Raw genomic sequence first — 57,671 nt, 5'->3', positions numbered from 1 at the left:
CCGCTCGGCGGCGGCCTGGGCCTCCGCGCGGACCCGGTCGGCGGTGTCCTGCGCCTCGGTCTTGAGCCGCTCCGCTTCCGCGGACGCCTCCGACCGCAGGCGTACGGCGATGGCCTCGCCCTCGGCACGGGAGGCGGACGCGTCGGCGGCGGCCTCGTTGCGCAGCCGGTCGGCCTCCGCCTCGGCCTGTGCCTGGAGGGAACGGATGCGGTCGGCGGCCTCGCCGCGCAGGCGCTCGGTCTCCTCGGCGGCCTCGCGGCGGATCCGCTCGGCCTCCTCACGGGCGTCGGTGAGCGCCTGCTCGGCAGCGGCGAGCCGCTCCTCGGTCTCCGTGTGCAGCCGCGTCAGGCCCTCGGCGGCCTCCTCGCGGCGCGCCTCTATGGCCCGCTCGGTCTCGTCGCGCAGGTCGCGCGCGGCCTGTTCGGCATCCGCCTTGATGCCCTCGGACTGCTCGACGACCTCCGCGCGGTGCCGCTCGGCCTCCTTGCGGGTGCGGTCGAGGGTCTCCTCGGCCTGCCGGCGCAGGGTGGTGGCGCGCTCGATGGCCTCGGTGCGGACCTTCTCGCTGTCCGTGGTGGCGGTCTGGCGCAGCTCGTCGGCGTCCGCGCGGGCCTTCGACAGCAGTTCCTCGGCGGTCTTGGCCGCCTCCTCGATCTGCTGGACGGCCTCACGGCGGGCCTCGGCGCGGATGCGCTCGCCCTCGCCGACCGCGTCGGCCCGCAGCTGCTCGGCCTCGCCGCGCAGCCGGCGCGCCTCCTCCTGCAGCTCGACCGTCTTGGCCCGGTACTCCTTGGTGTCGTCCTTCGCCGCGCCCTTGAGGCCCTCGGCGATGTCGTGCGCCTGGGCGCGCAGCCGGTCGGCCTCGGCCTCCGCCTCGGAGCGGATCCGCTCGGCCTCCTCGGTGGCGGCCTTCGTGGTGTTCTTGGCCTCCTCGGCCGCCTTGTCGAGCACGTCCTCGGCGGTACGGGCGGCCTTCGCGAGCTGGGAGGCGGTCTCCTCGGCGGTGAGGCTCCGCGCGTTCTCCTCGGCCTCCGCGACGATCTTGTCGGCCTTGGCCTGGGCCTCGGCGACGACCTGCTCGGCGTCGGACTTGGTGGCCTCGGCCTCCTTGGTGGCCTCCGTGACCAGCCGGGCGACCTGCTCCTTCGCCGTACGCGTGCGCTGCTCGTTGGCCGACTCGGCGCTGGAGAGGGCCTTGGCGGCGGCCTCCTTGGCCTCGGCGAGGACCTTCTCCGCCTCAAGACGCGCCTCGCGCAGTGAGGTTTCGGCCTCGGCCATGCGGGTCTCGGCGGCCCGGCTCAGCTCGGTGGCCTGCCGGCGGGCGCTGTCCGACTCGTTGACCGTGGAGCTGCGCAGCTGCTCGGCGTGGTCGGTGGCCTCCTGGGCCTGCGACGACGCCGCGTTCAGCAGCCGCTCGGCGTCCGTGCGGGCACGGCGCAGGAGTTGCTCGGCCTCCGCGCGGGCCGCCTCGGCGTCCATCTCCAGGCGCTGACGGGCCTCGGTGGCGACACGCTCGGCCTCGGCGCGGGCGGCGGCCAGCGCCTGCTCGGCCTCGGCGCGCGACTCGTCCACGAGCCGGCGGGCCTGCGACTCGGAGCGGGCGCGGAGCTGCTCGGCCCACGCCACGTTCTCGTTGACGTGCGACTCGACGGTCTGCCGGCGCTCGGCGAGCTCCTGGTCGAGCTGCTGGCGCCGGGTCACGGCCTCCGTGTGCAGCTCCGCCTGGAGGCGCGCGGCCTGCTCGGCGTGCTCCTGGAGGATGCGCTGGGTCTGCGCGCGGGCCTGGCTCAGCTCCCGCTCGGCGTCCTGCCGCAACTGGTCGGCCTGGACCTGGGCATTACGAAGCATCTGCTCGGCCTGATAGCCGATGTCACCGCCGTCGTAAGCCGGTCGGGACATGAGGGTGCGGCGCGCCTCGTGCAGCTTGGCGCGCAGCACCTCGACCTGGTAGCCGAGGTCCTCGGCATGCTGGATCGCCTTTTCCCGCTCGGTCTTCAGCCGCTCCATCTCGGCCTCGAACCGAGAGAGGTGGTCGACGTCAGCCGCCGGCTCTCGCTCCTGGCGTTCGTAGCCCCGCACTGCGCGGTCCCATCCGTCCCCTGGTCGCGGTTTACTCCAACGAGCCCCGTTCATCCACCGAACGGTGCTCCCGGGGAATGGTGTCAGATCAACGACGGAGCATGGGCTGCTGCCCGACGCTCGCCCCCCGAAACCCGGACCCCGGCATGCCGTTGCCCTGGTTGCGAGCGACGACCGACCCCAACCCTACCGGCCCATATGTACGAGGGTCAGTGCTCAGGTGACTCAACAGGCGCCGAAGTGACCAGTTCTGTCAGTACGCCATGGCAATCCTTTGGGTGCAGGAACGTGATCCGTGACCCCATGGAACCGCGCCGGGGCTCCTCGTACAGAACGCGTACGCCCTTCCCGCGGATGTCCTCGGAGTCCGTGTCCACATCCGCCGTACCGAAGGCGATGTGGTGGACCCCCTCCCCGTTCTTCGCCAGCCACTTGCCCACGGCGGAGTCCTCGCGGGTCGGCTCCAGGAGCTGGAGGTAGGAGGCGCCGCCGTCGTCCGTGTTGTTGATCTTCAACATGGCCTCGCGCACGCCCTGCTCCTCGTTGACCTCGGAGTGGAACACCTCGAAGCCGTACGTGGCCCGGTAGAACTCGACGGTCTTGTCGAGGTCGAAGCAGGCGATCCCGATGTGGTCGATTCGCGTCAGCATGTATGTAGTGCAGCGCTCGCGCGATGGTTACGCAACGTGCGCGCGATCACACCGACGGCCCGATGACGGGGTGGACTACCGCTCAGTACATTTCAAGTAAACCCTCGTTCACTCCTCAGCTGAAACACGCTGGAAGGGGATCGCACCTCATGTCTGGAACGAACAGCACGACCTCGGTGATCGTCTCGGGCGCCCGGACGCCCATGGGACGCCTGCTGGGCTCCCTGAAGTCCTTCTCCGGAGCCGATCTCGGCGGCTTCGCGATCAAGGCCGCCCTCGACCGTGCGGGTATCGGTGGCGACCAGGTGCAGTACGTGATCATGGGCCAGGTGCTCCAGGCCGGGGCAGGGCAGATCCCGGCACGCCAGGCCGCCGTCAAGGCGGGCATCCCCATGAGCGTCCCCGCGCTCACCATCAACAAGGTGTGCCTCTCGGGCCTCGACGCCATCGCGCTCGCCGACCAGCTCATCCGTGCAGGTGAGTTCGACGTGATCGTCGCGGGCGGCCAGGAGTCCATGACCAACGCCCCCCACCTGCTCCCCAAGTCCCGCGAGGGCTACAAGTACGGCGCGATCGAGATGCTCGACGCGATGGCCTACGACGGCCTGACCGACGCCTTCGAGAACATCGCGATGGGCGAGTCCACGGAGAAGCACAACACGCGGCTCGGCATCAAGCGCCCCGAGCAGGACGAGATCGCCGCCCTGTCCCACCAGCGGGCGGCGGCCGCGCAGCAGAACGGGATCTTCGAGGCCGAGATCACCCCGGTCGAGATCCCGCAGCGCAAGGGCGAGCCGGTCGTCTTCAGCAAGGACGAGGGCATCCGCGCGGAGACCACGGTCGAGTCGCTGGGCAAGCTGCGTCCGGCGTTCACGAAGGACGGCACGATCACCGCCGGTTCCGCCTCGCAGATCTCGGACGGTGCGGCGGCCGTGGTCGTGATGAGCAAGACCAAGGCGCAGGAACTGGGCCTGGAGTGGATCGCCGAGATCGGCGCCCACGGAAATGTGGCGGGACCCGACAACTCCCTCCAGTCGCAGCCGTCCAACGCGATCCTGCACGCCCTGAAGAAGGAGGGCCTGGAGGTCGAGAGCCTCGACCTGATCGAGATCAACGAGGCCTTCGCCGCCGTGGCGGTGCAGTCAATGAAGGACCTCGGGGTGTCCACGGAAAAGGTGAATGTCAACGGCGGCGCGATCGCCCTGGGCCACCCCATCGGCATGTCCGGCGCCCGCCTGGTCCTGCACCTGGCCCTGGAGCTCAAGCGGCGCGGCGGCGGGGTCGGCGCGGCGGCGCTGTGCGGCGGCGGCGGTCAGGGTGACGCGCTGATCGTGCGGGTACCCAAGGCCTGAGCAGCAGTACCTTCTCGCACATCCGCAAGGGATCGGAGCCGTGATGCAGGACGTCGCCTCGCTGGTGGCCCAGGCCAGGGAAGGCCGGCCGCGTGCCGTGGCCCGGCTGATCTCCCTGGTGGAGGGGGCGTCCCCCCAACTCCGGGAGGTCATGGCGACCCTCGCACCGCTGACCGGCGGGGCGTACGTCGTGGGTCTCACGGGATCGCCGGGCGTGGGCAAGTCCACGTCCACGTCCGCGCTGGTCACGGCGTACCGCAAGCAGGGCAGGCGGGTCGGCGTCCTGGCCGTCGACCCGTCCTCGCCGTTCTCGGGCGGCGCCCTGCTCGGCGACCGCGTCCGTATGTCGGACCACTCCTCCGACCCCGGCGTCTACATCCGCTCGATGGCCACCCGGGGCCACCTCGGCGGCCTCGCCTGGTCGGCACCGCAGGCGATCCGCGTCCTGGACGCGGCGGGCTGCGACGTGATCCTGGTCGAGACGGTGGGCGTCGGCCAGTCGGAGGTCGAGATCGCGTCCCAGGCGGACACGAGCGTGGTGTTGCTGGCCCCCGGGATGGGCGACGGCATCCAGGCGGCGAAGGCCGGAATCCTGGAGATCGGCGACATCTACGTCGTCAACAAGGCCGACCGCGACGGCGCCGACGCGACGGCTCGCGAGCTGAACCACATGCTCGGCCTCGGCGAATCCCGCGGCCCCGGCGACTGGCGCCCCCCGATCGTCAAGACGGTCGCCTCCCGCGCGGAGGGCATCGACGAGGTCGTGGAGGCCCTGGAGAAGCACCGGGCGTGGATGGAGGAGCACGGCGTCCTGGCGGAGCGCCGCGCGGCCCGGGCGGCTCGTGAGGTGGAGACGATCGCGGTCACGGCCCTGCGGGCCCGCATCGGCGACCTGCATGGGGACCGCCGGTTGAGTGCGCTCGCGGAGCGGATCGTGGCGGGGGAGTTGGACCCGTACCGAGCGGCGGACGAACTGATCGCGGGCATCACGGAGGGGTGATCGCGGGGATCACCGGGAGCTAACTCGATGGTCAACAGCCCTGCCCCATTGGTACGTTGACCGCATGTTCCTCCTCATGGCATAGGGCGCGCCGAACACACCGGCGTCCCTTTCCCATGCCTCCAGTTGAGGAACATCTCGCATGTCCGCGTCTTCTTCCACGCCGGCTTCGGCGTGCCCTTCGTATGCCGCCGTGCTCCAAGTCCCGTACGCCCGCCGCACGTTCGCCGCGGCGCTCGTGGGCCGCCTCTCGTACGGCACGGTCTCCCCGGCAGTCCTGCTCGCGGTGGTCCGCGCCACCGGCTCCTACGCCGCCGCCGGCACGATCATGGCCGTCTTCGGAGCCACGGCCGTCCTCCTGATGCCCCTGCGCGCGGCCCTGGTCGACCGCCACGGCCCCCGCCGGGCCCTCCTCCCCATGGCGATGCTCTACGGCGGTCTCCTGTGCGTCCTCGCGGCGGTGACCTGGAGCCCCGGGACGCCGGAGGTGGTGCTGGGTGTGGTGGCCGCGCTGACGGGTGTGTGCGCGCCCCCACTTGGACCCACGATGCGCTCCGTGTGGGCCGAACTCGTGGGTGACCGTGGGTTGTTGCAGCGCGCGTACAGCCTCGACGGTGTTGCGGAGGAACTCCTGTACGTCGTTGGCCCGTTGGCGGTCGGCGGGGTGCTCGGCTTCGCTCCGCCGGCTGCGGGGGTGCTGCTCAGCGCGGCCCTCATCGTGACCGGGACGTTCGCGTTCGTCATGTCACCGGTGATGTCGGGTGTCCGTGTATCGGCAGGCGCGAGGCGGGGGTTGAGGCCGGCGCGGGTTCGTGGGCTGCTCGGTCCGGTGGTCGTGGCCGGGGGGATGGGGCTCGCGTTGAGTGCGGTCTATCTGTTGGTGATGGCGTTCGTGGAGCAGTGGGGGTACGGCGACGACGTGGTGCCCTGGGTGCTGGCGGCGTTGTCGGCGGGCAGTGCGGTGGGTGGGCTGGTGAACGGGGCGGTGAACTGGCGTGTCGCTGCGCGGGTTCGGTTGTCCGGGGCGGCGTTGGGGCTTGGGCTGGCGTTGGCTGCGGCCGGGTTTGCCTCGGGGGTGTGGTCACTCACCGTGGCTGTGGGGTGTGCGGGGTTCTTTGTGGCGCCGGCGTTGACTACCGCGTATCTGTTGGCCGACGAGGTGGCTTCGCCGGGGGCTCGGACGCAGGCGGGGGCGTGGGTCAACACGGCGGTGAATGCGGGGAGTTCGGGTGGGTCGGTGGTGACGGGGCTGCTTGTGGGGCGGGTGCCGTTGGGGGTTTGTTTTGTGGTTGCCGGGGTGGTGGCCGGGGGCGCGGGGATTGTGTCTTGGCTGCCGGCTCGTCGTGGCTGGTCGCGCCCACGCGGCGGAGCCGCAAATTGATACAGCCCCGCGCCCCTAAAGACAAGGGGCGTTGTCGTACCCCGACTTTGCAGGTCCCGGGCGGTGTCACTCAGCCCGTCCGGGACCTCTCCAAAGTGGGTGGCCAACATTCAGCTCGCCCGGGACCTCTCCAACGCAGGTGGCAGATACTCAGCTCGCCCGGTGCCTGTCCAACACAGGTTGGCGCAACCCGATCCGTCCGGTACTTCTCCAGCGCGGGTCGGCAATGCTCAGTCCGGCCGGTACTTCTGAAGCGCAGGGCGACAACACTCAGCCCGTCCGGCGCCTCCCCAACGCAGGCCGACACCACCCAGCCTGCCCGGTGCCTCCCCAGCGCAGGCCGCCAACACTCGGTCTGTCCGGTGCCTCTCCACGCGGGTCGGCACTACTCAGCCCGCCCGGTGCCTCCCCAGCGCAGGCCGCCAATACTCAGCCCGTGCGGTGCCTCTCCAGCGCAGGCCGGTGCAATCCGGTCCGTCCGGAGCCTGTCCAACACAGGCCGCCAATATTCAGCCCGTCCGGCGTTTGAGGACGAGGCCCCTTCAGGGCCGATGGGGGTCTGGGGGCGGAGCCCCCAGAACAGCCCCGCCGCGACGGACGGTAGGGGGGTCAGGGGCGTCCCCGTTGGCCCCTCAGGTGTTCCGCGATCGGCTTCAACGTGCTGCTGAGGTCCGACAGGCCCTCGGGCGTCACGAGGTCGATGAAGTGGCGCCGTACGGACGCGACATGGTGGGGCGCGACCTTCTTCATCGTCTCCAGGCCGTGATCCGTGAGCACGGCGTACAGACCCCGGCGGTCCGACTCGCAGTTCTCCCGGCGGACCAGGTCCGCGTTCTCCATCCGGGTGATCTGATGCGAGAGGCGGCTCTTGGACTGCATGGTCGCGGCCGCGAGGTCGCTCATCCGCAGTCGTACGCCCTCCGCCTCGGAGAGATTCACCAGGATCTCGTAGTCGTTCATCGTCAGGCCGAACGGCTGCAGGTCCTTTTCGAGTTGGTACGTCAGCAGCCTGTTGACCTCCAGATGGGTGCGCCAGGCGCACTGCTCCTCATCGGTCAGCCAGCGCGTGGCCGTCTCGGTCTCCATGAATGAAGTCTACCTAAAATGTTGAAAGGCGAACTAGTGAGGGTGGCGTGACGGCGCGCACACGTTCGACGTCACACTCCGCAGACTACCGCTCACAGCCCGAAGCGACGCTGGAGGTCCCCCAGCTGTCCGGGAAGGCGCGGTGCCCCCGCTTGCTGTGAAGGGCCTGTGGGAACCCCGCCCCCACCCGGTACCCCCGGCTCGTGCGGCACAACCCCTGTGGCCTGCTCGGGCATCAGATTCTCCGAGGACTGGAGCAGCACCGTGCCCGCCCCGACGAACTCGAACTGGTGCTCCTCCCCAGAGGCCCCGCCGATGCCCGTCATCGCACGTAGACCGCCCATCAGGCCGGTCATGTACGCGTGGTCGTAGTGATGGCACGGTGAGGGGCAGTCGGCCCAGCCGACGAGGGCCTGCGGATCCACCCGGATCGGGGGTTCCATGAACACCACCGGACCGCTCGACGCGGCCACGATCTTGCCCGTTCCGATGAGTGTCAGAAACCCGGGAACAATCGACTGCTTGAGAGCGAGACTTGGCTGAAAAGCGAGCAGGTTGCCCGAGCGAATGGTCATGTTGGCGTCTTCGAGGTCGTACGCGTTGACGTCGAAGGCCCGGTCGGCGAGCAGCATCTTGCCCGAGCCGTCCGCCACGACCCAGTCGCTCGCGTGCAGAGGCGAATGGAAGGACGTACGGACAAGTCGGTCGAGTCGCCCGTGCCCGATGCCGTTGAACTCCATCGAGCCGTAGTAGGCGATCATCTTCCCCTTCTGCAGGAACCACTGGCTCCCCTTGAGCTCCACGCAGAAGGTGTACTTGTTGACGTTGTCGTCGACCGGGAGGGTCATCGGGTCGAAGATCGTGGGGCCGCCGGCACCCGGATAGGTGGTCACAGCTTCTCCTCCGAGGCCTGGACGTACACCGCGCCGTTGCCGCTCAGCTCCAGCTGGAACGCCTCGCCGGAACCCCGGCCCACCATGTCGCGCCAACCGAGCGCCGTGGACAGCTTGTTGCGTACGTCGCCGTGGTGGGCGACGTAGGCCTGCGGGTCGACGTGGACCGGACGCCCCGGGGTGATCGGGACCTCGAAGACGCCGCCGTGGGCCATCACGGCGACCGAGCCCCGCCCCTGGAGGGTGGTCGTGAACAGGCCCTGGCCGGTGACCTGGCCGCGGACCATGCCCATCACCCCGCCCTGCGAGCCCATGAACATCGTGCCCTGCTGGAGGGTGCCCTCGAAGGCGAGGAGGCGGTCGGCCTCCACGTAGAGGGTGTCGCCGCTGAGGTTGATGATCTGGATGTGGTGGCCGCCGTGACCGAACATCACGGTGCCGCTGCCCTCGACGGTCATCAGGGGAGTCGCCTCGTTCGCCACCCGGCGTCCGAGCATCGACATGACGCCGCCCTGGCCGCCCTGGATGTTCGGGGTGAAGGAGACGTCGCCCTTGTAGGCGAGCATCGCGCCGCGCTGGCTGTACAGCCGCTGGCCCGGCACGACCGTGGCCTGGATCATCTTCGAGTTGATCTCGGTGAACGGCATGTCACACGTCCCCCGCGATCGTGTTCCGCTCGCTGGGCTGGACGTAGACGAGTCCGTCGCCCTCGAAGCGGATCTGGAAGGCCTCGCCGCCGCCCTCCCCGAAGAGCGTGCGGAAGGTCACACCGGACTGGAAGGACTGCTGCAGATTTCCCTGGTGCGCGATGTACGCGCCGGGATCGACGGTCAGCGGGTACTGCCGGCTGACCCGCAGCACCACGGCCGGGCCGTCCGACATGATCGCCGCCTGGCCGTGCCCCTCGACGGTCGTCGTGAACAGTCCGTTGCCCTGCGAGGCGCCGCGCAGCCCGGTGAACGTGGTCCCCGTCCGCAGCCCCGCGTCGGTCGCGAGCAGGTTGCTCGACTCGACGTACAGCTTGTCCCCCTGGAGATTCACGAGGTTGATCTCGGAGGCCCGGTCCGCGAACCAGCAGGTCCCCTGCCCCCTCACCTCCATCACCGTCATCTGCTCACCGGTGAGCCGCCGGGTCACCATCCCCCGGATGCCCTCACCGCCGCCGCTCATCTTCTTGAAGGCCATCTGCCCGTCGTACGCGACCATCGAGCCGTTCTTCGCTTTCACGGCGTCCCCGGTCATGTCGACGGCGAGCACCTTGCTGCCCTGGAGTCGAAACATCGCCACGCAGCGAAGGTAGCCGGACGGATGCGGTTGAGGACAGGGCCCGTGGGTGGAGAACGACCCTGACCTGCCCCCTAAGGGCGGGCCTACGGCGTCCTGCGGGGCGGTGCGCTCGCGTTCAGCCGGATGACGGCGGTCCCCGCGCGCAGGTCGACGGTCGACCAGGGCGGGTCCCCGTCCTCCTCGTCGTCCCGCATCACCAGCGCGCTCTGCCGTTCCTTCAGCTCGGTCTGCTTGCCCGGCGAGAGGCTCGCATGGAGCTGCTCGAAGCCGGTCGCGGATATCTGGCCCTGCCGGCCGGAGTTCCGCCAGGGAAGCATTCCGGCACGACCGGCCTTCAGGAGCAGCTGGTCGAGGAAGGCGAGCGCGGTCAGCAGGACGACCAACCCGGGCAGGGTCATGAAGAAGACGAACTGCACGAGCACTCCCGAGACGGCGGCTGCGGACCCCCAGTCTCGGCTCGCTCAGCCGTTTGCCACAATGGGTGAACGTTTGTGCTCGCGTTCACAAACTGTGGACGTCTCCCTCACCGAAGGTGACCCGTGGACATCAAGACCGCCACCGCCCTCCGCCGCCTCCGCCTGGTGTCGGCCCCCGAGGCCGTGTCCTTCCTCCTGCTGCTCGTCTGCTCGGTGCTGAAGCGGACCACGGACTTCAACGCGGTGCCCGTCATGGGCATGGTCCACGGCGTCCTCTTCATCCTCTACGTCCTCTTCTGGGCCGACGCCTGGAACCGCACGAAGTGGGGCGCCAAGACCGCCGCCTTCTACTTCGTCCTCTCCGTCCTCCCCACCGGCGGCTTCTTCGCCGAGCGCAAGCTCAAGCGCGAGGCCGAGAACGCGGTCATCGCCTCCCGCGCCCGCCAGGAAGGGGTCGTGAACGCATGATCGTCGCCTTCTCCGTGACGCCCCTCGGCGTCGGCGAGGACGTGGGGGAGTACGTCGCCGACGCCGTCCGCGTGGTCCGCGAATCCGGCCTGCCCAACCGCACCGACGCGATGTTCACGTCCATCGAGGGGGAGTGGGACGAGGTGATGGACGTGGTCAAGCGCGCGGTAGCCGCCGTCGAGGCCCGCGCCCCACGCGTCTCCGTCGTCCTCAAGGCGGACATCCGCCCCGGCGTGACGGACGGCCTCACGTCCAAGGTGGAGACGGTCGAGAGGCATCTGGCGGAGTAGCGGGGGCCTTGTCCCGGGCGGGGAAGCCGGAGGAGTCAGGGAAGCCAGGGTTTGAGGCCCCGCCCCACCGCCCCCACCACCTCACCCGGCGTCAGCTCATCGGCTCCTTCCACCACGACGAGCCCCCACCCGTGCCGCCGCACCGCGCCAAGCGTCACCGCGCGCTCCCGCCCCAGGTAGGCCACGGCCGACGCGAGGTCCGACACCGGCGGGCTCACCTCGTACGCGGCGAGTTTGCCGATGTACCGGTCGAGCCACCGCGCCCCCTCCCGTTCCCCGGCGCGGGACAGCGCGGTCCCGGCATCCCCGTCGAGGAAGACCACGACCGGGCGGACCGGCGCCAGCACGCGCGTGAGGTCGGCCATGAACGCGTCGATCGCCTCGTCGTCGTGGCCCATCGCCAGCAGCGTCGGCACGAACGGCACCAGCGCGTCCGCGACCACCACGTCGTCGCCGCGGGCCGGTACCGACTCGACGAACCGCTGCGTCGCCGCGACCAGCGTCTCCGGCCCGACCGCTCCCGTCGCCCCGAACTCCTCGGCCACCGCGCCGAATTGAGGCCGGCTCAGAATCTCCTCCTCGCGGAAGTGATCCACACGCAGGCCCGCACCGGCGAGCGACCGGGACAGTCCGGCACACAGCGTCGACTTGCCCACGCCGGGAGCGGCTCCCCACACCGACACCAGAACCGTCACCGCCAACTCCCCACCACAGCCCCGCAGTCGCTCACCCCACCCGCCCCACCGCCGCACTCAACCGCGACACCACCCCCAACTCCGGCACCGACCCCAGCGCGGCGACCACCTGCCCGCTCCCGAACTCCCGCTGCGCAGCCGTCACCGTCGGATCGATCGCGCACTCGGCCTGTACCCGCACGTAGTTCAGCGCGGTGGCGAACAGCATCGAGAACGACTGCGGACCCTGTACGACCGCACGCCCCCCGGCACTCCGGTAAGCCCGCGCCACCCGCACCCCGGCCTCCACATTCCCCTCGTTCCCGCCCGACCACATGAACAGGGCGCGGGCCAACTCCCGTTCCGCGGAAGCGGATCCGGCGTTGTCCCAGTCGAGGAGGACGGGGCCGGCCGGGCCGACCAGGACGTTCTGGGGTTGCAGGTCGAGGTGGGACGTCACCAGGTCGTCGGGGTCGGACGGGGTCACCCAGTGCGCCAACTCCCTTGCGGAGGTGGCGATGAAGCGGCCCAGCGCGTCCGCCCACGGCAGACCGGCCAGCCGTACCTTCCCGTGCAGTTCCTTCCATTCGTCGTCCCGCGGGCACTCCTCGTACCAGGAACTCGGCAGCCCGCTCTCGCCCTCGCCCGCCCGGTGCAGCAGCGCCATGGTCCGTCCGAACCAGTCCAGGACGTCCGGATCGGACGCGTCCGCGCGGGTGCCGTCGATCCAGTCGTACAGCTTGATGTGGGAGCCGGCGGACGGGCCGGAGCCGGAGTCGGCGTCCAGGTGTGAGACGTACGCCCCCTCCCGGTTCCGCATCAGCCGCGGTGACGCGATCCCCAGCCCCTCCGACGCCTCCCGTAACGCGGCCTCCCGTCCGACCTGTTCCTCGTCGCAGCCGAAGAGCAGCTCTTTCACCGCCCATGACGAGCCGCCGCCGGACAGCTTCCAGATCTGGCCCAGCGCGCCCCGGGTGACGGGCGCCAACGTCCACGGTCCGGCGCCGAGCGCGTAGGTCTCGGCGATGAGATCGGCGGTGTCGTGCATGCGGATGCCTTTCGGAGGGCCGGAGATCACCAACGGCGGCATTCTCTCCGAGCCGCTCTTCCGTCGGGGTTCGGCCGCCGGGGTCAACTCCCCACCCACCTGGACGCACCCAGTTCGACACGCCCCCATATCTCCACTTGTGTGTTGGTATCGGCCCGGTCGATCTTCGGTTCCACGGTCTCCACTCGGACTCCACGGATCCGCGCTCCCCGGGCGTCGATCACTCCTCAATCATTGGAGGGCGCTGTGCGGCCGGAGGGCTACGACTACGACACCTACAGCCGACTGGCCGGGCCGCTCACCGAGCCGTCCGGTGGGTCGTACCAGGTGCAGTACACCTCGCTCCTCTCACGCGAGCCCCACCGAATACGCGCTGTCCTCCTGATGAGCCTCGCCCCGGTGCTCACCGCCGCCCTGCTCGTCTATCTCGTCTGGCCCTCCCACTGGGTCGAGCGCGAGGGCGGTCAGGAGTGGATGGTCGGGCTCGACGTCACGATGCTGATAGCCATCGGCCTCATCGAGCTGTTCATGGTCGTCAACGTCGCCTCCGTCGCCCACGCCACGCTGGTCGCCCGCGACCCGATCCCGGTCGTCCCCGCCCCCGGCACCCGCGTCGCCTTCCTCACGACGTACGTCCCGGGCAAGGAACCCCTCTCCATGGTCCGCGCGACTCTCGAAGGCGCGGTCAGGGTCACGCATACCGGGCCGGTCGACGTCTGGCTCCTCGACGAGGGTGACGACGAGCAAGCCAAGGCCCTGTGCGCCGAGTTGGGCGTACGGCACTTCACGCGGCACGGAGTTCCCGAGTGGAACCGCCCCAAGGGTGTCCACAAGGCCCGTACGAAGCACGGGAATTACAACGCCTGGATCGCGATGCACGGCGGTGACTACGAGTTCTTCGCCTCCGTCGACACCGACCACGTGCCGCTCCCCAACTTCCTTGAGCGGATGATGGGTTACTTCCGCGACCCGGACGTCGCCTTCGTCGTAGGACCGCAGGTGTACGGGAACTACCACAACCCCGTCACCAAGGCCGCCGAGTCGCAGCAGTTCCTCTTCCACGCGCTGATCCAGCGCGCCGGAAACCGCTACCGCGCCCCCATGTTCGTCGGCACCAACAACGTCGTACGGATGGCCGCCGTCAAGCAGATCGGCGGGCTGTACGACTCCATCACCGAGGACATGGCCACCGGGTTCGAGCTGCACCGGCACCGCAATCCCCTGACCCGTACGCACTGGCGGTCCGTCTACACGCCCGACGTGCTCGCCGTGGGGGAGGGGCCGGCCTCCTGGACCGACTTCTTCACGCAGCAGATGCGGTGGTCGCGCGGGACGTACGAGACGCTCATCAAGCAGTACTGGAAGGCGCCGTTCACGATGCCTCCGGGGCGGCTGTTCTCGTACACGCTGATGCTCGTCTACTACCCGATGACGGCCGTCAACTGGCTGCTGGGCATCATGAGTTGCTTCCTGTTCCTGTGGTTCGGGGCGTCCGGTACGCAGGTCGCGGCCTCTGTGTGGCTGATGCTCTACAGCGATGCGGCGGCGCTTCAGATCGGGCTCTATCTCTGGAACCGGCGGCACAACGTCTCCCCGCACGAGCCGGAAGGGTCGGGCGGGCTGGCGGGGATGGCGATGTCGGCGCTCTCCGCGCCCATCTACCTCAAGTCCTTCGGCGAGGCGCTCATTCGCCGTCCCAGCCGGTTCGTCGTCACGCCCAAGGGCGGCGATGCCAGCCCGGACCGGGTGATGACCTTCCGGATCCATCTCTTCTGGGCGATCCTCCTGGCGACCTCGCTGGCCGCCTCGGTCGTGCTCGACCACACCCATGCCGCCATGCGCACCTGGGCCGTCCTCGGGATGGTCATCTCCCTTGCGCCGCTGGGGGTTTGGGCCGGGTCGCTGCTCAAGGAGCGCCGGGAGCGGCGGTCGCTGCTCGGCGGCGCGCGCACTCTCGACACCGCCGAGCCCGCGCTCGCCACCACCGGGGCGGGTCCGTCCGTCTCCAGCACCACGACAGGGGGCAACTAGACCATGGCTTTCCAGCCGTCCCAGAAAACCAGGAAGACCGTCCTCGGCATCGGCGGCATCGCCGTCCTGGCCGGTCTCAACGCCCCGGCCGCCCTGGACTTCGCCGGTGAGCAGTACCACGAGTACAAGATCACGCGGCCCGACTACATGGCCAAGTACGGCTCCTGGGACCAGATCGACATCCCGAAGAAGTACCGGACCAACGCCATCCATGCCTCGCTCCTGCACACCGGCAAGGTGCTGATCGTGGCCGGGTCGGGGAACGAGCAGAAGAAATTCAACGCGGGTTCGTTCGACACCGTGCTGTGGGATCCGAAGGCCAACACCTTCAAGAAGATCCCGACCCCGGTCGACTTCTTCTGCGGCGGACACAGCCAACTCCCCAGCGGCAACCTGCTGGTGGCCGGTGGCACCGCCCGCTACGAACTCCTCGACGGCGAGGTCAAGCGGGCCGGCGGCGGTATGCGCGTCAAGAACGAGAGCCCGAACAAGGCGATGTTCCTGAAGAAGGGCACCGTCTTCCGCTCCCCGGCCGGTGTCGACTACGTCAGCAAGTTCGACGTGACCGTCCCCAAGGCCAAGCGCGAGTTCAAGGTGACGTACAACGCCCGCGGTGTGATGCAGCCCTGGCAGACCAAGGTCACCGCGAGCGAGGTCCGCGTCTTCGTCGAGGCCGCCGAGGCGGGCCCGATGTCGGTCACCGAGAACCAGGCCCAGTACGACATCGTCGGCCTCAAGGGCAAGGACGCGAACAACACGTACGGCCTCTCCGAGAAGATCACCCTGGAGAAGCAGGACTACCAAGGCATCCGCGCCGCCTACGAGTTCGACCCGAAGGCCGAGCGGTACATCCCCGTCGACCCGATGGAGAAGGCCCGTTGGTACCCGACCCTCGTCGGCCTCGACGACGGCCGCGTCCTCGCCGTCTCCGGCCTCGACGACGTCGGGGTGATCGACCAGGGCGACAACGAGATCTACGACCCGAAGACCAAGAAGTGGACCCCGGGCCCCAAGCGCTACTTCCCGACCTACCCGGCCCTCTTCCTCACCAAGGGCGGCAAGCTCTTCTACCCGGCCTCGAACGCCGGCTACGGACCCGCCAACAAGGGCCGTGAGCCCGGCATTTGGGACCTGAAGACCAACAAGTTCACCAAGGTTGCGGGCCTCAACGACCCCGACGAGACCGAGACCTCGTCCTCGCTCCTGCTGCCGCCCGCGCAGGACCAGAAGGTGATGATCCTCGGCGGCGGAGGCGTCGGCGAGTCCAAGAAGTCGACCCCGCGCACGGCGGTCGTCGACCTCAAGCAGGACAGCCCGGTCTTCAAGGACGGCCCCAACCTCCCCCAGGGCACCCGGTACTTGAACAGCGTGATCATGCCGGACGACTCGGTCTTCACCACCAACGGCTCCTCGGACTACCGCGGCCGCAGCGCCAGCAACATCTTCAAGGCGCAGTTCTACGACCCGAAGGGCAACGCCTTCCACGAGGCCGCCGCTCCGATGGTCGGCCGCAACTACCATTCCGAGGCACTGCTGTTGCCCGACGGCAGGGTCGTCACGTTCGGCTCCGACCCGCTCTTCGATGACCAGGCCAACACCAAACTGGGCCACTTCGAGCAGCGCATGGAGATCTTCACCCCGCCCGCGCTGCACAAGAACGGCACCAACAGGCCGGTCCTGCAGGACGGTCCGGAGACCCTGGACCGGCACCACCGCGCGACCTTCCGCACCGACCACCCCGAACGGGTCGTCAAGGCCCGTCTGATGCGGCCGAGTTCGGTCACGCACACGACGGACGTCGAGCAGCGCTCCATCGAACTCGGCCTCGTCAAGGACGGCAAGTCGGTGACGGTGGACGTCCCCAAGGACCAGGCGCTGGTGCCGCCCGGCTGGTACATGCTCTTCGTGACGGACGCGCAGGGCACGCCGTCGGAGGCGAAGTGGATCCAGGTCCAGTGAAGTTGACCGGGGCGAGCTGAACTGCCTTGCTACGCCTTGGAGTTGCGAGCCAGCTCCAGGGCGTACTCCGGCCACCACTGCCCGGCGTCGGGACCGCCCTCGCAGGTGCCGTCCGAGGCGCCGGGCCGCTTGATCCAGAGATAGGCGTCCAGGGCCTGTTCGCCGGTGTCGGTGGTCGGGCGGGTGCCGAGGCCCCGGCCCGGCGGGTTGCACCAGGCGCCGTCCAGCGGGCCGTTGCCGTTGCGGCTGGTGTCGACGACGAAGTGCTTGCCGCCGAGGTCCCGCGACAGCTGGACGCCGTATTTCTTGGTCACCGCGTCCGTCTGGAAGTTGGACACGTTGAGCGAGAACCCGTCGGCCTCCTCGACCCCGGCGCGCTTCAGCGGCTCCACGAGCTTCCAAGGATCCTGAATCCAGGACGGGTTGCCCGCGTCGAGATACACCTTCGTCCCCGACTGCTGCTTCAGCCGGACGACCGCCTCGCTCAGCAACTGCTCCCGCTCGCCCTGGTATTCGCCGGGCGTGCAGCCGTCCACCATGTGCGCGACGGCATCGGGTTCGAGTACGACGACCGCCTTCGCGTCCCCCAGCGCCTCGGCGAACTTCCCGATCCACGCCCGGTAGGCATCGGCGTCCGCCGCCCCACCGGCCGAGTGCTGACCGCAGTCGCGGTGCGGGATGTCGTACGCCACGAAGAGCGCCGTACGCCCTTCCTGCCGCGCGGCCGCGGTCGCCGCCTTGATCACCGGAGCGGGATCGATCTCCCCGGCCGGCCACAGGGCCGTCGGCTCGTCGGCGATCCGCTTGAGCAGGGCGGCGTCCTGCTTACGCCCCTCCCGCTCCCACATCTGGATCTGCTCGGCCGCCGGACTCGCCGGATCGACCCAGAAGGTCATGTCACCGGCCGGCCCCTTGGACCGGGCACCGGCGACGGAGGCCTCGTCGACATCGGACGCGGACGAACAGCCCACCGCCAGCCCGAACACCGAGAGCACCACGAACGTGCGGATCAGCCGGGACATGCCGCTCCCTTACGCGAGGGGACATTCAGTGACAATCAGTAAGTAATGCTGGCACAAGGCGCATGGTGTGCTCCGATACGACACCGGGCACATGGGTACGGCCTCGCAGGACCGATGGGCGAGACGGGGCTGACCACGATGTGACCGGCCGGTAAGGTCTGGTGCCGTGTCAAAGCCGCTCAGTCTTCCTTTCGACCCCATCGCCCGCGCCGACGAACACTGGAAACAGCGCTGGGGAAACGTGCCGTCGATGGCCGCCATCACCTCGATCATGCGGGCGCAGCAGATCCTGCTCGCCGAGGTCGACGCGGTCGTCAAGCCGTACGGACTGACGTTCGCGCGCTACGAGGCCCTCGTGCTGCTCACCTTCTCCAAGGCCGGTGAGCTGCCGATGTCCAAGATCGGGGAGCGGCTCATGGTGCACCCCACGTCCGTGACGAACACGGTGGACCGCCTGGTCAGGTCCGGTCTCGTCGCCAAGCGCCCCAACCCCAACGACGGCCGCGGCACCCTCGCCTCCATCACCGACAAGGGCCGCGAGGTCTGCGACGCGGCCACGCGCGACCTGATGGAGATGGACTTCGGGCTGAGTGCCTACGACGCGGAGGAGTGCGGGGAGATCTTCGCGATGCTGCGGCCGCTGAGGGTCGCCGCCGAGGACTTCGACGAGGAGTGAGCCGGGGGTCGGGTCGGGGGCCCGGTCGGGGGCCGACCCGGGGAAAGATCGCCCTGAACCGGTCGTTACGCTCGTCCTCATGAAAAAGAGCGTGCTGACCCGCTACCGCGTCATGGCCTACGTCACGGGTGTCCTGCTGGTCCTGCTGTGCCTCAGCATGATCGCCAAGTACCTGCTCAAGATCGACGGCGCCGGCAGCTTCACCGAGGTCGTCGCCATCGCGCACGGCTGGCTGTACGTCGTCTACCTGCTCTTCGCGTTCGACCTGGGCTCCAAGGCCAAGTGGCCGGTCGGAAAGCAGCTGTGGGTGCTGCTCGCGGGGACCATCCCGACGGCCGCGTTCTTCGTCGAGCGGAAGATCAGCCACGAGCTGGAGTCGAAGATCGTCGAGCCGACTCCGGTCGCCGCGAAGGCGTAGCCGCCGGCCCGGGCCGCTGTCAGGGTTCCTCGACCAGGAACCTGACGTTGTCGACCACGAACTCGCCGTACTGGAGAGCCGATCCGACGGCCTCCAGTCGCCCGTACCGGTCCGGGGACAGCGAGGCCTTCGGCGCGGCGCGGACCATCGCTCTCAACAGCACCCGGAACGCGAGGTCCGGAGTGCCGCGGCGGGCGCAGTCCACCAGCGCCGCCCGCACCTCGGCCGTCAGGAACCGGGACTCCTCGATCTCGGCGACGACCGCGTCGAGGCACGCGATGCCGTCCTCCGTGTCCGCTCCCGAGAGCGGGCGTACGCCGGTTTCCGCGGACAGCCGCGCGTCACAGAGGCCGACGACCGACCGCGTCCATTCCGCCCCGCTCCCGAGCCGCGTCCCGAAACTCGGCAGGTACTCCGCCCCGGCGTTCCAGAGCACCTCCAGCGTCTGTGACGGGAGGCCGTCGAGGGCCAGCGCGTCACGGCGCACCGCCAGGGCCGCCTCGCCGCTCCACCCCGCGAGGTGGTTCGCGACGATCTCGGCGGCCGTGTCCCCGTAGTGGGTCCCGTCCTGGTGGAAGAACCCCATCACCCACGACACACCGAAGTCGAACTCCGTAAAGCGTGGCACCGCGCCTGACCTCCCTTACTTCGTTCGGTTGCTTCGAATACTTCGGACAGTACGTCTGCGCGTAGTGACCGGCCCCGCCGAGGGAGCCCTTCTCCCCGAAGCGACCCTGCCAGTCCCGCTCCCACGTCGATCCTCGACATTTACTAGGACGTCCTAGTAAATTCGATGGTATGGACGCTGACGCCATCGCAGAGGGCCGCCGACGCTGGCAGGCCCGGTTCGACGCCGCACGCACGCGTGAGGCCGATTTCACCACGCTCTCCGGGGATGCCGTAGAGCCGGTGTACGGGCCTCGCCCCGGGGACACGTACGACGGCTTCGAGCGGATCGGGTGGCCCGGGGAGTACCCCTACACGCGCGGGCTGTACGCGACGGGGTACCGGGGGCGGACGTGGACGATCCGGCAGTTCGCCGGGTTCGGGAACGCCGAGCAGACCAACGAGCGGTACAAGAAGATCCTGGCGAATGGTGGTGGCGGGCTGTCCGTGGCCTTCGACATGCCGACCCTCATGGGCCGCGACTCCGACGACCCGCGCTCGCTCGGCGAGGTCGGGCACTGCGGGGTCGCCATCGACTCCGCCGCCGACATGGAGGTCCTCTTCAAGGACATCCCGCTCGGCGATGTGACGACGTCGATGACGATCAGCGGACCGGCCGTCCCGGTCTTCTGCATGTACCTGGTGGCGGCCGAGCGCCAGGGCGTGGACTCCGCCGTCCTCAACGGCACGCTCCAGACGGACATCTTCAAGGAGTACATCGCCCAGAAGGAGTGGCTCTTCCAGCCCGAGCCGCACCTGCGCCTCATCGGCGACCTCATGGAGTACTGCGCGACCGGCATCCGCGACTACAAGCCGCTGTCCGTCTCCGGCTACCACATCCGCGAGGCCGGCTCCACGGCCGCGCAGGAGCTGGCGTACACGCTGGCCGACGGCTTCGGGTACGTCGAACTCGGCCTGTCCCGGGGCCTGGACGTGGACGTCTTCGCCCCCGGCCTGTCCTTCTTCTTCGACGCGCACGTCGACTTCTTCGAGGAGATCGCCAAGTTCCGCGCGGCACGCAGGATCTGGGCCCGCTGGATGCGGGACGTCTACGGCGCGAAGTCCGAGAAGGCCCAGTGGCTGCGCTTCCACACCCAGACCGCCGGCGTCTCCCTGACCGCGCAGCAGCCGTACAACAACGTGGTCCGTACGGCAGTTGAGGCACTCGCCGCTGTCCTCGGCGGGACCAACTCGCTGCACACCAACGCCCTGGACGAGACCCTCGCCCTGCCCAGCGAGCAGGCCGCGGAGATCGCGCTGCGCACGCAGCAGGTGCTGATGGAGGAGACCGGGGTCGCCAACGTCGCGGATCCGCTGGGTGGTTCGTGGTACGTCGAGCAGCTCACCGACCGGATCGAGGCGGACGCCGAGAAGATCTTCGAGCAGATCAGGGAGCGGGGCCTGCGGGCCCACCCGGACGGACAGCACCCGATCGGTCCGATCACCTCCGGCATCCTGCGCGGCATCGAGGACGGCTGGTTCACCGGCGAGATCGCCGAGGCCGCGTTCCAGTACCAGCGGTCCGTCGAGAAGGGCGACAAGCGGGTCGTCGGCGTCAACGTCCACCATGGGTCCGTCACGGGTGACCTGGAGATCCTGCGGGTCAGCCACGAGGTGGAGCGGGAGCAGGTCCGGGAGTTGGGCGCGCGCAAGGGCGGGCGGGACGAGGCGGCCGTAGGGGCCGCTCTGGACGCGATGCTCGCGGCGGCTCGGGACGGGGCGAACATGATCGGGCCGATGCTGGACGCCGCGAGGGCGGAGGCGACGCTGGGGGAGATCTGCGGGGTGTTGCGGGACGAGTGGGGGGTTTACACGGAGCCCGCAGGGTTCTAGGTCCCGCTTCTGCTTCTACGTGCTGCTGAGTGACGTCAGGCCCAGCAGCAGGACCTGGGTGAAGCTGCGGACCCAGCGTTCGTCGGCCGGTTCCGCGCTCACCAGGGTGCGGTGGACCACCGCACCCGCCACCACGTCGAAGATCAGGTCGGCCGTGCGCGCGGCTTCCTCCGGGTCGGTCTCCGGGGGGAGTTCGCCGCGCGCCTGGGCCCGCGCCCTGCCCTCCACGACCAGGCACTTCTGCCGTTCGACGATCGACTCGCGGATGCGCTCCCGCAGGGCGTCGTCGCGGGTCGATTCCGCCACCACCGCCATCAGGCCGCTCCGGGCCTCCGGGCGGTCCAGGATCGCCGCGAACTGGAGGACCACGCCCTCGATGTCGGCGGCCAGTGTGCCGCGGTCGGGGAGGCGGAGTTCGTCGAAGAGTTCCGCCACCGCGTCGACGACGAGTTCGTTCTTGCCGGCCCAGCGGCGGTAGAGGGTCGTCTTTGCAACCCCCGCGCGCGTCGCCACGTCTCCCAACGTGAGCTTGGACCAGCCGAGTTCGACCAGCGCCTCCCGGGTCGCCGCCAGGATCGCGGTGTCCGCGGTGGTGCTGCGGGGGCGTCCCGCGGCGCGTGGGGCGGGAGTGCTGCTCTGCATCCCTTGACCATAACGGGCGGTTCCTGTGGTGCAGTGAGGGAGATCACCGGGTATCACTTTCCGGGAAGGGCCCGACACCATTACGCTACGACCCGTAGCGAAACCACGGGCGCGGGGTGGGGACCCGGCGCCGAACAGCTCGCGGCAGACTCACAACAGACTTGCTGCAGACCGGCTTTCACAACGCTTTTCATTCACACGCGCGGACGGGGGAGGATAGACGCATGCAGCCACGGAACATGTCCATGAGCGGAGTCGTCGACCTCGCCGCGGTGAAGGCGGCCCAGGAGGCCAAGGTCAAGGCGGAGCAGGCGCGCGCCGAGACCGCCCGGCAGGGGGGCGGCGGGGCCGTCTCGCCGGCCGATCTGGTGATCGACGTAGATGAGGCGGGGTTCGAGAGCGAGGTCCTGCAGCGGTCCACCGAGGTCCCGGTCGTCATCGACTTCTGGGCCGAGTGGTGCGAGCCGTGCAAGCAGCTGAGCCCGCTCCTGGAGCGGCTCGCGCTCGATTACAACGGACGCTTCGTCCTTGCCAAGATCGATGTCGACGCCAATCAGATGCTGATGCAGCAGTTCGGGGTGCAGGGCATCCCGGCCGTCTTCGCGGTGGTCGCGGGCCAGGCGCTGCCGCTCTTCCAGGGTGCCGCCCCCGAGGCGCAGATCCGGGAGACGCTCGACCAGTTGATCCAGGTCGCCGAGCAGCGCTTCGGTCTCACCGGGTTGCAGGTCGACCCCGACGCCGCGCCGGGCGACCGTCCCGAGGCCGTCGCCGAGGTGCCGGCGGGACCGTACGACGCGCTGCTCGAAGCCGCCGTACAGGCCCTGGACGCGGGGGACTTCGGCGGGGCCGTGCAGGCGTACAAGAATGTGCTGAGCGACGACCCGGGCAACTCCGAGGCCAAACTGGGGCTCGCCCAGGCCGAGTTGCTGCACCGGGTGTCGGCCCTCGACCCGCAGCGGGTGCGCACCGAGGCCGCCGAGAAGCCGGGTGACGTGCCGGCGCAGATCGCCGCCGCCGACCTGGATCTGGTCGGCGGTCATGTCGAGGACGCGTTCAGCCGGCTGATCGACACCGTGCGGCGCACGGTGGGTGACGACCGGGATGCCGTACGGCTGCGGCTGCTGGAGCTGTTCGAGGTCGTCGGGGCCGATGACCCCAGGGTGACGGCGGCCCGGCGGGCGCTGGCGCGGGCGCTGTTCTGAGCGGGGCGCGGGGCCGGTTCTGACCAGTCGGTAAACCTTGTGACCTGTGATGCCGGAGTGAAAGATTTGCCGACGGAGTGTCACTGCGGCCGCGCTTTACCAAATCTTGGTAATCGCGGCCGCTGTTACTTGGAGTAAGTCGAGCGCGTTGATCTGTCGGATTCCGTCCGAATGTCAACTGATTTGTCCTGGCCCACGATGACACCCAGCGTCGTCGACCGATACCGGCGGGTCGTTGTTCGGTTATCCGGCCGTTACTACCCAGTAACGAAGCCCCTTGTGCGGGCGGCGAGAATGCACCACGATCGGCGACGCTCGGTCCATTTCCGTACCCCGACAGCCGGTCGGGCGGACGGGGTTTCCTGGGTCCCCACCGAGTAGAGCCGGAAACAATGGAGTCGGCTCTTGGGCAGGGGGGTCTTCGCCGTACGGCGGAGCCTGTCCAGCAAGGTTGTGCGTGATGTGCGTCAGGCGCGACCAGTGGTTGTCGCTCGGGGGTGATCGCCGGTGATCGGTGCGCGGTTCGCGCCTCCGAGGACGGGCGCTCCCCTTCCCGAGGACGTAGCACTTCTCCCATCCCTGCCCGGCTGAGCCGCCATCTGGGGGCAGTCAGGGCCAGGAGATGTACGTCCGAGAAGGAGGAAATATGGAGTCCCAGGTGCGTGGCGGGACGAGATGGAAGCGCTTCGCTGTGGTCATGGTGCCCAGCGTCGCCGCTACGGCGTGTATAGGTGTCGCCCTCGCGCAGGGTGCCCTCGCCGCGTCGTTCAGTGTTTCCGGCCAGTCGTTCAAGGTGACGGCCGACCAGCTCGACGGCACGGGCTTCGCGCAGTACGGAGCGCTTGACTCGGGCTACACGCTCAGCGGCGGGACCACGGCTCACCCCGTGGCCGTCTCGTCGTTCAAGACCGCCAAGATCACCAACATGTGCCAGTCGGTGGTCACCCCGAACATCCCGGTCCTCGGATCGGTCAGCCTCGTGCTGCGGGCGGGCGGCGGCGGTACGCCGGTCGAGGCCGACAACCTGTACATCGACGTCGATGACCTCAGCGCCGATGCGGTGTTCCACAACATCGACATCGGCGTGGCCGCCGGTGACACGGGCCCGGACAAGAACGGCAAGGGCCCGGGCATGAAGGGCGGCAAGGAAGCGGCGAACCCGTACGGATTCGCCCAGCAGGCCGAGTCGGCCACGCTGACCAACGTGAAGCAGACGGCGTGGGCCACCACTGCCGGAACCTTCAAGCTCAGCGGGCTGAAGATGTCGGTTTCGGCCGGCACCCACGAGTGCTACTAGGCACTTGACGGCGGGCGGGGGAGCCGGTGGCGCCCCCGCCCGTCCCACTTCCACCAGCGCCTTCACACAAGGTGCGACTCTCCACCACAGCAACGCCGTACCAGGGAGCTGTTTTCCATGAGCGCCGAGACTCCTGCCGCACCCGGCCAGTTCGCCCGCCGGAGGCTGCAGTTTCGTGCCTGGCGTGGCACGAGGCCGTTCTGGGCCGGTCTGTTCGTCATGCTCGGCGGACTCCCGATCGCCTACTTCCCGTACGCACATCTCCAGGTGGGCCATCTGACGCTGGCGATGGCCACCACCGCGGGCGCCGGGTCCCTGATCATCGGCGTACTGCTGGTCGTCCTGGGCTTCAGCCTCTGGTTCCAGAAGCACGTCCGCACCTTCGCGGGTGTCGCGGCGATCCTGCTGGCGCTGGTGTCCATCCCCGTGTCCAACCTCGGCGGCTTCCTGATCGGCTTCCTCCTCGCCATGGTCGGCGGGGCGCTGGCCGTGTCCTGGGCGCCGGGCGCACCGCCGGAGCCGCAGGCGGTACAGGAGGACACGCAGGGCGAGGGTGGCGCGCCGGCGGCGGCGCCGTACGAGGCGGCGCCTCATGAGTCCGCCTCGTACTACGAGCCGGCGCCTCACGAGTCCACGCCCTACGAGTCCGCCGACGGTACGGGCGAGCCGAACGATCTGTCAGGAACGAGCCCGGTGAACCACGGGGCGAACGGGAGGCACAGTGCCGGCTGACGAGGTGACCCACGGGACTGATGTGGACGAGTCCCGTGTGAGAACCGGGCCGCGGCATGCGGCACCCAAGAAGCCGCTGTTCACCAGGCTCCACATGCCCGCCGGTAAGGCGATAGCCACGGTGGCGATGCCGACCGCCGTGATCGTGGGGATGGGCTTCACGTCCTCCCTCGCCCTCGCCGACAACGGATCGACGACCTCGCCGACGTCGAAGAGCCTGACGGCCGACGAGTACAAGGACTGTGTCGCCGCTCTCGCCAAGTCGACGGCCAGCCCCTCGGCGACGCCGTCCACGAGCGCGAGCGAGTCCGCCGACTCGTCCAAGGACACCGCGACGCCCTCGGCCACGGCCACGGACGACGCGGGCTCCGACACCAAGGACTCGGGCAAGTCCTCTTCGTCGGATTCAGGTTCCGACGACAAGGCCGCCACGCCCACGCCGTCCGCCTCCGCGAGCAAGTCGGCGGATTCGAGCGGTTCGTCGGGCAGCACCGCTACGGCGACGCCCTCGGCGTCCGCGAGCAGCGGCGGCGGCCTGCTGGACAGCATCGGCGACGCCATCACCGGCATCCTCACCGGCGGTTCGTCGAGCTCCGACTCCACGGCGAGCGCCACCCCGACGCCGACCGCGTCCGCCTCGGCGAGCGCCACGAAGGACGCGTCCTCGGACGGCTCCTCCAGCGTGTCCGACACCGTCAAGGACACGACCAAGAAGGTCACCGACACGGTGAACGACACCGTGAAGGACACGACCGACACGGCGTCCAAGGCGGCCGAGGACACCACCAAGGCGGTCGAGGACGCGGCGTCGGCCACGGCCACCCCGAGCTCGTCCGCGAGCGCGAGCACCGACACCTCGGACTGCCCGGTCGCCACGGACGACACCAGCGGCGTCGACAACAAGGTGCTGCTGCCGGACGACCCGTGGTACCTGAACGCCAGCTCACTGCTCCTCAAGGGCGCCGACTACCAGGGCGTCGTCGAGGTGAAGACGGCCAACGGCACGGTCAAGAAGGTCCTGAAGTACGTCATCTCCAGCGGGACCGACATCGGCGACCTGCACCAGACGGTGAACGACAAGCAGTCCGGCAAGACGTACCACGTGCAGGCGGCCGCCGGTTCCACGTCGACCATCCGCGACGGCGACACGGTGATGTACACGGAGTCCATCTCGGGCAACCTGTTCGGTCTGATCCCGATCACGTTCGACCCGGACAACCCGCCGCCGCTGAACATCCCGCTGATCTACTTCACCAACGTGAAGGTGGTCCAGGCCGGCCAGTTCGGCGGCACGCTGACCGTCCCCGGTCTGCACAGCTACCAGAACTGAGCCCGCCCACAAGCCCGTTCGGGAGCCGCGAAGGGACAGTGCCCCGCCGAGTAACCACTCGGCGGGGCACTGTTCTGTTCGGGGTCCCGGGGCGCGGTCGATTCGAAAGAGTTTATTCAAAAGGGAAGATAAAGCGTCGATATTGCTTGCTTAAAAACGCCTGGTCTGACAGCGTGATCGCGTCCCCCGGGGGTGGGGGTGGCGTGTGGACCGCACGCCCAGGGGGGATCTGCGTTCGCTTCCGGCCTTTGCTCTGCCCTGCCCGCTTCCCGTGCGGACCCACTGACGGACTGACCATCCAGGGGAAAGCATGCGTGTGCCGACGGCACGAAGAAACACCTTCAGACATCTCGGGGGAAGACGGCTCCAGCGGGGCATCGCCGGCACGGCGCTCGCCACCGCCGCGGCGGTGCTCGGCGGACTCGTGTACGCGGTCCCCGCCGCCGCGGACGAGCCGGGTGACAATCCGACCGACCCCTACCAGCGCACCCTGCGCATCAGCCTGGGTGCCCAGGCCCGCGCGGACCGCTGTCAGGCGGGACGGGCCGTGCACTTCGGCGGCCCCGACCTCAAGGCGGCCGCTGCGGCGAAGCTCACCGGCACGGACGCCGCCCTGCGCGCCTTCGTGACCCCGGACGCGGTGGGCGGCGAGTGGGGCCAGGCCAGGATCCGCGACCGGGACACCGGCATCGCCGCCGGGACCGCATTCCGGGACCGCCAGACGAAACTGGACGAGACCAACAAGCCGTACCGCGCGGTGAACTCCTCGAACGGCCGGGACTTCTGGGCCCCCGAGTTCGGCGCGGACATCGTCACCTTCACCCTCGGCGCGCAGCAGAAGCTGTTCGACAAGGCGTCCGAGGACCCGACCCCGCTCCCCGGCCAGGCCGCGCTGGACCAGGCCAGGAAGGTGCTCGACGCGTTCGGCACCGGCGGTGACGCCTGGGCCGCCGCCTACAAGGACGTCGCGGGCAGGGAACTGCTCGACACGACCAACCTGGGCCACTCCTCGGCCAACGACGTCGCCACCTTCCTGCGTTTCGGCGGCTTCGCCACCAAGGCCCCCGAGCCGGACTCGCTGGAGTTCCGCACCGAGGTCGAGGCGCTGAAGCAGGCCTGGGCGGCCTGCGACAGCGACAACCCCATCGACCACTACCGGGTGCTGACCGGAGCCGTCACCACGGCCTACGCGGAGTGGGAGTCGGAGTACGCCGGACAGGCCGATCAGCGCAAGCAGATCGTCACCGCCGAGTCCGCCACGGCGAAGGAGACGCGGGCCGCCACGGAGGCCATGACCGAGGCCGTCCGACAGGCATGGCTGGCGGACCAGATCCTGTACTGGCAGAAGTACTGGGCCGCTCACAAGGACGCCCTCGACTACCCGAAGGCCGCTGTCTTCACGAAGGCGACGGCCGACCTGAGCGCGGCGAGGGCCGCGGCGGCCAAGCAGGTGACCCTGGCGGACGCGGCCGTAGGACGGGCCAAGACGGCTGCCGACACCGTGACCGCGCAGCAGCAGAAGGCCTGGCAGATCGCCGACGCGGCGCAACAGCCGCGCGGCCGGGGCCTGTTGTACGCCCAGCAGTCGGTGCAGGTCACCAAGGCCTCGTACGCCGCGGCCCAGGCCGCCGCGAAGGCCACGCTGACCGCCTCGAACGCGGCGAAGGCCACCGTGGCCGACTCCCAGACGCTGCTGGCGCTGGCCAAGACCCAGACGCACGCGCTGAACACGGAGTTCCGCAAGACGGCGGCGCTGGAGGCCAAGGCCCAGGCGAAGGCCGCCGCCGATTCCGCCGCCAAGCTGGCGGCCGGGGCCGCGGCCGACGCCACCACCGCGAAGAACGCACGCGCCACGGCCGAGAAGGCGGAGCAGACCGCCCGGGACCAGGCCGCCGAGGCGAAGCGGCTGCGCGGTGTCGCGGAGGCGGAGAAGGCCACCGCCGAGCGGGAGCGCGACAACGCGGCGAGCGAGCGGGCGAAGGCGGGTGCGGCCGAGCAGCGGGCACAGGGCGAGCAGGCCACGGCCCGCCAGGCTCGTACGGCTGCGGAGTCGGCGGGTGCCACGGCGGCGGACAAGCTCGCCGTGGCCGAGGATGCCGAACTGCGCGCCTTCCAGGCCCGCAACACGGCGGTCAAGGCCGAGCACGACAAGGACGCCACCGCCTCCCGGGCGGCCGCGCTGGAGTCGGCGGCAGCGGCGGCCGACGGCACCGCGGCCGCGGCCGAGACGCGGCAGGCGGCCACGCAGGCACGCAGTGCGGCCGGTGAGGCGGCGGGTGCGGCGACCCGGGCCCGGGCGGCCGCCGACGACGCGACCACGGCCGCGGTGAACGCACGCGCGGCGGCGACCCGAGCGGAGGGCGCGGCCAAACGGTCCCGGTCCGCCGCCGACGGGGCTCAGTCGGCCTACGCGAAGACACAGGCCGCAGCGGCCACCGCACACGCGGCGGCGGCCGAGGCGATCGACGCGGCGGCAGCGGCGAAGGAGAAGGCCAAGCTGGCCGACGTCGAGGCGAAGAAGGCCCAGACCGCGGCGGCCACCGCACGCAAGGAGGCCACCGCCGCGGTGGCCGAAGCCGCGAAGACGGCCGCGTGGTCGGCGAAGACCGCCGGGTACGCCACCGCCACCGCGCAGTACGCGCAGGCCGCCCGGGACTCGGCGACCGCGACGACCAAGGCGGCCGACGAAGCGATCAGCCTGGGCACCCCCTACCAGGAGAGCGACGCCTCGGCGGCGTACGCGGTGCTGGTCGGGCAGAGCGCGAAGACGCTCGCCGAGCAGCAGGCGACCGCGGCGAAGGCCAAGTCGGACGAGGCGAAGAAGGCGGCGGCACAGGCCAAGGCGCTCGCCGACAAAGCTGCGGGCGACGCGAAGATCGCTCTCCAGGCTGCTGCCGACGCCGCGGACTACGCGGTGCAGGCGGTGAACTCCGCGGCGGCGGCCAACGCTTCGGCGACCGCTGCGGCAGCCGACGCGGCGGCCGCGAAGAAGGCGGACGAGAACGCGCAGAAGTACGACCAGCAGGCCGGCACCGACGCCTTCTACGCCAACTTCGCCGCCAACGAGGCCGAATCGGCGGCCGCCCAGGCCGACCGTGACGCCACGGAGGCGGAGAAGGACGCCACCAGCGCCCGTTCCGCCGCGAGCAGCGCCGAACAGGACGCGTCGGCGGCCGACCGGACCGCCACCAAGGCGGAGGGCGATGCCACCCTCGCGGAGGGCGCGGCGGGCCGGGCCGACGGGTACGCCGAACAGGCGGACAAGGCGGCCACGCGGGCGGAGGCCGAAGAACGGGAGCGAGCCAGACAGGAGCGGGCGCAGGTCGTCGACTCCGGCGGTTCGACCGCCGAGTACGTCCTGACCAAGGACGAGGAGGCCGCCCTTCTCGCGGAGTGTGGCCAGACCTGTGTCGACCAGTACCGCGAGGCCATGGCGGCGGGGAACCAGGACGTCCTCGACTGGGTGAAGGCGAACGGCGGCGCGATCCTGCTCGACCTGCTCGGGGTCACGGACGCCAAGAAGTGCTTCTCCGACCCGGATGTGGAGAGCTGCCTCTGGACGCTCGTCAACGCCATCAGCGTGGTTACCCTGATCGGCAAGGCGCCCGCCGTGGCCGCGGCCATCGTGCGGATCAGCACCGGGATCGCGAAGTTCTTCGAGGGCGCGACCAAGGCACGCACGACGATGAAGGCGCTGAAGGTCATCATCGACGCGCGCCTCGCCAAGGGCGTGTCCTACTGCGTGAAGCACAGCTTCGTGGCCGGCACCCTGGTCAAGATGGCCGACGGCAGTGTCCGCGCCATCGAGAAGGTCACCGCGGGGGACCAGGTCCTCAACACGCGGCCGGGCAGCACGGTCGCCGAACGGCACGACGTCGTGCTGACACACCGCACCACCACGGACACCCGGTTCACCGACCTGACCGTCACCACGCCGAACGGCCGGCGCACCGTCACCGGCACGTCCGACCACCCGTTCTACGACCTCACCACCGGCTCGTGGACGGACGCCGGGCGCCTCACGGCGGGCCACCGGCTGCAGACCCTGGACCACGGCACCGTCACGGTGACCGACGTAGCCTCGTACACGAAACCGCAGGTTACGTACGACCTCACGGTGGAGGGCGTCCACGCCTACTTCGTGATGGCCGGGGACAGCCCGGTGCTGGTGCACAACATCAGCTGCCGCACGATCACCGCCGGAGCGCTGAAGCACATCGGCGACGAGCACTTGTGGGGTGGCAGTTACCACCTTGCGGGCGACATGGGGAACGTGTTCGCCCAGGGGCTCGACGCAGGCAAGCTCAAGAAGTTGATCGATGAGGCGGCGATGTTCGGGCACGAGGTACCCCGGGCGAAGGCCGATACTCGAGGAGGCAACTACATCGACTACGCCTTCGACAGCGTGGCGACCGGGGCGAACGGCCAGAACGGCATCCGGCTCGTCGTCGATGAATTCGGGAACCTGATCACCGCGATGCCCAAGAACGTCTGGTGAGGGAAGGGAGGACAGATGATCGACTTCGCCTTCGAGCCGCGTGCCGACGACGACTCCTGGTCACCTGACTGGCGGCCACCGTCCGCGGACCTGAACGCCTCGGACTTCTGTCTGCTGTACTTCAAGGCCGACCTGCGGCTGGTCGTCCACGGCGTGCAACTCGGCGTGCGGCTGCTGGGAGAACCCGTGGTCGACATCGCCCTGCTGCTGGACTACGCGGTGCGGGAGCTGGAGACCAGCGCTGACATCGCGGTCGAGGCCTCCGTCACCCAGCACGTCTACTCCTTCCACCGAGAGGCGGACACGGTCACTCTCACGACCGAGTGGCCTCCGGCCAAGGTCGAACTGACCTGGGAGGAACTGCGAGGGCTCGTGGAGCGGGCGAAGGCGGAGGCCGTACGGCTGATCACCACCGCCCACCCCGACCTGCGCGCCAACACCTGGCTCAGGGAAACGGTAGGAACACCCTCGGCCGCGTGAGCCGACGGTCAAGAGAAGCCTGAGCCGACCGTCAAGAGAAGACTGAGGGCGCCCCCTGTCGCAGGGGGCGCCCTCAGCGCCGTACAAGAGCCTTCAGCGGGGCGTCAGTTGCGCTCGCCGCCGCCGAGGTGGTGGACGCGGAGCATGTTCGTGGTGCCGGGGACGCCGGGGGGCGAGCCGGCGGTGATGATGAGGGTGTCGCCCGGGTTGAAGCGGTTGATCTTGGCGATCTCCGCGTCGACCATGTCGACCATCTCGTCCGTGCTGTTCACGAACGGCACCACGTGCGACTCCACGCCCCAGCTGAGCGTCAGCTGGTTGCGGGTGCCCTCGTCCATCGTGAAGGCGACGATCGGCTGCGAGGCGCGGTAGCGGGACAACCGGCGGGCGGTGTCACCGGACTGCGTGAAGGCCACCAGGGCACGGCCGCCGAGGAAGTCGGCGATCTCGCACGCGGCACGCGCGATCGAACCGCCCTGCGTCCGCGGCTTCTTGCCCGGCACGAGCGGCTGCAGGCCCTTGCTGAGCAGCTCCTCCTCGGCCGCCTGGACGATCTTCGACATCGTCTGCACGGTCTCGATCGGGTAGGCACCGACCGAGGACTCGGCGGACAGCATGACCGCGTCCGCGCCGTCCAGGATCGCGTTGGCCACGTCGGAGGCCTCGGCGCGCGTGGGGCGGGAGTTGGTGATCATCGACTCCATCATCTGGGTCGCCACGATCACCGGCTTGGCGTTACGACGGCACAGCTCCACCAGGCGCTTCTGCACCATCGGGACCTTCTCCAGCGGGTACTCGACGGCGAGGTCGCCGCGGGCCACCATCACCGCGTCGAAGGCCGCGACCACGGCCTCCATGTTGGCGACCGCCTGCGGCTTCTCCACCTTGGCGATGACGGGGACCCGGCGGCCCTCCTCGTCCATCACCTTGTGGACGTCGTACACGTCGCTCGCGTCGCGCACGAAGGACAGGGCGACCATGTCGCAGCCCATCCGCAGCGCGAAGCGCAGGTCCTCGACGTCCTTCTCGGACAGCGCGGGCACGTTCACGGCCGCGCCGGGCAGGTTGATGCCCTTGTGGTCGGAGATGACGCCGCCCTCGATGACGATCGTCTTCACGCGGGGGCCTTCGACGCTGAGGACCTTCAGCTCGACGTTGCCGTCGTTGATGAGGATCTGGTCGCCGCGGGAGACGTCACCGGGCAGGCCCTTGTACGTCGTCCCGCAGATGGTCTTGTCGCCCTGGACGTCCTCGGTGGTGATGGTGAACTCGTCACCGCGCACCAGCTCGACGGGACCCTCCGCGAAGGTCTCCAGGCGGATCTTCGGGCCCTGCAGATCGGCGAGGACGCCGATGGCACGACCGGTCTCCTTGGCCGCGGCACGGACGCGGTCGTACCGCCCCTGGTGCTCGGCGTGGGTGCCGTGGCTGAAATTGAAACGGGCCACATTCATGCCGGCCTCGATCAGCGAGACCAGTTGTTCGTGGGAGTCGACCGCGGGGCCGAGAGTACAGACGATTTTCGAACGGCGCATGGGACGATCCTATCGGTTTGTTTCGCTACGGAATATTCCGTCTGGCGGAAGATACAAATGGGCGGGCAGGCGCTCAGGCGTTGGAATTTCCGACCAGTGCATAGGTCTGTGCGGCGATCTCCCATTCCTCGTCCGTCGGCACCACCGCGACCGCGACCCGCCCCGACGCGGGCGAGATCAACCGCGGCTCCTCACTCCGTACGGCGTTCAGCGCGCCGTCGACCTCAAGCCCCAGCAGCTCCAGGCCCGCGACGGCAGCCTCCCGCACGGCACTCGCGTTCTCCCCGACTCCCGCTGTGAAGGCGATCGCGTCCACCCGGCCGAGTACCGCGCAGTAGGCACCGATGTACTTCTTCAATCGGTGAATGTAGATGTCGAAGGCGAGTTCCGCCTGTTCGTCGCCCTCGTCGATCCGGCGCCGGATCTCCCGCATGTCGTTGTCCCCGCACAGCCCGATCAGACCGCTCTTCTTGTTGAGAAGAGTGTCGATCTCATCGGTGGACATTTCGCCAACACGCATCAAATGGAAGATGACGGCCGGATCCAGGTCTCCCGACCGGGTCCCCATCACCAGCCCCTCCAACGGCGTCAGCCCCATGGACGTGTCCACACACCGCCCACCGCGCACCGCCGAGGCGGACGCCCCGTTCCCCAGATGCAGCACGATCACATTGACGTCCTCGAGCGCCTTCCCCAGCAGCTTCGCCGTCGCCCGCGACACATACGCGTGCGAGGTCCCGTGGAAGCCGTACCGCCGGATCCGGTACGCGTCCGCGGTCGCCACGTCGATCGCGTACCGCGCGGCCGACTCCGGCATCGTCGTGTGGAACGCCGTGTCGAACACCGCCACCTGCGGCAGATCGGGCCGCAACGCCATCGCGGTCCGGATCCCGACGAGGTTCGCCGGATTGTGCAACGGCGCGACGGGGACGAGCCGTTCGATCTCCGCGAGCACGGCGTCGTCGATGACGGTCGGTTCGGTGAAGACCAGCCCCCCGTGCACCACCCGATGCCCGATCGCCGCCAACTCCGGTGAATCCAGCCCGACTCCGTCCTTGGACAGCTCCTCGGCCACGGCCTTCAGGGCGGCCGCGTGATCGGGGATCGGCCCGGTGAACTCCCGTACGGCACCGGTCGTGACGCAGGTGTGCTTGAGCCGGGAGGTCACCTCGCCGATCCGCTCGACGAGTCCGACGGCGAGGCGGCTGCTGCCGTCCGCCATGTCGAGCAGCTGGTACTTCACCGACGAGGAGCCGGAGTTGAGGACGAGGACGCGGGTCGGGGCGGGGGCGGGGGCGGGGCTCACTGGGCGGTTGCCTTCTCGTTCGGGTGCTGTGCCGGGGTCTTGGGGCTCTGCGCCTGGATCGCCGTGATGGCGACGGTGTTGACGATGTCCGAGACGAGGGCGCCCCGGGACAGGTCGTTGACCGGCTTGCGCAGCCCCTGCAGCACCGGCCCGACCGCGATCGCGCCGGCCGAACGCTGCACGGCCTTGTAGGTGTTGTTGCCGGTGTTCAGGTCGGGGAAGATCAACACGCTTGCCTGGCCGGCGACTTCGGACTCCGGCAGCTTGGTGGCGGCGACACTCGGCTCGACGGCGGCGTCGTACTGGATGGGCCCCTCGATCCGCAGGTCGGGCCGCCGCAGCCGGACCAGTTCGGTCGCCTCGCGGACCTTGTCGACGTCGATGCCCGAGCCGGACGTACCGGTGGAGTACGACAGCATCGCGATCCGCGCGGCCACGCCGAACTGCTCTGCGGTGGCGGCCGATTGGACGGCGATGTCGGCCAACTGCTCGGCGTTCGGGTCGGGGTTGACGGCGCAGTCGCCGTAGACGAGGACCTTGTCGGCGAGGCACATGAAGAAGACGGACGAGACGATGTCGGCGTCCGGCTTGGTCTTGATGATCTCGAAGGCGGGCCGGATGGTGGCCGCCGTGGAGTGCACGGCGCCGGAGACCATGCCGTCGGCGAGGCCCTCCTGCACCATCAAGGTCCCGAAGTAGTTCACGTCGGCGACGACGTCGTAGGCCAGTTCGACGGTCACGCCCTTGTGGGCGCGGAGCTTGGCGTACTTCTCGGCGAAGCGGTCGCGGAGTTCGGAGGTGGTGGGGTCGATCAACTGGGCGGCGGTGAGGTCGATGCCGAGGTCGGCGGCCTTCTTGCGGATCTGGTCCTCGGGGCCGAGGAGCGTCAACTCGCAGACACCGCGCCGCAGAAGCACCTCGGCGGCGTGCAGGACGCGGGCCTCGGTGCCCTCGGGGAGGACGATCCGGCGCTTGTCGGAGCGGGCCCGTTCCAGGAGCGTGTGCTCGAACATCATCGGGGTGAGGCGGTCGCTGCTCGGCGCCGAGACGCGCTTGAGCAGGTCGCCCGTGTCGACGTACCGCTCGAAGAGGCCGAGCGCGGTCTCCGCCTTGCGCGGGGTGGCCGCGTTCAACTTCCCCTCCAGGGCGAAGAGTTCGCCCGCGGTGGGGAAGGAGTTCCCGGCCACCGAGACCACCGGGGTGCCCGGCGCGAGCCGTGCGGCCAGGGTGAGGATCCCGTCGCTCGGTACCTCGTTCAGGGTGAGCAGCACGCCGGCTATCGGCGGGGTGCCGGCGCTGTGCGCGGCGAGCGCGCCGATGACGAGGTCGGCGCGGTCGCCCGGGGTGACGACGAGGCAGCCCGGGGTCAGCGCGTTCAGGAAGTTGGGCAGCATCGCCCCGCCGAAGACGAAGTCCAGCGCGTCCCGGGCGAGCCCGGAGTCGTCGCCGAGGAGCACCCTGCCGCCGAGGGCGTGGGTGATCTGGGCGACGGTCGGCGCGGAGAGCGCGGGCTCGTCCGGTACGACGTAACAGGGCACCGGCAGCCGGGCGGTGAGGCGCTGGGCGATCTCGTCCCGATCCTCGCGGGCGACCCGGTTGGTGACCATCGCGAGGACGTCGCAGCCGAGGCCGTCGTAGGCCCGATAGGCGTTCCGCGTCTCCGCGAGCACGGACTCGGCGGTCTGCTTGCGGCCGCCGACCACCGGGATCACGGAGGCGCCGAACTCGTTCGCGAGGCGCGCGTTGAGGGCCAGCTCGTCCGGGAACTGGGTGTCCGCGAAGTCGGTCCCGAGGACGAGGACGACGTCGTAGTCGCGCGCGACGAGATGGAACCGGTCGACGAGCGTCGACACCAGCTCGTCCGTCCCCTGCTCGGCCTGGAGGGCGGAGGCCTCGTGGTAGTCCATGCCGTAGACGGTCGCCGGGTCCTGGGAGAGCCGGTAGCGCGCACGCAGCAGTTCGAACAGGCGGTCGGGTCCGTCGTGGACGAGGGGGCGGAACACTCCCACCCGGTCGACCTGCCGGGTCAGGAGTTCCATGACCCCCAGCTCGACGACCTGACGGCCGTCGCCGCGGTCGATCCCGGTCACGTACACGCTGCGGGTCACGCGTGGTCTCCTCTTCCGGCGGATCCTGACGGCTTCTGGCTGCCCGTTTCGACGGTCATAAAAATCGCCCACCTGGGTGAGCAGAACCCTCTTGACAGTACCTCCGGGGATGGTTAAGGCGCCCGCCGGTCCGACGGGAGCGGCGTCGTCCTGAGGGACGTGAAACAATCGGGTCCGGCTCACCGGTGTCAACAGCGAGCAGGAGACACAGCACGATGCGTATCGGAGTTCTCACCGCAGGCGGCGACTGCCCCGGCCTGAACGCCGTGATCCGGTCGGTCGTGCACCGAGCGGTCGACAACTACGGCGACGAGGTCATCGGCTTCGAGGACGGCTACGCCGGACTGCTCGACGGCCGCTACCGCACCCTCGACCTCGACGCGGTCAGCGGCATCCTCGCCCGCGGCGGCACGATCCTCGGCTCCTCCCGGCTGGAACGGGACCGCCTCCGCGAGGCCTGCGAGAACGCGCTGGACATCGCGCGGGACTTCGGGATCGACGCGCTGATCCCGATCGGCGGCGAGGGCACGCTGACGGCGGCGCGCATGCTGAGCGACGCGGGCCTGCCGGTCGTAGGAGTCCCCAAGACGATCGACAACGACATCTCGTCGACGGACCGCACGTTCGGCTTCGACACGGCGGTCGGGGTCGCGACGGAGGCGATGGACCGCCTGAAGACGACGGCGGAGTCGCACCAGCGGGTGATGGTCGTCGAGGTCATGGGTCGGCACGCGGGCTGGATCGCGCTGGAGTCCGGGATGGCGGCGGGCGCCCACGGCATCTGCCTGCCCGAGCGGCCCTTCGACCCGGCCGACCTGGTCAAGATGGTCGAGGAGCGCTTCGCCCGCGGCAAGAAGTTCGCGGTCGTGTGCGTGGCCGAGGGCGCACACCCCGCCGAGGGCTCCATGGACTACAACAAGGGCGAGATCGACCAGTTCGGCCACGAGCGCTTCCAGGGCATCGGCACGGCGCTGGCCTACGAGTTGGAGCGCCGCCTCGGCAAGGAGGCCAAGCCGGTCATCCTCGGCCACATCCAGCGCGGCGGCGTACCGACCGCGTACGACCGGGTGTTGGCGACGCGTTTCGGCTGGCACGCGGTGGAGGCCGCGCACCAGGGGCAGTTCGGACGGATGACGGCGCTGCGCGGGACGGATGTGGTGATGGTGCCGTTGGCGGAGGCGGTCACCGAGCTGAAGACGGTGCCGAAGGATCGGATGGACGAGGCGGAGTCGGTTTTCTAGCAGTTTTCGGCAGGGGGAGCCGAGTGCGCGGTACGCGCCGGGTTCGGTACGCGCCCTGTGCTCAATAGGTGCTCTTCTCGACCATCGACCAGAACCGGCTGATGATCTGGTCGAGGAAGTCCCGGCCGGCCTCGTTGGCGTCGACGGCGGAGTTGCCGCCGCCCCAGTTGAGGGTGGCGACCATCTGCGCCTGGTAGTCGTCGTGCAACTCCTGGAGGGAGTCCTCCAGGAGCCGCCGGTCCAGGGGCACGATCTTGCCGATCGGGCGTACGTACGCCTGCCACCGCGTGGTCATCGCGCTGCGCAGCAACTCCGCGAGCCGGCTGTCGCGCCCGGTGACGCTGATGAAGTCGGGCAGCGAGAGGTCGAGCAGATCGGCGAGCGCGGAGGACTGGCGCTCGGTGCCGCGCCACTGGTCGTGCTCCTCCATCCGCAGATACGCGAGGAGTTCGAGCCCGACGGCCCGGGCGACGTCCTCCGGCGCGAGGCCGCGCGCGAGGCGATGCTCACGCAGCGTGCGTGGCTTGCCGATGAGTTCGGCCGGAGAACACCACAACACACCGGAGAGCGCGGTGAGTTCGGGCCCGGAGGGCGCGGTGAGCCCCCGCTCCCAGGCGATGACCAGGTCAGGCGTCACGTACGGCAGCCCGTACGAGGCACGCATGCCGTAAGCGACATGCTCCGGGCCCATGTTGAGCGCGGTGCGGAGCCGGTGGGCGGCGGGCGCGTTGAACGGCGGCGTGGGTGGTGGTGTGGGTGGCGTGGACGGGCTGGGTTGAGCAGGGGGTCGGCGCACGCGCCACAAGCTAAGGGCGCCGGAGTGCGGTGACTACGGTCTGTTCGGCCAGGATTACGGATTGTAGGAACGTACGGATTCGGTCGGGCGGTGGAGATCCACTGCGGCCGGGGTGGGGGTGGTCGGTGACGGTGAGTGGCGGCTGGGGGTGCCGGGTGGCGACTGCCGAGTGGTGAATATGCCGCTCTACCTTGCCATTCGCCGGAGTGGCGGGATCCGGGGGCTCTTCGATCGGCGTCGGGTGTGTGGGCGGGGGTCGAAGGGGAGTGCGTTTGTGGTGGGGGTGGTGATCGGGTGTGGGGGGAAGTGGGGGGTGGCGGAAAGTCGTCGGTGGGCGTGCGATGGGAGTCCGGTGGGCGGTGACGGCCGGGTTGTTCAAGTACGCATCGCGTCCACGGCCGCGTCGAGCACCAGCCCCCAGGGGAACTCCTTCGGCCTGCCCTGCCCGGGTTGGTTCGGCACGAACCCGCCTTCGCCGTACAGGAGTCGTACGCCCATGGCACGCAACTCGGCGACGCTGCGCTCGAATTGGCGGTGCTGTACGTAGGCCGAGTTCACGCAGGGCATCGCGACGATGGGGATGCCCTTGCCTATGCCTTCGGCGACGACACCGACCGCGAAGTCGTGGGTCAGGCCCAGCGCCCATGAGTTGATCGTGTTGAAGGTCACCGGCGCGAACGCGATGACGTCCGCCTTCGGCCAGACGTCCGGCTCGCCCGGCATCTTGTACTCGCTGCGCACGGGGTGGCCTGTCAGCCGTGCCAGTTCGCCGAGTTGGGGTTCGAGCCAGCGGGCGGCGGTGGGGGTGAGACCGAGACAGACGTCGAAGTCGTGGGACTGGGCGTCCTTGATGACCTTGGCGATGTCGAGGGTGGGGGGTGCGGCGGAGGCGAAGAGGTAGAGGACATGGGAGGTCGTCGTCATGCCGGTCATCCGATCACGGGGCAACCGGCCTTGATGTGTCGCGACGGCCTAGGCTTCGAGGGGTGATTGAGACCATCGTGTTCGACGTCGGCGAGACGATCACCCGCGACGACCGGTACTGGGCGTCGTGGGCCGACTGGCTGGACGTTCCCCGCCATACCGTCTCCGCGCTCGTCGGGGCTGTGGTGGCAAGGGGCCAGGACAACGCGGAGGCGCTCCGCCTCGTCCAGCCGGGCATCGACGTAGCCGCCGAGTACCGCGCTCGCGAAACGGCCGGCCGAGGCGAGTACCTCGACGAGAGCGACCTCTACGACGACGTCCGCCCGGCTCTGTCCGCGCTTCGCGCACTCGGGGTGCGTGTCGTCGTCGCCGGGGACCAGACGTCCCGCGCCGGAGAGTTGCTGCGCGCCCTCGACCTGCCTGTGGACCTCGTCGTCACGTCGGGGGAGTGGGGTGTGGCGAAGCCGCAACCGGAGTTCTTCGAGCGGGTACTTGAGGTGGCCCAGGCGGCGCCGGAACGGACGGTCTACGTCGGCGACCATCCGGTCAACGACATCTTCCCTGCCAAGCGGGCGGGGCTGGGCGTCGCACATATCCGCCGTGGTCCGTGGGGGCACCTGTGGGCGGACGACCCCGAGGTCGTGGCGGCGGCGGACTGGCGCATCGACAGTCTTGGCCGGCTCGTGTCGATCGTGGCGGACTGACCGTAGCGTCGTGGCCCCACCAGCTCTGGCTGATCAGGCCGTTCGCGAAAACGCGGCGTATCAACGCGGGTACGGTTCGGAGCGGACGTCCTCAACTGGAGCCTGAATGGCCGCATTTACGAGGGACGGAGTAGGCAAGCGGGTCGCCTACTACCGCAGTGTCGTCCGTCCGAAGATGACGCAGCGACAGCTCGCCGATGCGGCATGCGGCGCCCTCGGAACCATTCGCAAGATCGAGAGCGGTGAGCGCGGCGTTACGGACGCCACGCTCGAAGCCATCGCACATGCGTTAGGTGTCGATCCGACCCGGCTGCGGGCCGACAGGGGGCCCGCACTCCGAGCCGTCCACGATGCGCTGCCCGCGCTCTCCGCCGCGATCGCCACCTACGACGTGCCCGACGACGGTCCGACGCGTTCTCTGATCAGCCTCCGTACGGCCGTCGACGAAGCCGTCACTTGGCGACTGGGGGCCCAGTACACGCGTATCGTCCGCACGCTTCCCGATCTGATCACCGAACTTGCCCGCGCCTACCACCAGGCCTCCGCTCAGGAGCGGTCCGAGTTGGCCGGCCTCCTGGCCAGTTCCTACCGTTCCGCCGATGCCGTTGCCTACAAGTCCGGCGCTCGCGACCTGTCCGCGCGCCTCGTCGAACTGATGAGGTGGGCCGCTCCGGAGAGCGGAGATCCGTTGCTGGCGGCGTCCGTCGCCTATGTCCGCACCGAGACGTTCTTCGCAGCCCGTGCCCACGCCCCTGGGCTGCGCGCCCTGGAGCATGCCCTCGACTCGGCGCCGTCCCCCAACGAGCAGTGCCAGATCGCGACTCGGGGCGCCCTCCACATGAGGGCCGCGGTAATCGCCGGCCGAGCGCGCGATGCCGCGGCGGCGGCCACTCATCTGGCAGAAGCCCGCACTTTCGCGGACCAGGTCGCCGAGGGCGTGTACTACGGCACCGCGTTCGGCCCTGACTCCGTTCGCATCCACGAGGTGTCCGTCGCGGTCAGCCTCGCTGACGGGCATGTCGGCCGCGCACTCAACATCGCGAACGAGTGGAAACCGCCCCTCGACATGTCGGCCGAGCGACGTTCCGGGTTCTACATCGAACTCGCCCGCGCCCAACTCTGGTCCGGCCTCGCCGATGCGGCCTTCGAGTCGTTGAAGGCCGCCCGACGGATCGCCCCACAGCACACCCGCGAGCACCCGTGGGTCCGTGAAGACGCCGCGACGCTACGCCGGTTGAAGCGGGCCGACTCCGAGGAGCTCACCAATTTCGCCGAATGGTGCGCCGCCACCTGAGCGAACCACCCCAACTACCCCTCCCTGGGGTACTTGTGGCCTTCTCGCACCCTCACCATCTGTCGCACGCGCAGAAATGAGCAGATGGGAACTGGCATGGCCGGGATCAGGAAATTTCAAACAACGCGAACCTCATCGAGAATCCGACCGGCCTGCGGAACTGCCGAAGAGTGGCTTGCCTCGGCCCACCCGTCGCCGAGTACCGCGTGCGAAGAATGGGACAGCATCGCGCAGCTCGCACTGATCCCACTCGGACGCGGCTTCGAGGCCGTCCGCATTCCCGAAGACATCGTGCACGGCTTTGTGGGAAGCGACGACCCGACCACGGTGAGCGCACGTCTCGCCGAGAGCTTCAACGGCGGCCCGGTCATCCACGACCCCGGATTCCACCGCTACTACGCCCTCGTACCACCTGGCACCGCCGAGGCCTGGCACACCCCGGTCGCGGAGTGCATTACCGCGGGCACCTACCTGGGCGTACCGCGAGCAGACCGGGTCGAGTCGAACGGCGGGACAAGGAGCTCGTACTGGTCGGTGCCGATGTCTCGGCCGAACGGTCTGTGCACGGCCGCCGATGTGCTGGCTCTGGTGAAGGTGGGCCACGGTCTGGCAGGCGAGGACGAGTCTTGAGTACGTCCGCCGCCGAGGCCGAGGAACTGTCGGCGGAATGCACGGTCGCCCAACGCCCCCACTACGTGGGGCTCCACGGCGAGTGCCGTCAGACGAAGGACATTCCACTACCGGGGACCACCGGAATCCTCCTCCAGTCGCGCTGCGGCTGTCCCTGCCACACCTCCGACAAACCTGGGGCCTGATCCCGAATCTGCCCTGCACGGGCCCCACGACGGCCGCTTCGGGTCAGGGCCGCGCCACACCCAAGCCTCGCTCGCAAGAAGGAGAAGTTCATGACCGTCACCCTCGACCACCCCGCAGGCACTCGTACCCGGGACCCGCAGCGACTCCACAACGCCGTCGCCCCGCACATCACCGAACTGACCATGAACATCTTCGACTCGGGCATGAGTATCTGGGACCGCGAGACAGCCCTGCTGCTACGGGATCACACGATGGTCCGCGACATGGCCGAACGCATTCTGGGCAACGCCGTCATGTACGTCATGGGCTCCATCGAGAACCCGGACGTACACCTCGGCGTCGGCAAGTTGGTCGACATCGGCGTGCACCAACTCATCCTCGACACGCCCGTCTGGTTCGGTATCTGCCGCCTGTACAACGACGGCCGGTACAAGCACCACGCCCCGTTCATCCAGCGCCGCAACGACGGCCTGTGCCTGCGCACCGGCGACTTCCTGAAGAGCCAAGGCTGGCCCGTGGACGAGGAGTTGTGGGCCATCGATGGCGCCGACTGTTCGCCGTGCGACGACAAGGTCCCAGACAGCCACTGACCGCCCGCTACAGTCGGCCCCGCCCTCCTGTTCCCCAGGAGGGCGGGGGCTCCAGCATCCCGACATGACGCAAAGGAACGACGCTGTGCCCGTACCCCACGACATCCCGGCCGAGACCGAACTGTGGGATTCCTACGCCGAGTTCGCCTTCAAGGGGGATGCCGAGCCCACGTTCTGCTGGACGCAGTACGGCGGTCACGGGCCCGGATCCGAGCTGCTCGGAGAGCCACGCAGTGTGCTGGAGATCGGGTGCGGTACCGGCCGGGCGCTTGCTTACCTCGCGCGACGCGGGGCCAGCGCGAGGGGTGTTGACCTCTCGCCGGTCATGGTCGAGAAGACTCGTGAGCGGTGGGGTGACACCGACGCCGAGTTCGTGTGCGGTGAGGTTCTGGAGTACCTCGCCTCGTGCGACGACACGTACGACGCCGTCTACTCGATCTTTGGGGCGGCCTGGTTCACCGACCCGAGCCGGTTGTTTCCGCTCGTACGGGCGCGACTGAATCCGGGCGGGGTCTTCGTGTTTTCCCAGCCGCCGGCCATCCCGGGGGCGTACGGCCCGCAGGGCATGTACAAGGGGGGCTTCGCGGGCAAGGCCATGTTCACGTACCGGTACAGCTATCGGCCTGCTGTTTGGGAACGGTTGCTGACTCGGGCCGGGTTCTCGTCGGCTGTGGCAGCTGTTCTTGATGCGCCTGAGCCGGGCCACATCGGGACGTTGTTGGTACGGGCGGAGGTCTAGTGTCTGTCGACAAGCTGCCTGAGCAGGGTCTTATTTCAGGTCTTTTGCCCAGGTGTGGGCTTGGGCGGCTTCGGTGGGGGCGTTGGCTTGGGCATAGGCGTCGGCGGCCTTCAGCCAGGAGGCGTGTGCCTCGGCGGGATGGCGGGCCATTTCGTGGACAACTGCCAGGTTCCTGAAGGCCAACCCCGCCCCGTACCAGTCCTCGAAGTTGTGGCAGTTCTCCAACGCTTTGCTGTATGCCTCGATTGCCTCCTCCACGCGGTCGACGTCACCCAGGGCATTCCCCAGGTTGTTCCACGCCGTAGCCCCTGCGGGGTGGTCTCCGGTTGAGCGATGCAGATCCCGGGCTCGGGTGAGGACGGCGAGCGCTTCCTTCGCCTGGCCCGTCTCCCGGAGGGCGCTGCCGAGGTTGCCCCATGCCGCGGCCTCGCGAAGTCGATCTCCTGCGGCCCGATGCAGGTCGCGTGCGTGGGTGAAGGCTTCGATTGCCTTCCCCACCCGGCCTACCGCCTGAAGGGCATTGCCGAGGTTGTTCCATGTGCCGGCCTCGCTGTGGCGGTCCTTGGCGGCCTGGAACAGGTCGCGTGCGTGCGTGAGAACGTCGACCGCCTCTTCCGTCCGGCCCACCTCCCGCAGCGCGATGCCCAGGTTGTTGCACGCGACGGCCTCGCCCTGTCGGTCGCCGATGCGACGCGCGGCCTTCCGGCTGGTCCGGGTGACGGTGATCAGGTCGTCGAAGTACCGCCGCTGAGACAGGTACTCCGCCAGAAATGCGGCCAGCCGGACCGCCGCCCGTGTGTACTTTTCCTCCTGCGCCCATTGCACGGCTGCGAGAAGCCCAACTCGCTCTGTGTCCAGCCACACCAGCGCCTGCGCGCGGCTCGCGAACCGCTCCGGTGCAGGTCTCCCCGGCAGCCACCGCAGACGATCATCGGCTGCGGTGGCCCACCGGCAGTAGAACGCCAGCAGTCGCTCCCGCGCGGCTTCCCCCTCCTTCTGGAAGTCCGCGTCCGCCGCCACGATGGCCGCCGTGAATCTCCGCAACAGGTGGTGCGGTCGCCACCTCACTGCGGCAGTGTGGCCTTGGCCGCCTTGGACGGGCGTGACCAGGTGTGTGGCAGCCAGGTCCTCCAAGAGGCACAGGCTGGTTTCCATGTCCAGGTCGGCCAGTGCGGCCACGGCTTCCGGGCCCGTCTCCGGGCCGGGAGCCAGGGCCAGGAGGCGCAGGAGGCGGGCCTGGTCGGGGTGGAGGCGGCGGTAGGAGTCGTCGAGGACCGGGCGGACAGCGAGCGGGCGGCCGTACAGGTCGGTGCCGCGACTGTCGTTGTCCAGTACGAGAGTCGGGTCGGCGGCGTCCCGGATCCGGGTCACCAGTGAGGCAATGTCACGGTGCCGGCGTCTGCGCAGCAGTGCGGCGGTTGTCTGGAGGGCGAGCGGCAAGTGACCGCAGAGCGCTGCCAGTTCGCGCAGGGCATCCGGCTCGCGTTCCGCGCGGTCGTCGTGCTCGTCGGCATCGTGCAAGGCTCGGGTGACGAGCGCGGTTGACTCGTCCGAGACGAGTTCTCCGAGGCAGGTCAGGCGTACCGGAAGGGAGTCGGGGCGGTCCCGTGACGTGATCAGTACCCGGTGAAGGTCCGAGCCTGGCAGCAACCGCAGGAACTGAGCGGGATCCGAGGCGTTGTCCAGGATCAGCAGCATCCGGTCCCTCCGTTCGGAGAGAAGTCGGTGGTATGCGTCGTACTGGCGTGCCTTCTGCTGTGGAAGATCTGGGCCACGCACCCCGAGTGCGTCGAGCAGGGCGAGAACGGCCTGATCGGCAGCGACGGGGTCGTCGGCGTAGCCGCGTAGGTCGATGAAGAGCGTGCCGCCAGGGAACCAACTCAGGGAACATGCCTGGTGAGCGGCCTCGATGGCAAGTGCGGTCTTGCCGATTCCGCCCATTCCGGTCACGGCGGAGGCGAGGAGAGGGGCGGCGGTGGATCCGGCAGGAGCGGGCGCCAACTGTGGCAGCAGGCAGCTCAATTCCGCCGATCGGCCCGTGAACCCGCCGTTGCGGTGCGGGAGGGTGGTGGCTGCGATCGGGACCGGGTTGTCGGTGCCGTTCAAGGCGAGCTCGGGAGCGGGGACGGTGTCGAAGCCGTTCGGCCTCGCGCCCTTTGGCTTCAACTGGCGGATTACGGCGACGGTCGCCTCGGCCGCGTTCGCGGCAGCCATCTGCTGGGCCCCCGTCGCGTTGGCCGCTGTCTTGTTCGCATCCGCTTTGTCGCTGATCCCTCGAATGATCAACGCGCCTGCCGTGCCGGAGAAATGGGCCGCAGTGGCGACGCCCGAACCCTCCGTCTCGACGGCCGCAGCGTCGTTGTAGTGCCGGCGGATGAGCTCGGCGAGCGTGGAGGACGAGTCGGTGAGGATCACGTCAACGGCTGCAATCGGCCTGAAGTGGACGTGCCGTTCGTTCCGGAGGACGTGGCGGGCTGCCTGTTCCAGGTGGTGCGGGGCGTGCCATGTCTCCGGGCGGCTCATGAAGCCCTCCGGGGTCTCCTTGCCGCCGTGCGCGGCGTACACCTTGGTCGCGACCACGACATCGCCGATCTCGATGTCGTGCTTCAGCGCGCCCGCCACGCCGACGAAGAGCACCGCTTCAGGGGAGAACCAGGACATCGCCCGCTCGGTGAGTGTGGCGGCGCCGTGTGTTCCTCCGCCTGTCTCCAACAAGGCGACGCGCCAAGGGGAGTCAGGGAGACGGCCCACTTCCGCCCTTGTGCCGTAGGTGGGGTGTATCTCCATCTCGATGTCCGTGAGATGGGTGCGTATCGCCCTGTATTCGATCGGCAGTGCGGTCAGGACAGCGATGATGGGCGGTGTGTCGGGCACGTCTTCACGGTACTGCCAAGTGGGCTGGCCAGAGCGGGGGTTGGGCGGGGCCCGGGGGCGTACCGTGTTGGCACGCGATTCGGGGGCAGCGGCACGGGGACGGCGCGATGGGCGACCAGTACGGCGGGGATCACAAGGATTTTCGGGGCGGGACGTTCAACGGGGACTTCACCGTGAAGAAGGTGGAGTACCACCAGCACGACCCTGCGCCCACCGCGCTCGATGCCCTGCCTCCGAAGGCGGCCGGGTTCACCGGTCGCGGTGACCAACTCGGGGAGTTGCTGCGCGCGTTCGACCCGGCTGGGGGCGAAGCGCCGGGAACCGTGCTGGTTGCCGCGGTGTCCGGGCTCGGTGGTATCGGTAAGACCGCGCTTGCGGTGGAGGCGGCGCACGCGGCCCGTGAGAATAAGTGGTTCCCGGGTGGGGTCCTCTTCGTCAACTTGCATGGGTACGACGATGATCGCCTTACAGCGGAGCAGGCGCTGGCGACTCTGCTGAGGGCGCTGGGGACGCCTCCGGAGCACATTCCCAACGGGGTTGATACGCGGGCTGCCTTGTATCGATCGGTGCTTGCGGCGCGGGCGCGGGAGTTGGGGGCGGTGTTGGTTCTGGCCGACAATGTGTCCTCGGCGGAGCAGGTGCGTCCGCTGCATCCCGGGGGTGCGCGGCACCGGCTGCTCGCCACCTCGCGGAGCAAGTTGCCTCAACTGGGGGCGCGGCTACTGTCGTTGGGGGAACTGAGTCCGGAGGAGGCGTACGACCTTCTGGACCGGGCGTTGCGGATCGCCGCTCGGGATGATGCGCGGGTGGCGAATGAAGGTGAGGCGGCTGCCGAACTTGCCTTGCTCTGTGGGCACTTGCCGCTGGCCCTTCAGATCGCCGCGGCCTTGCTCGTCCTCGACCGGGACAAGCCCGTGGCCGAACTTGTGCTGGAACTCGCCGAGTCCGGAGACCGTCTCCTGCACCTCGATGACGGTGAGCGCAGCGTGCGGGCTGCCTTTGATCTGTCGTACCGGCGACTGCCGGCTGAACAGGCCCGGTTGCTACGGCTGTTGGCTCTGGCTCCGGGGCCGGAGGTGACGGCCGAGGTCGTGGCCGTGCTGGATGGGGCGGACACTGCGCCGGTGCGTGTGCTCGATGCGTTGTCTCGCGCTCATCTTGTTGAGCGGGGGAGTGGGCGTGGGCGGTGGCGGTTGCATGACTTGGTGCGGGTGTTCGGGGTGGGTGTGGTCAAGGAAGATGCGGGGTTGCAAGAGGAGGGGGAGGCTGCTCGGGAGCGGGTGCTGGCGTTCTATCGTCGGTGGGCGGATGCGGCGGATGACCGGTTGCGGTGGTTGCCGGGGATGCCGGTGCCGGAGCGGTTTACGGATCGGGCGGGGGCGTTGGCGTGGTTTGACTCCGAGCGGGCAGCGCTGGTGGCGGCGGTGCAGTGGGCGCGGGAGGAGCGGTTCGTGGCCACCGCGGTACAGCTGTCGCAGTGTCTGGCGCTGTATCTGGGCTGGCGGCGGCTCTTCGACGACAAGATCACTGTCGCCGATACCGCGCGGGAGGCCGCCTGCCGAGCCGGGGACCGTTTCGGTGAGGCCATTGCCTCGGATCACCTCGGCGGTGCCTTGCGGGAGGCTGGTCGGGCGGGGGAGGCCATCGATGCCCTCACCCATGCTTGTGACCTGTACCAGGAGGCCGGGGACCGCTTTCGAGAGGCAGGTGCTTGGGGCAACCTCGGCAGCGCCCTAGGGAAGGCTGGTCGGGCGGGGGAGGCCATCGATGCCCTCACCCGCGCCTGCGACCTGTTCCAGGAGGTCGGGGCCCGCCACCGTGAGGCCATGGCGTTGCACAACCTCGGCTGCGAACTACGCAGGGTGGGCCGGGTAGAGGAAGCCATCGATGCTCACTGCCGTGCCCGCGACCTATGCCAGGCTGTTAAGGACCGCCGCAACGAGGGTATGGCGTGGAACGGACTAGGCCGCGCCTTGTGGGAAGTCGGGCGGGGCGGGGAGGCGGCCGAAGCGTTCAGTAAGGCTCAGGCGATCCACGAGGAATTCGAGGACTGGCACCAGGCAGGCACGGCCCTCATGTACCTGGCTGCCACCCACGAAGACGCCGACCGGCCCGCCGAGGCCCGCGCCCGTTACCTCCAGTCCGCCGACGCTTACACCCGCGCCAACGCCCCCACCGAAGCCGCCCGATCCCGCGCCTGGGCCGAAGAACTCACCCCTTAACAGCCCCACCCAAAGCAAACCCCCCACCCAACCGCCGCGCCACCAGCACGTACAACAAAATCACCGGCGTCGAATAAACAACCGAGAACGCGGCCAACTGCCCATACGCCACCATCCCCCGATTCCCGAAGAACTCGTTGATGCTCACACTCGCCGGCATCTGATCCGGCGTAAGGAGCAGCATGAACGGGACGAAGAAGTTCCCCCACATCATCACGAACGAGAAGACGGTCACCACCGCGACCCCCGGCCCCATCAGCGGAAGAACGATCCGCACGAGGGACTGAAACGACGACGCGCCGTCGGTCCATGCCGCCTCCTCCAACTCCTTCGGTACGCCGTCCATGAAGTTCTTCATCAGCCAGATGGCGAACGGGAGTTGGGACGCGGCGAAGAAGAAGATCGTGCCCTGCATGGTGTCGATGAGATTCACCTGCACGAACAACGCGTACACCGGCACCATGATCGCGGTGACCGGAAGGCTGGTAGCGAAGAGAATCGTCAACAGGAACGGACGATTCAGCCGCGACCGGAACCGCGACAGCGGGTACGCCGCCAGCGCCGCGCACACCACCGTCAGCAGCGTTCCGAACCCGCACAGGATCAGGCTGTTGAGCAGGGGCGTGAACGTGATGTCCGAGTTCAGGATCGCGTGGAAGTTGTCCAGGGTCAGGCCGTCGGGGGCCTTCACCTTGAGGTCGGCGTGGGCGTCGAGGGACGACAGGACCACCCAGAGCAGCGGCAGCGCGAACGCCGCCGCGACCACCAACAGCCCCGCGTCCGCCGCCAGGCGTCGGGTCGTGCGGCGGGAGGAGAGGGTGAGTGCCATGGGTCAGACCTCCGTTCGCAGCAGGCGCATGTAGATCACCGAGAAGAGCGAGCCGACCAGGAGCAGGAGCAGCGCGACCGCCGTGGCGTAGCCGATCATGCTGTTCTGGAAGGCCTGTTCGTACATGTAGAGGGGGAGGGTCTGGCTCTTGTTTCCCGGGCCGCCTCGCGTCATCACCCAGATCAGGCCGAAGACGGACAGGGTCTGCAGCGTGTTCAGCATCAGGTTCGTGCCGATCGAACGGCGGATCATCGGCAGCGTGATGTGCCACATCCGGCGCCAGCCGCTCGCGCCGTCGACCTCCGCCGCCTCCGTGATCTCCTTGGGGATCTCGTTCAGGGCGGCTGAGTACACCAGCATCGAGAACGCCGTTCCCCGCCACACGTTCGCGAACGACACCGCCAGGATGGGGAGGGTGAACAGCCAGTTCTGGGACGGGAGATGGAGCCAGACCAGGATCGCGTCCAGGGTGCCCTCGCGGCGGAAGAAGGCGTAGAGGAGGAAGCCGGCGACGACCTCCGGGAGTACCCATGCCGTGATCACGATCGCGCCCGTGAGCGTGCGCACCGGTTTCGACGCGCGCTGCATCAGTGCGGCCAGGGCCAGACCGATCGTGTTCTGGCCGATCAGGGACGACAGGACCGTGAACACCAGCGTCAGCCATACGGCGTTCAGGAATTCCGAGTCCTTGAAGGCCGTGCGGAAATTCGCGAAGCCTACGAAGGACGAGTGGGCCTGGCCGGTGAGTTGGAGGTCGGTGAAGGCGATGTACGCGCAGTACGCGATCGGGCCGGCCAGGAAGAGGAGCAGGAGGATCAGGGCGGGGGAGAGGGGGAGGAGGCGGGTCAGGGTTTGGGTGAACGGGCGTTTGGGGGTGGGGAGTTGGGGGGTCGGGGCCGGCGGGCCCGGGGGGACTTCCCGCACGCCCGGGCCCGTGTGCTGCGGTGCTGTGGTCATCGGCGGTCGCCGCCGTTCATTTCTCGATGACCTGGTTGTCCGTGGCCGACTTGAGCTCGTCGTCGTACGAACTCGCCGCCTTGTCCACCGACATGTCGCCCGTCGTCACGCCCTCCATCGCCTCCTGGATGGCGGTGGAGACCTTCGGGTACGCCGGGTACGCCGGGCGGTAGTGCGTGCTCGCGACCAGGTCCGTGAAGAACTTGATGCCGGGCTGGGCGGTTGCGTAGGCGGGGTCGGCGGCGACGTCCTTCCGTACGGAGATACCAGAGTTGGCGATGTACCACTTCTCCGCGTTCGCCTTCGTCTGCATCGTCTTGATGAAGTCGAAGGCGAGGTCCGGGTTGCCGGCCTTCGAGGGGATCGCCCACGTCCAGCCGCCGGACATGCTCACCTTGCCGGGTGCCTGACCGTTCTGCGTGGGCATGTACGCGAGCCCCAACTCCTTTGACCAGTCCGGCCATTCGTGCCCGCTGCCCTTCAACCAGGCCTGGGGCAGCCACGATCCGTCGAGCGCGATGCCGAGTTTGCCCTTGGGGAGCAGTTCACCGGCCACGTAGGTCTGGATGTTGGGGTCGAGGGCGTCGGACACGTCCGGGCCGAGCTTCTCCTTGTAGACCGTGTGGACGAAGGAGAGCGCGTCCTTGAAACCCTGGCTCCCGGCGATCCACTTCTTCGACGACTTGTCGTAAAGGGGGTCCGTGGAGCCGTCGTTGGTGCCGTAGAGCAGCATCTCGAAGCCCTGCATGGTGGCCGCTTCGCCGGCAGGCTTCCCCGTGTAGACGTTGAGCGGGGTGACGTTCGGGACCTTCTGCTTGATCGTGCGGGCCGCGGCGAGCACGTCGTCCCACGTCTTCGGCTGCCAATTCGCGGGCAGACCCGCCTTCTTGAAGATCCCCTTGTCGAACCAGAGGCCGCGGGTGTCCGTGCCGTCCGGGACGCCGTACGTCTTCCCGTCCTCGGCCTTGGCTGCGGATTTCGCCGTGTCGATGAACTGGTTCCAGTCCGGCCACTTGTTGAGGTAGGCGTCGAGGGGCTTCAAGTACCCGGAGGTGATGTCGCTGTTGATGAGGAACGTGTCCTCGTAGACCAGGTCCGGGGCGGTCTTCGGCGAGCGGAGCATCTGCTGGAGCTTGGTGTAGTACTCCGAGTCCGGGGCCTTGATCGGGACGAGCTCGACCTTCTTGCCGGGGTACTGCTTCTCGAACTGCTTCTTCATGTCGGCGAGGTAGGTGTCCATCACCTTGATGGAGTTGTCCGTCGACTGCTTGAAGGAGATCTTGACTGTGTCGGGGCTGCTGCCGGATCCGCTGCCGCAGGCGGTGAGGGTGGTCGCGGCGAGGGAGAGGGCGGCGAGAGCAACTAGGGGTGTGAGTACGGCAGTTCGGCGGGGGCTGGCGGCGGTGGGGCGCACGGGCATGACCTCCTACGGGCTCACTGCGTTGTGGCCTGGGCGGATGGCTGCCCGGTGAAGGTAAGTGGAGTGGTCTAGTCAGGTCAATGCGTCTGCGCGGGATTGGGCTTCGGCGGCTTCGGTGGGGGCGTTGGCGCGAGTGAAGGCTTCGGCGGACTGGAGATAGTGGGTGCGGGCCTCGGCGGTGCGGGCGGCGTACTGGTGGACGAGGGCCAGGTTGTAGAGGGTCTGGCCCGTCCCGTACCAATCATCGAACTCCTGGTAGCGCTCCAGTGCCTTCCCGTACGCCTCAACCGCCTCCTCCGTCCAGCCCGTCACCCGCAGGACGCCACCGAGGTTGTTCCACGCGGTGGCCTCACCCTGGCGATCCCCGGCGGCCTGGTACAGGTTGTGGGCCCGGGTGTGGGCGTCGATGGCTTCCTCCGCCCGGCCCGCCTTCCGTAGGGTGCCGCCCAGGTTGTTCCATGCGTTGGCCTCGCGGTGGCGATCCCCTTCGGCCTCGTGGAGGTCGCGTGCGCGGGTGTGGGCGTCGATCGCCTCCTCCACCTGGCCCGTCTCTTGCAGGGCGATGCCGAGGTTGTCCCACGCGATGGCCTCGCCGACGCGACCCCCGACGGCCTGGAACAGGTCGCGGGCGCGTGTGTGGGCGTCGACTGCTTCCTCCGTCCGGCCTGTCTGCCGCAGGGCGATGCCGAGGCTGGTCCATGCGCTGGCCTCCCCTACCCGGTTGCCAGCGCGGTGGGTGGCCTCCCGCGCGGCACCGCACACCGTGATCTTGTCGTCGAAGAGGCGCCGCCAGTCCAGATACTCCGTCAGACACTGGGACAGCCCTACCGCCCTGTCCGCGTACCGCTCTTCCCGCGCCCACTGCACCGCTGCCACCAGCCCCGCCCGCTCGGAGTCCAGCCACGCCAACGCGCCAGCCCGGTCCGCGAACCGTTTCGGCTCCGGCCTCCCTGGCAGCCACCGCAACCGGTCATCCGCCGCATGCGCCCACCGCAGATAGAACTCCAACACCCGCTCCCGCGCCGCCTCCCCCTCCTCCTGCAACTCCACATCTCCCTCAGCCACACTCACCCCGAACATCCTCACCAAGTCATGCAACCGCCACCGCACGTCCGCCCCTGCCGGAACAGGCGTAACAAGGTGGGCTGCCGCGAGCTCTTCGAGTAGGTCGAACGTCCGGTCGATGCCGAGATTTGCAAGTGCAGAGGCCGTTTCGCTGCCGACCTCGGCCGCCGGAGCCAGCGCGAGCAGACGCAGCAACCTGGCCTGTTCGGACGGCAGTTGCCGGTACGCCATCTCGAAGAGCGGGCGGAGTCCGACAGCCGCCGTCACGTCCTCGGCACCCCGCAATTCGTCCACGAGGGATGCGACGGAGCGGTGGCGGCGCTTGCGCAGCATGCCGGCGGTAATCCTCAGCGCGAGCGGATGGTGGCCGCAGAGCGTGGCGAGTTCCGACACAGCCTCAGGTTCGCGCGTCGCCCGTTCGTCACTGCGGTCGCTGAGTCGTAAGGACCTGCTGATGAGATCGGCGGCATCCTCCGCGTTGAGGACGTCGAGGTCGATCAGCTGAGCGTCCAGTTCGATGAGCCGATCCCGAGAAGTGACCAGCACCCGATGATGATCCGTCCCCGGCACAAGCGGCATCACCTGCCCGGCATCTGACGCATTGTCGAGGACCAACAACATCGGCCGCCGCTCCTCCGCCAACAGCCGCCGATACAGCCCGTACTGCCCCGCCACCGTCTGCGGAAGATCCGCCCCCCGCACCCCCATCCCGTCCAGCAGCGCAACCACCGCCTGATCCGCCGTAACCGGATCCTCGTCGTACCCCCGAAAGTCGACGAACAACGTCCCGCCCGGGAACCACCCGTCCCGCACCGCACGATGCGCGGCACACAACGCCAACGACGTCTTCCCGATCCCGCCCAGCCCGGACACCGCGCAGATCACCACCGGCAGATCGGACTCCGCGCCCGGATCCAGTACGGGAAACAGCCGTGCCAAGTCCTCGTCCCGCCCGGTGAACCCCGCCGGCACCGCAGGCAACGCGGCCGTGGCAACCGGCACCGGCCCGTGAACGGACCCGCGTCCGGAGTCGCTACCGCTCCCGGTCCACCCGTTTCGCAATGAAGGGCCCGTTGAAGGTGCTCCCCCGAAAGTCGAGGTGATCCCCTCCGTACGACGCCCCTTGATGGGGCCCCTCCTCGGAGTCCTCGCCCTCCCTGTCGGAACTCCCCACCCGCCCGCGGAACGGCATCAACTCCCGCAGTACCGCAACGGCCGCCGCAGCCGCGTTCTCTGCGGCCCGTGGCTGCCAACCCTCCTCGTCCGTACGGGACTTGGCCGCGTTGGCCCGATCGCTGATGCCCCGGATCACCAGCGCGTCCCCGCCCGCCAGTTGCACCGCGTCGACGACACCGGCCCCCTCCATCTCGATGGCGGCGGCGTCGTTGTAGTGGGCTCTGAGGTGTTCCATCAGCGCGGACTTGGCCGAGGCGAGCACCACGTCGCCCGTTGCGATCGGCTTGAAGTGCACGTGCCGGTCGCGGCGCAGGGCGTGGCGCGCGGCCTGTTCGAGGCGATGAGAGGCGTGCCAGGCCTCGGGTCGGACGAGGAAGCCCTGGGGGGTCTCCTTGCCGCCGTGGATGCCGTACACCTTCGTCGCGATCACGACGTCACCGACCGGGATGTCCTTCTTGAGGCTCCCGGCCACTCCGACGAAGATGACCGCCTGCGGCTTGAGCCAGGTGACGACCCGTTCGGTGAGCACGGCAGCCGTGCGGACCCCCTCACCCATCTCCACCACGGCGACGTCCCAGGGGGTGCCGGGCAGCCGGGCCACCTCGGCCCGGGTGCCGTGCGGCTCGTGCACACGCTGGCGTACGTCGTCGTCGAGATGATCGAGCACGGCCTCGTACTCAAGGGACAGGGCAGTCAGTACCACCACGGTGGGATTTGTCTCCGGCACCCTCATAAAGTACTGCCAAGATGCCTGCGCAGTGGGCGTGTTGACACCAGACCGAGGGGGAACAGCGTGTCCGAGCGAGACGTCACCGTCGGCCAACTACTCCTCGCCGAGTACCAGACCGTCAAGGACGAACAGAAGACCCGTATCGGATTCCGCGACAACCTCCTCTACGTCACCCTCACCGTCGTCGCCGCCGTCATCGCCGCCGCGGCCCAGGCCAAGCAGTCCGAGATGCTGCTCGCGCTGCCGCCGGTGTGTGTCGTGCTCGGCTGGACCTACCTCGTGAACGACGAGAAGATCTCCGCGATCGGGACGTACGTACGGGACGACCTCGGACCCCGGCTCGCCGAACTCACCGACGCCCAGGCGGTGTTCGCCTGGGAGATCGCCCACCGCTCCGACACCCGGCGCCGTTCCCGCAAGGTCATCCAGTGTGTGATCGACCTGCTGGCGTTCTGTGTCGTCCCGCTCGCCGGTCTGGTCGTCTACTGGTTCGCGGGTCAGACGTCCTCGGGCCTGCTCATGCTCTCCGTGGCCGAGGCGCTCATCGTCGTAGGCCTCGGCCACCAGGTCCTCAGTTACGCGCGGCCCTTCAACTCGCCCCGCCCGCCTACCCCTTGACCCACCGGTACTGCAACTCCGGCCGCCCCACAGTCCCGTACTGCGGACTTCGCGCCGCCCGCCCCGCCTCCACCAGATGTTCCAGGTACCGCCGAGCCGTGATCCGGGAAATCCCCACCGCCTCCGCGACCCCCGCAGCCGTAAGCCCCTCCCCGCAGTCCCGCAGAGCGACAGTCACCTTCTCCAACGTCGGCGCACTCAGTCCTTTGGGCAGCGCCGCAGGCGACGGCGCCCGCAAGGCAGCCAAGGCCCGGTCGACCTCGTCCTGACCGCTCGCCTCACCCGCAGCCGCATGGAACTCGGCGTACCGCACCAGCCGATCCCGGAGCGTGGCGAACGTGAACGGCTTCAGTACGTACTGCACGACCCCCAGCGACACCCCCTCCCGGACCACCGCCAGGTCCCGCGCCGACGTCACCGCGATGACGTCGGCGTGGTACCCGGCCGCCCGCAACGACCGCGCGAGTTGCAGCCCGTGCGCGTCCGGCAGATGCAGGTCCAGCAGCAACAGGTCCACCTGCGTACGCTCCAGCGCCCGCCGCGCCTCCGCGCCCGTGTGCGCCTTGCCCACCGCCACGAACCCCGGTACCCGGCCCACGTACATGACGTGCGCGTCGGCGGCGACGGGGTCGTCCTCGACGATGAGGACGCGGATCGGCTCGGCCGTAGTCATGAAGCGCCACCTTTGGAAACAGAACCCCGGGAGGACGCCCGGGCACGACCCGAATCCGAACCCGGACCCGCATCCCCACCGCCACCCCCACTCGAATCCGAACCCGCACCCGAATCTGAACCCGCACCCTCACCCGATCCCGAATCCGCCCCCACCCCCGTCCCCCACAAAGGCAACCGCACCTCGAACACCGCCCCGCCCCCCTCCGCCTCAGCCACCGTCAACGTCCCCTCATGCCGGTTCACCGCCTGCCGTACCAACGCCAGCCCCAGCCCGCGACCGCCCGGCCCCGCCGGCTTCGTCGAGAAGCCACGTTGGAAGACCGTCTCCGTGTGCGCCGGATCCACCCCCGTGCCTGTGTCCGCGACCCGCAGCAGCAGCGCGGAGCCGTCCGGGCCCGTCTCCGTGTACGCCGTGACCGTGACCCGCGCCCGCAGGCTGCCCTGGGCCGCGTCCACCGCGTTGTCGATGAGGTTGCCGAGGATGGTCACCAGGTCCCGCGCGGACAGCGAGTCGGGCAGCAGGCCGTCGTCCATGCCGCTGTCCTCCGACACCACCAACTCCACGCCCCGCTCGTTCGATTGAGCCGTCTTGCCCAGCAACAGGGCAGCCAGTACAGGCTCGTTGACCGCCGAGACGACCTGGTCGGTCAGCGTCTGGGCCAGCTCCAGTTCGGCCGTCGCGAAGTCCACCGCCTCCTCCGCGCGCCCCAGCTCGATCAGCGAGACGACCGTGTGCAGGCGGTTGGCCGCCTCGTGCGCCTGCGAGCGCAGCGCCTGTGTGAAGCCGCGCTCGGAGTCCAACTCGCCCATCAGCGCCTGGAGTTCGGTCACATCGCGCAGGGTCACCACCGTTCCCCTGCGCTCGCCTCCCGACACCGGTGACGTATTCACGACCAGCACGCGTGACGCCGTCAGATGCACCTCGTCCACCCGTTCCTCCGACGACAGGAGCGCTCCCGTCAGCTGCGCGGGCAGACCCAGGTCCGCCACCGAGCGGCCCACCACGTCCCCGGTCACCCCGAGCAGTTCCCGCCCGCCGTCGTTCATCAGCGCCACCCGGTACTGACCGTCGAGCATCAGCAGCCCTTCGCGCACCGCGTGCAGCGCGGCCTGGTGGTAGTCGTGCATGTGGCTCAGCTCGGTCGCGTTCATGCCATGGGTGTGGCGGCGCAGGCGGGCGTTGACGACGTACGTCCCTACGGCACCCAGTGCCAGGGCGCCCGCCGCCACCCCGATCAGCGCCGTGACCTGGTCCTGCACCCGCTGGGTGATCGCCTCGACCCGGATGCCGGCGCTGACCAGACCGATGACCTTGCCGTCGCTCTCGATGGGGGTGACCGCGCGGACGGACGCGCCGAGGGTGCCGGTGTAGGTCTCCGTGAAGGAGTCGCCGTTCAGCGCGGGCTTGATGTGGCCCAGGAACTTCTTCCCGATCTGCTTCCGGTCCGGGTGCGTCCAGCGGATGCCCTGCGGATTCATGATCGTGACGAAGTCGACCTGGGTGTGCCGCTGCACACGGAGGGAGTACGACTCCAGGCGCGCGGTCGGGTTCGACGTACCGATCGCCTCGATCACCGACGGCGAGTCCGCGACCGACCGCGCCACCGCCATCGCCTGCCGCCCGGCCGCGTCCTCCGCCTGG

Annotated in this window: 49 protein-coding genes (2 of these 49 only partly in view); 24 read left to right on the top strand and 25 right to left on the bottom strand. The window is 69.1% G+C overall.

The annotated features are described in order from the left end of the window. Positions 1 to 2,079, bottom strand: partial view of a polarized growth protein Scy gene (gene scy, locus ACIBK4_RS02845; protein WP_398991483.1) — the 5' portion only. It extends 1,770 nt beyond the left edge of the window; only the first 2,079 of its 3,849 coding nucleotides appear in the window; its start codon is at positions 2,077 to 2,079; its stop codon lies off the left edge, out of view. 209 nt (positions 2,080 to 2,288) lie between these two features. Next, positions 2,289 to 2,729 (bottom strand): methylmalonyl-CoA epimerase, encoded by a 441-nt coding sequence (gene mce / locus ACIBK4_RS02840; RefSeq protein ID WP_033285428.1) that lies wholly within the window; start codon positions 2,727 to 2,729, stop codon positions 2,289 to 2,291. A 149-nt stretch (positions 2,730 to 2,878) separates the two neighbouring features. Between mce and ACIBK4_RS02835 the strand changes: the two genes are divergently transcribed. From ACIBK4_RS02835 to ACIBK4_RS02825, 3 genes are all read left to right on the top strand, one after another. Further along, entirely contained in the window at positions 2,879 to 4,081 is a 1,203-nt protein-coding gene (locus tag ACIBK4_RS02835) for an acetyl-CoA C-acetyltransferase (protein ID WP_398991480.1), read from the top strand. Positions 4,082 to 4,124: 43 nt separating this feature from the next. Then, a complete protein-coding gene (gene meaB, locus ACIBK4_RS02830; RefSeq protein ID WP_398992922.1) occupies positions 4,125 to 5,081 on the top strand; it encodes a methylmalonyl Co-A mutase-associated GTPase MeaB in 957 nt (318 codons plus the stop codon). Between the two features lie 142 nt (positions 5,082 to 5,223). After that, entirely contained in the window at positions 5,224 to 6,462 is a 1,239-nt protein-coding gene (locus tag ACIBK4_RS02825) for an MFS transporter (protein ID WP_398991478.1), read from the top strand. A 609-nt stretch (positions 6,463 to 7,071) separates the two neighbouring features. Here ACIBK4_RS02825 and ACIBK4_RS02820 read toward each other — a convergent pair. The 5 genes from ACIBK4_RS02820 to ACIBK4_RS02800 all read right to left on the bottom strand — a co-directional run bounded on the left by ACIBK4_RS02820 (position 7,072) and on the right by ACIBK4_RS02800 (position 10,144). Then, complete coding sequence (locus ACIBK4_RS02820) at positions 7,072 to 7,548, bottom strand: MarR family winged helix-turn-helix transcriptional regulator (protein ID WP_398991476.1); 477 nt, start codon at positions 7,546 to 7,548, stop codon at positions 7,072 to 7,074. A gap of 92 nt (positions 7,549 to 7,640) precedes the next feature. After that, positions 7,641 to 8,441: an AIM24 family protein gene (locus ACIBK4_RS02815; RefSeq protein ID WP_366436999.1), complete on the bottom strand. Its 801-nt coding sequence runs from the start codon at positions 8,439 to 8,441 to the stop codon at positions 7,641 to 7,643. Continuing rightward, positions 8,438 to 9,088, bottom strand: coding sequence for an AIM24 family protein (locus ACIBK4_RS02810; RefSeq protein WP_366437000.1), 651 nt, complete (start codon positions 9,086 to 9,088; stop codon positions 8,438 to 8,440). Before ACIBK4_RS02810 ends, ACIBK4_RS02815 begins: the two co-directional genes overlap by 4 nt. Before the next feature lies 1 nt (position 9,089). Continuing rightward, positions 9,090 to 9,722 (bottom strand): AIM24 family protein, encoded by a 633-nt coding sequence (locus ACIBK4_RS02805; protein WP_262063612.1) that lies wholly within the window; start codon positions 9,720 to 9,722, stop codon positions 9,090 to 9,092. Positions 9,723 to 9,811: 89 nt separating this feature from the next. Beyond that, positions 9,812 to 10,144 carry a DUF6191 domain-containing protein gene (locus ACIBK4_RS02800; RefSeq protein WP_398991474.1) on the bottom strand — a complete coding sequence of 111 codons (333 nt, stop codon included), beginning with the start codon at positions 10,142 to 10,144 and terminating at the stop codon, positions 9,812 to 9,814. Positions 10,145 to 10,267: 123 nt separating this feature from the next. On the opposite strand from ACIBK4_RS02800, the gene ACIBK4_RS02795 reads away from it, so the two are divergent. Then, entirely contained in the window at positions 10,268 to 10,612 is a 345-nt protein-coding gene (locus tag ACIBK4_RS02795; protein WP_398991472.1) for a DUF3817 domain-containing protein, read from the top strand. After that, positions 10,609 to 10,902, top strand: a complete 294-nt coding sequence (locus tag ACIBK4_RS02790) for an MTH1187 family thiamine-binding protein (RefSeq protein ID WP_019060761.1) — start codon at positions 10,609 to 10,611, stop codon at positions 10,900 to 10,902. Before ACIBK4_RS02795 ends, ACIBK4_RS02790 begins: the two co-directional genes overlap by 4 nt. Positions 10,903 to 10,937: 35 nt before the next feature. On the opposite strand, the gene ACIBK4_RS02785 is transcribed toward ACIBK4_RS02790, so the two are convergent. Together ACIBK4_RS02785 and ACIBK4_RS02780 are read right to left on the bottom strand one after the other, a co-directional pair. Further along, entirely contained in the window at positions 10,938 to 11,597 is a 660-nt protein-coding gene (locus ACIBK4_RS02785) for a hypothetical protein (RefSeq protein WP_398991470.1), read from the bottom strand. A gap of 31 nt (positions 11,598 to 11,628) precedes the next feature. After that, positions 11,629 to 12,624 (bottom strand): phosphotransferase, encoded by a 996-nt coding sequence (locus ACIBK4_RS02780; protein ID WP_398991468.1) that lies wholly within the window; start codon positions 12,622 to 12,624, stop codon positions 11,629 to 11,631. A 246-nt stretch (positions 12,625 to 12,870) separates the two neighbouring features. On the opposite strand from ACIBK4_RS02780, the gene ACIBK4_RS02775 reads away from it, so the two are divergent. Both ACIBK4_RS02775 and ACIBK4_RS02770 read left to right on the top strand, forming a co-directional pair. Further along, complete coding sequence (locus tag ACIBK4_RS02775) at positions 12,871 to 14,655, top strand: glycosyltransferase family 2 protein (protein ID WP_398991466.1); 1,785 nt, start codon at positions 12,871 to 12,873, stop codon at positions 14,653 to 14,655. Positions 14,656 to 14,658: 3 nt separating this feature from the next. Then, entirely contained in the window at positions 14,659 to 16,614 is a 1,956-nt protein-coding gene (locus ACIBK4_RS02770) for a galactose oxidase-like domain-containing protein (RefSeq protein WP_398991464.1), read from the top strand. Between the two features lie 29 nt (positions 16,615 to 16,643). On the opposite strand, the gene ACIBK4_RS02765 is transcribed toward ACIBK4_RS02770, so the two are convergent. Beyond that, a complete protein-coding gene (locus ACIBK4_RS02765; RefSeq protein ID WP_398991462.1) occupies positions 16,644 to 17,636 on the bottom strand; it encodes a glycoside hydrolase family 6 protein in 993 nt (330 codons plus the stop codon). A gap of 166 nt (positions 17,637 to 17,802) precedes the next feature. On the opposite strand from ACIBK4_RS02765, the gene ACIBK4_RS02760 reads away from it, so the two are divergent. Then, entirely contained in the window at positions 17,803 to 18,312 is a 510-nt protein-coding gene (locus tag ACIBK4_RS02760; protein ID WP_366437007.1) for a MarR family transcriptional regulator, read from the top strand. A 79-nt stretch (positions 18,313 to 18,391) separates the two neighbouring features. Beyond that, positions 18,392 to 18,730, top strand: coding sequence for a DUF3817 domain-containing protein (locus tag ACIBK4_RS02755; protein ID WP_200715382.1), 339 nt, complete (start codon positions 18,392 to 18,394; stop codon positions 18,728 to 18,730). Between the two features lie 19 nt (positions 18,731 to 18,749). Here the strand turns inward: ACIBK4_RS02755 and ACIBK4_RS02750 are convergent, their stop codons facing one another. Beyond that, positions 18,750 to 19,358, bottom strand: coding sequence for a hypothetical protein (locus ACIBK4_RS02750; protein WP_398991459.1), 609 nt, complete (start codon positions 19,356 to 19,358; stop codon positions 18,750 to 18,752). Between the two features lie 170 nt (positions 19,359 to 19,528). Between ACIBK4_RS02750 and ACIBK4_RS02745 the strand changes: the two genes are divergently transcribed. Then, the gene (locus tag ACIBK4_RS02745; RefSeq protein ID WP_398991457.1) at positions 19,529 to 21,229 is read left to right on the top strand and encodes a methylmalonyl-CoA mutase; all 1,701 of its coding nucleotides are present in this window, start codon (positions 19,529 to 19,531) and stop codon (positions 21,227 to 21,229) included. Positions 21,230 to 21,244: 15 nt separating this feature from the next. On the opposite strand, the gene ACIBK4_RS02740 is transcribed toward ACIBK4_RS02745, so the two are convergent. After that, a complete protein-coding gene (locus tag ACIBK4_RS02740) occupies positions 21,245 to 21,871 on the bottom strand; it encodes a TetR/AcrR family transcriptional regulator (protein ID WP_398991455.1) in 627 nt (208 codons plus the stop codon). Positions 21,872 to 22,095: 224 nt separating this feature from the next. Between ACIBK4_RS02740 and ACIBK4_RS02735 the strand changes: the two genes are divergently transcribed. The 6 genes from ACIBK4_RS02735 to ACIBK4_RS02710 all read left to right on the top strand — a co-directional run bounded on the left by ACIBK4_RS02735 (position 22,096) and on the right by ACIBK4_RS02710 (position 31,410). Continuing rightward, the gene (locus ACIBK4_RS02735) at positions 22,096 to 23,073 is read left to right on the top strand and encodes a tetratricopeptide repeat protein (protein ID WP_398991453.1); all 978 of its coding nucleotides are present in this window, start codon (positions 22,096 to 22,098) and stop codon (positions 23,071 to 23,073) included. Positions 23,074 to 23,770: 697 nt separating this feature from the next. Next, positions 23,771 to 24,370 (top strand): DUF6230 family protein, encoded by a 600-nt coding sequence (locus tag ACIBK4_RS02730; protein WP_398991451.1) that lies wholly within the window; start codon positions 23,771 to 23,773, stop codon positions 24,368 to 24,370. 117 nt (positions 24,371 to 24,487) lie between these two features. Further along, positions 24,488 to 25,102 carry a DUF6114 domain-containing protein gene (locus ACIBK4_RS02725; protein WP_398991449.1) on the top strand — a complete coding sequence of 205 codons (615 nt, stop codon included), beginning with the start codon at positions 24,488 to 24,490 and terminating at the stop codon, positions 25,100 to 25,102. Beyond that, on the top strand, positions 25,092 to 26,432 hold the full coding sequence (locus tag ACIBK4_RS02720) for a hypothetical protein (RefSeq protein WP_398991447.1): 1,341 nt from the start codon (positions 25,092 to 25,094) through the stop codon (positions 26,430 to 26,432). The genes ACIBK4_RS02725 and ACIBK4_RS02720 overlap by 11 nt, the downstream gene beginning before the upstream one ends. A 310-nt stretch (positions 26,433 to 26,742) precedes the next feature. Continuing rightward, positions 26,743 to 30,930: a polymorphic toxin-type HINT domain-containing protein gene (locus tag ACIBK4_RS02715; RefSeq protein ID WP_398991445.1), complete on the top strand. Its 4,188-nt coding sequence runs from the start codon at positions 26,743 to 26,745 to the stop codon at positions 30,928 to 30,930. Positions 30,931 to 30,945: 15 nt separating this feature from the next. Then, a complete protein-coding gene (locus ACIBK4_RS02710) occupies positions 30,946 to 31,410 on the top strand; it encodes a hypothetical protein (RefSeq protein WP_398991443.1) in 465 nt (154 codons plus the stop codon). Between the two features lie 104 nt (positions 31,411 to 31,514). On the opposite strand, the gene pyk is transcribed toward ACIBK4_RS02710, so the two are convergent. From pyk to pta, 3 genes are all read right to left on the bottom strand, one after another. Further along, a complete protein-coding gene (pyk, locus tag ACIBK4_RS02705) occupies positions 31,515 to 32,945 on the bottom strand; it encodes a pyruvate kinase (RefSeq protein WP_398991441.1) in 1,431 nt (476 codons plus the stop codon). Positions 32,946 to 33,018: 73 nt separating this feature from the next. Next, the gene (locus ACIBK4_RS02700; protein WP_398991439.1) at positions 33,019 to 34,251 is read right to left on the bottom strand and encodes an acetate kinase; all 1,233 of its coding nucleotides are present in this window, start codon (positions 34,249 to 34,251) and stop codon (positions 33,019 to 33,021) included. Then, on the bottom strand, positions 34,248 to 36,359 hold the full coding sequence (gene pta / locus ACIBK4_RS02695; protein ID WP_398991437.1) for a phosphate acetyltransferase: 2,112 nt from the start codon (positions 36,357 to 36,359) through the stop codon (positions 34,248 to 34,250). The genes ACIBK4_RS02700 and pta overlap by 4 nt, the downstream gene beginning before the upstream one ends. A 215-nt stretch (positions 36,360 to 36,574) precedes the next feature. On the opposite strand from pta, the gene ACIBK4_RS02690 reads away from it, so the two are divergent. After that, positions 36,575 to 37,600 (top strand): ATP-dependent 6-phosphofructokinase, encoded by a 1,026-nt coding sequence (locus ACIBK4_RS02690; RefSeq protein WP_366325247.1) that lies wholly within the window; start codon positions 36,575 to 36,577, stop codon positions 37,598 to 37,600. Positions 37,601 to 37,661: 61 nt separating this feature from the next. Here the strand turns inward: ACIBK4_RS02690 and ACIBK4_RS02685 are convergent, their stop codons facing one another. Together ACIBK4_RS02685 and ACIBK4_RS02680 are read right to left on the bottom strand one after the other, a co-directional pair. After that, positions 37,662 to 38,396: an XRE family transcriptional regulator gene (locus ACIBK4_RS02685; RefSeq protein WP_398991434.1), complete on the bottom strand. Its 735-nt coding sequence runs from the start codon at positions 38,394 to 38,396 to the stop codon at positions 37,662 to 37,664. Between the two features lie 375 nt (positions 38,397 to 38,771). After that, on the bottom strand, positions 38,772 to 39,320 hold the full coding sequence (locus ACIBK4_RS02680) for a flavoprotein (RefSeq protein WP_398991432.1): 549 nt from the start codon (positions 39,318 to 39,320) through the stop codon (positions 38,772 to 38,774). Positions 39,321 to 39,382: 62 nt separating this feature from the next. On the opposite strand from ACIBK4_RS02680, the gene ACIBK4_RS02675 reads away from it, so the two are divergent. The 5 genes from ACIBK4_RS02675 (at position 39,383) to ACIBK4_RS02655 (ending at position 43,463) form a co-directional block, all read left to right on the top strand. Then, positions 39,383 to 40,024: an HAD family hydrolase gene (locus ACIBK4_RS02675; RefSeq protein ID WP_398991430.1), complete on the top strand. Its 642-nt coding sequence runs from the start codon at positions 39,383 to 39,385 to the stop codon at positions 40,022 to 40,024. Positions 40,025 to 40,130: 106 nt separating this feature from the next. Beyond that, positions 40,131 to 41,318 (top strand): helix-turn-helix domain-containing protein, encoded by a 1,188-nt coding sequence (locus tag ACIBK4_RS02670; RefSeq protein ID WP_398991429.1) that lies wholly within the window; start codon positions 40,131 to 40,133, stop codon positions 41,316 to 41,318. Positions 41,319 to 41,621: 303 nt separating this feature from the next. Further along, entirely contained in the window at positions 41,622 to 41,948 is a 327-nt protein-coding gene (locus tag ACIBK4_RS02665; protein WP_398991426.1) for a hypothetical protein, read from the top strand. Between the two features lie 275 nt (positions 41,949 to 42,223). Beyond that, positions 42,224 to 42,724 carry a hypothetical protein gene (locus ACIBK4_RS02660; protein WP_398991424.1) on the top strand — a complete coding sequence of 167 codons (501 nt, stop codon included), beginning with the start codon at positions 42,224 to 42,226 and terminating at the stop codon, positions 42,722 to 42,724. Positions 42,725 to 42,809: 85 nt separating this feature from the next. Continuing rightward, a complete protein-coding gene (locus ACIBK4_RS02655; protein WP_398992920.1) occupies positions 42,810 to 43,463 on the top strand; it encodes a class I SAM-dependent methyltransferase in 654 nt (217 codons plus the stop codon). 30 nt (positions 43,464 to 43,493) lie between these two features. Here ACIBK4_RS02655 and ACIBK4_RS02650 read toward each other — a convergent pair whose 3' ends face one another. Beyond that, positions 43,494 to 46,337: a tetratricopeptide repeat protein gene (locus ACIBK4_RS02650; protein ID WP_398991422.1), complete on the bottom strand. Its 2,844-nt coding sequence runs from the start codon at positions 46,335 to 46,337 to the stop codon at positions 43,494 to 43,496. A 107-nt stretch (positions 46,338 to 46,444) separates the two neighbouring features. On the opposite strand from ACIBK4_RS02650, the gene ACIBK4_RS02645 reads away from it, so the two are divergent. Beyond that, the gene (locus tag ACIBK4_RS02645; RefSeq protein ID WP_398991420.1) at positions 46,445 to 48,559 is read left to right on the top strand and encodes a tetratricopeptide repeat protein; all 2,115 of its coding nucleotides are present in this window, start codon (positions 46,445 to 46,447) and stop codon (positions 48,557 to 48,559) included. Here ACIBK4_RS02645 and ACIBK4_RS02640 read toward each other — a convergent pair. The 5 genes from ACIBK4_RS02640 to ACIBK4_RS02620 all read right to left on the bottom strand — a co-directional run bounded on the left by ACIBK4_RS02640 (position 48,549) and on the right by ACIBK4_RS02620 (position 54,739). Next, the gene (locus tag ACIBK4_RS02640; protein ID WP_398991418.1) at positions 48,549 to 49,388 is read right to left on the bottom strand and encodes a carbohydrate ABC transporter permease; all 840 of its coding nucleotides are present in this window, start codon (positions 49,386 to 49,388) and stop codon (positions 48,549 to 48,551) included. The two genes, ACIBK4_RS02645 and ACIBK4_RS02640, sit on opposite strands and share 11 nt — an antisense overlap. Before the next feature lie 3 nt (positions 49,389 to 49,391). After that, a complete protein-coding gene (locus tag ACIBK4_RS02635; protein WP_398991416.1) occupies positions 49,392 to 50,345 on the bottom strand; it encodes a carbohydrate ABC transporter permease in 954 nt (317 codons plus the stop codon). A gap of 16 nt (positions 50,346 to 50,361) precedes the next feature. Then, positions 50,362 to 51,765: an extracellular solute-binding protein gene (locus ACIBK4_RS02630; protein WP_398991414.1), complete on the bottom strand. Its 1,404-nt coding sequence runs from the start codon at positions 51,763 to 51,765 to the stop codon at positions 50,362 to 50,364. A 72-nt stretch (positions 51,766 to 51,837) separates the two neighbouring features. Next, entirely contained in the window at positions 51,838 to 53,832 is a 1,995-nt protein-coding gene (locus ACIBK4_RS02625; RefSeq protein WP_398991412.1) for a tetratricopeptide repeat protein, read from the bottom strand. Positions 53,833 to 53,863: 31 nt separating this feature from the next. Beyond that, complete coding sequence (locus ACIBK4_RS02620) at positions 53,864 to 54,739, bottom strand: 5'-methylthioadenosine/S-adenosylhomocysteine nucleosidase (RefSeq protein WP_398991410.1); 876 nt, start codon at positions 54,737 to 54,739, stop codon at positions 53,864 to 53,866. Between the two features lie 60 nt (positions 54,740 to 54,799). Here ACIBK4_RS02620 and ACIBK4_RS02615 point away from each other — a divergent pair, with 60 nt between their 5' ends. Further along, positions 54,800 to 55,354, top strand: a complete 555-nt coding sequence (locus tag ACIBK4_RS02615) for a hypothetical protein (protein WP_398991408.1) — start codon at positions 54,800 to 54,802, stop codon at positions 55,352 to 55,354. Here ACIBK4_RS02615 and ACIBK4_RS02610 read toward each other — a convergent pair. Both ACIBK4_RS02610 and ACIBK4_RS02605 read right to left on the bottom strand, forming a co-directional pair. Next, positions 55,344 to 56,027 (bottom strand): response regulator, encoded by a 684-nt coding sequence (locus ACIBK4_RS02610; protein WP_019073117.1) that lies wholly within the window; start codon positions 56,025 to 56,027, stop codon positions 55,344 to 55,346. The genes ACIBK4_RS02615 and ACIBK4_RS02610 overlap by 11 nt on opposite strands. Next, positions 56,024 to 57,671, bottom strand: partial view of an RNA-guided endonuclease TnpB family protein gene (locus ACIBK4_RS02605; protein WP_398991405.1) — the 3' portion only. It continues 989 nt past the right edge of the window; the window shows 1,648 of its 2,637 coding nt (coding positions 990-2,637); its start codon lies beyond the right edge, outside the window; it ends in the stop codon at positions 56,024 to 56,026. Before ACIBK4_RS02605 ends, ACIBK4_RS02610 begins: the two co-directional genes overlap by 4 nt.

The sequence above is a fragment of the Streptomyces sp. NPDC050528 genome (genome assembly GCF_044457795.1).
GTDB lineage: Bacteria > Actinomycetota > Actinomycetes > Streptomycetales > Streptomycetaceae > Streptomyces.
The sequence above is the reverse complement of the archived record's forward strand: the minus strand, read 5'-3'. Positions and strand labels throughout refer to the sequence as shown.

Bases quoted from the DNA above. Each gene is read 5' to 3' on its own strand.
- mce (WP_033285428.1), bottom strand. From the start codon at position 2,729: ATGCTGACGCGAATCGACCACATCGGGATCGCCTGCTTCGACCTCGAC.
- ACIBK4_RS02835 (WP_398991480.1), top strand. From the start codon at position 2,879: ATGTCTGGAACGAACAGCACGACCTCGGTGATCGTCTCGGGCGCCCGG.
- meaB (WP_398992922.1), top strand. From the start codon at position 4,125: ATGCAGGACGTCGCCTCGCTGGTGGCCCAGGCCAGGGAAGGCCGGCCG.
- ACIBK4_RS02825 (WP_398991478.1), top strand. From the start codon at position 5,224: ATGTCCGCGTCTTCTTCCACGCCGGCTTCGGCGTGCCCTTCGTATGCC.
- ACIBK4_RS02820 (WP_398991476.1), bottom strand. From the start codon at position 7,548: ATGGAGACCGAGACGGCCACGCGCTGGCTGACCGATGAGGAGCAGTGC.
- ACIBK4_RS02810 (WP_366437000.1), bottom strand. From the start codon at position 9,088: ATGCCGTTCACCGAGATCAACTCGAAGATGATCCAGGCCACGGTCGTG.
- ACIBK4_RS02805 (WP_262063612.1), bottom strand. From the start codon at position 9,722: ATGTTTCGACTCCAGGGCAGCAAGGTGCTCGCCGTCGACATGACCGGG.
- ACIBK4_RS02790 (WP_019060761.1), top strand. From the start codon at position 10,609: ATGATCGTCGCCTTCTCCGTGACGCCCCTCGGCGTCGGCGAGGACGTG.
- ACIBK4_RS02780 (WP_398991468.1), bottom strand. From the start codon at position 12,624: ATGCACGACACCGCCGATCTCATCGCCGAGACCTACGCGCTCGGCGCC.
- ACIBK4_RS02770 (WP_398991464.1), top strand. From the start codon at position 14,659: ATGGCTTTCCAGCCGTCCCAGAAAACCAGGAAGACCGTCCTCGGCATC.
- ACIBK4_RS02765 (WP_398991462.1), bottom strand. From the start codon at position 17,636: ATGTCCCGGCTGATCCGCACGTTCGTGGTGCTCTCGGTGTTCGGGCTG.
- ACIBK4_RS02755 (WP_200715382.1), top strand. From the start codon at position 18,392: ATGAAAAAGAGCGTGCTGACCCGCTACCGCGTCATGGCCTACGTCACG.
- ACIBK4_RS02745 (WP_398991457.1), top strand. From the start codon at position 19,529: ATGGACGCTGACGCCATCGCAGAGGGCCGCCGACGCTGGCAGGCCCGG.
- ACIBK4_RS02740 (WP_398991455.1), bottom strand. From the start codon at position 21,871: ATGCAGAGCAGCACTCCCGCCCCACGCGCCGCGGGACGCCCCCGCAGC.
- ACIBK4_RS02735 (WP_398991453.1), top strand. From the start codon at position 22,096: ATGCAGCCACGGAACATGTCCATGAGCGGAGTCGTCGACCTCGCCGCG.
- ACIBK4_RS02730 (WP_398991451.1), top strand. From the start codon at position 23,771: ATGGTGCCCAGCGTCGCCGCTACGGCGTGTATAGGTGTCGCCCTCGCG.
- ACIBK4_RS02725 (WP_398991449.1), top strand. From the start codon at position 24,488: ATGAGCGCCGAGACTCCTGCCGCACCCGGCCAGTTCGCCCGCCGGAGG.
- ACIBK4_RS02715 (WP_398991445.1), top strand. From the start codon at position 26,743: ATGCGTGTGCCGACGGCACGAAGAAACACCTTCAGACATCTCGGGGGA.
- ACIBK4_RS02710 (WP_398991443.1), top strand. From the start codon at position 30,946: ATGATCGACTTCGCCTTCGAGCCGCGTGCCGACGACGACTCCTGGTCA.
- pyk (WP_398991441.1), bottom strand. From the start codon at position 32,945: ATGCGCCGTTCGAAAATCGTCTGTACTCTCGGCCCCGCGGTCGACTCC.
- ACIBK4_RS02690 (WP_366325247.1), top strand. From the start codon at position 36,575: ATGCGTATCGGAGTTCTCACCGCAGGCGGCGACTGCCCCGGCCTGAAC.
- ACIBK4_RS02680 (WP_398991432.1), bottom strand. From the start codon at position 39,320: ATGACGACGACCTCCCATGTCCTCTACCTCTTCGCCTCCGCCGCACCC.
- ACIBK4_RS02670 (WP_398991429.1), top strand. From the start codon at position 40,131: ATGGCCGCATTTACGAGGGACGGAGTAGGCAAGCGGGTCGCCTACTAC.
- ACIBK4_RS02660 (WP_398991424.1), top strand. From the start codon at position 42,224: ATGACCGTCACCCTCGACCACCCCGCAGGCACTCGTACCCGGGACCCG.
- ACIBK4_RS02645 (WP_398991420.1), top strand. From the start codon at position 46,445: ATGGGCGACCAGTACGGCGGGGATCACAAGGATTTTCGGGGCGGGACG.
- ACIBK4_RS02640 (WP_398991418.1), bottom strand. From the start codon at position 49,388: ATGGCACTCACCCTCTCCTCCCGCCGCACGACCCGACGCCTGGCGGCG.
- ACIBK4_RS02635 (WP_398991416.1), bottom strand. From the start codon at position 50,345: ATGACCACAGCACCGCAGCACACGGGCCCGGGCGTGCGGGAAGTCCCC.
- ACIBK4_RS02630 (WP_398991414.1), bottom strand. From the start codon at position 51,765: ATGCCCGTGCGCCCCACCGCCGCCAGCCCCCGCCGAACTGCCGTACTC.
- ACIBK4_RS02620 (WP_398991410.1), bottom strand. From the start codon at position 54,739: ATGAGGGTGCCGGAGACAAATCCCACCGTGGTGGTACTGACTGCCCTG.
- ACIBK4_RS02610 (WP_019073117.1), bottom strand. From the start codon at position 56,027: ATGACTACGGCCGAGCCGATCCGCGTCCTCATCGTCGAGGACGACCCC.